The 56,365-nt window shown below is 66.6% G+C and carries 52 protein-coding genes (1 of these 52 running past the window's edge); 22 read left to right on the forward strand and 30 right to left on the reverse strand.

Going from position 1 to position 56,365, the window contains the following annotated elements; all coding sequences use genetic code 11:
* Positions 1–31: 31 nt before the first annotated feature.
* Entirely contained in the window at positions 32–394 is a 363-nt protein-coding gene (locus AC3WMA_RS01325; RefSeq protein ID WP_492283615.1) for a hypothetical protein, read from the reverse strand.
* A 370-nt stretch (positions 395–764) separates the two neighbouring features.
* Here AC3WMA_RS01325 and AC3WMA_RS01330 point away from each other — a divergent pair, with 370 nt between their 5' ends.
* Complete coding sequence (locus AC3WMA_RS01330; RefSeq protein ID WP_492283616.1) at positions 765–932, forward strand: hypothetical protein; 168 nt, start codon at positions 765–767, stop codon at positions 930–932.
* Positions 933–1,057: 125 nt separating this feature from the next.
* Entirely contained in the window at positions 1,058–1,900 is an 843-nt protein-coding gene (locus tag AC3WMA_RS01335; protein WP_492283617.1) for a MipA/OmpV family protein, read from the forward strand.
* Positions 1,901–2,010: 110 nt separating this feature from the next.
* Here AC3WMA_RS01335 and ndk read toward each other — a convergent pair whose 3' ends face one another.
* A complete protein-coding gene (ndk, locus tag AC3WMA_RS01340) occupies positions 2,011–2,433 on the reverse strand; it encodes a nucleoside-diphosphate kinase (protein ID WP_257731749.1) in 423 nt (140 codons plus the stop codon).
* A gap of 164 nt (positions 2,434–2,597) precedes the next feature.
* Here ndk and AC3WMA_RS01345 point away from each other — a divergent pair, with 164 nt between their 5' ends.
* Entirely contained in the window at positions 2,598–2,732 is a 135-nt protein-coding gene (locus tag AC3WMA_RS01345; protein WP_492283618.1) for a hypothetical protein, read from the forward strand.
* Positions 2,733–2,775: 43 nt separating this feature from the next.
* Here the strand turns inward: AC3WMA_RS01345 and AC3WMA_RS01350 are convergent, their stop codons facing one another.
* The gene (locus AC3WMA_RS01350) at positions 2,776–3,045 is read right to left on the reverse strand and encodes a hypothetical protein (RefSeq protein ID WP_336813213.1); all 270 of its coding nucleotides are present in this window, start codon (positions 3,043–3,045) and stop codon (positions 2,776–2,778) included.
* Positions 3,046–3,399: 354 nt separating this feature from the next.
* On the opposite strand from AC3WMA_RS01350, the gene AC3WMA_RS01355 reads away from it, so the two are divergent.
* Complete coding sequence (locus tag AC3WMA_RS01355) at positions 3,400–3,786, forward strand: DUF2147 domain-containing protein (protein ID WP_492283619.1); 387 nt, start codon at positions 3,400–3,402, stop codon at positions 3,784–3,786.
* Between the two features lie 110 nt (positions 3,787–3,896).
* Here the strand turns inward: AC3WMA_RS01355 and AC3WMA_RS01360 are convergent, their stop codons facing one another.
* From AC3WMA_RS01360 to gatB, 4 genes are all read right to left on the reverse strand, one after another.
* Positions 3,897–4,604, reverse strand: coding sequence for a glutathione S-transferase N-terminal domain-containing protein (locus AC3WMA_RS01360; protein WP_492283620.1), 708 nt, complete (start codon positions 4,602–4,604; stop codon positions 3,897–3,899).
* A 119-nt stretch (positions 4,605–4,723) separates the two neighbouring features.
* A complete protein-coding gene (locus AC3WMA_RS01365; RefSeq protein ID WP_492283621.1) occupies positions 4,724–5,212 on the reverse strand; it encodes a GNAT family N-acetyltransferase in 489 nt (162 codons plus the stop codon).
* 32 nt (positions 5,213–5,244) lie between these two features.
* Positions 5,245–5,751, reverse strand: coding sequence for a GNAT family N-acetyltransferase (locus tag AC3WMA_RS01370; protein WP_492283622.1), 507 nt, complete (start codon positions 5,749–5,751; stop codon positions 5,245–5,247).
* A gap of 4 nt (positions 5,752–5,755) precedes the next feature.
* The gene (gene gatB / locus AC3WMA_RS01375; RefSeq protein WP_492283623.1) at positions 5,756–7,237 is read right to left on the reverse strand and encodes an Asp-tRNA(Asn)/Glu-tRNA(Gln) amidotransferase subunit GatB; all 1,482 of its coding nucleotides are present in this window, start codon (positions 7,235–7,237) and stop codon (positions 5,756–5,758) included.
* A 381-nt stretch (positions 7,238–7,618) separates the two neighbouring features.
* On the opposite strand from gatB, the gene AC3WMA_RS01380 reads away from it, so the two are divergent.
* Positions 7,619–8,776, forward strand: a complete 1,158-nt coding sequence (locus AC3WMA_RS01380) for an efflux RND transporter periplasmic adaptor subunit (RefSeq protein WP_492283624.1) — start codon at positions 7,619–7,621, stop codon at positions 8,774–8,776.
* Positions 8,777–8,897: 121 nt separating this feature from the next.
* Complete coding sequence (locus tag AC3WMA_RS01385; protein ID WP_492283625.1) at positions 8,898–12,086, forward strand: efflux RND transporter permease subunit; 3,189 nt, start codon at positions 8,898–8,900, stop codon at positions 12,084–12,086.
* A 130-nt stretch (positions 12,087–12,216) separates the two neighbouring features.
* Here the strand turns inward: AC3WMA_RS01385 and AC3WMA_RS01390 are convergent, their stop codons facing one another.
* The 4 genes from AC3WMA_RS01390 to AC3WMA_RS01405 form a co-directional block, all read right to left on the reverse strand.
* A complete protein-coding gene (locus AC3WMA_RS01390; RefSeq protein WP_492283626.1) occupies positions 12,217–12,423 on the reverse strand; it encodes a hypothetical protein in 207 nt (68 codons plus the stop codon).
* A 135-nt stretch (positions 12,424–12,558) separates the two neighbouring features.
* Positions 12,559–14,073, reverse strand: a complete 1,515-nt coding sequence (gene gatA / locus AC3WMA_RS01395; RefSeq protein ID WP_492283627.1) for an Asp-tRNA(Asn)/Glu-tRNA(Gln) amidotransferase subunit GatA — start codon at positions 14,071–14,073, stop codon at positions 12,559–12,561.
* Between the two features lie 81 nt (positions 14,074–14,154).
* Positions 14,155–14,442 (reverse strand): Asp-tRNA(Asn)/Glu-tRNA(Gln) amidotransferase subunit GatC, encoded by a 288-nt coding sequence (gatC, locus tag AC3WMA_RS01400; RefSeq protein ID WP_492283628.1) that lies wholly within the window; start codon positions 14,440–14,442, stop codon positions 14,155–14,157.
* Between the two features lie 113 nt (positions 14,443–14,555).
* The gene (locus tag AC3WMA_RS01405; RefSeq protein WP_492283629.1) at positions 14,556–15,254 is read right to left on the reverse strand and encodes a metal-dependent hydrolase; all 699 of its coding nucleotides are present in this window, start codon (positions 15,252–15,254) and stop codon (positions 14,556–14,558) included.
* A gap of 122 nt (positions 15,255–15,376) precedes the next feature.
* Here AC3WMA_RS01405 and ade point away from each other — a divergent pair, with 122 nt between their 5' ends.
* On the forward strand, positions 15,377–17,077 hold the full coding sequence (gene ade, locus AC3WMA_RS01410) for an adenine deaminase (RefSeq protein WP_492283630.1): 1,701 nt from the start codon (positions 15,377–15,379) through the stop codon (positions 17,075–17,077).
* A gap of 63 nt (positions 17,078–17,140) precedes the next feature.
* Here the strand turns inward: ade and AC3WMA_RS01415 are convergent, their stop codons facing one another.
* The 4 genes from AC3WMA_RS01415 to AC3WMA_RS01430 form a co-directional block, all read right to left on the reverse strand.
* Entirely contained in the window at positions 17,141–17,764 is a 624-nt protein-coding gene (locus AC3WMA_RS01415) for a hypothetical protein (protein ID WP_492283631.1), read from the reverse strand.
* Between the two features lie 102 nt (positions 17,765–17,866).
* Positions 17,867–18,799, reverse strand: coding sequence for a hydroxyacid dehydrogenase (locus AC3WMA_RS01420; RefSeq protein ID WP_492283632.1), 933 nt, complete (start codon positions 18,797–18,799; stop codon positions 17,867–17,869).
* Between the two features lie 29 nt (positions 18,800–18,828).
* Positions 18,829–19,881: a YeiH family protein gene (locus AC3WMA_RS01425; protein ID WP_492283633.1), complete on the reverse strand. Its 1,053-nt coding sequence runs from the start codon at positions 19,879–19,881 to the stop codon at positions 18,829–18,831.
* Complete coding sequence (locus tag AC3WMA_RS01430; protein WP_492283634.1) at positions 19,878–20,459, reverse strand: GNAT family N-acetyltransferase; 582 nt, start codon at positions 20,457–20,459, stop codon at positions 19,878–19,880. Before AC3WMA_RS01430 ends, AC3WMA_RS01425 begins: the two co-directional genes overlap by 4 nt.
* Positions 20,460–20,628: 169 nt before the next feature.
* Between AC3WMA_RS01430 and ruvX the strand changes: the two genes are divergently transcribed.
* On the forward strand, positions 20,629–21,126 hold the full coding sequence (gene ruvX, locus AC3WMA_RS01435; protein ID WP_492283635.1) for a Holliday junction resolvase RuvX: 498 nt from the start codon (positions 20,629–20,631) through the stop codon (positions 21,124–21,126).
* Between the two features lie 61 nt (positions 21,127–21,187).
* Here the strand turns inward: ruvX and AC3WMA_RS01440 are convergent, their stop codons facing one another.
* The gene (locus AC3WMA_RS01440) at positions 21,188–21,562 is read right to left on the reverse strand and encodes a hypothetical protein (protein WP_492283636.1); all 375 of its coding nucleotides are present in this window, start codon (positions 21,560–21,562) and stop codon (positions 21,188–21,190) included.
* A gap of 122 nt (positions 21,563–21,684) precedes the next feature.
* On the reverse strand, positions 21,685–22,119 hold the full coding sequence (locus tag AC3WMA_RS01445; protein WP_492283637.1) for a hypothetical protein: 435 nt from the start codon (positions 22,117–22,119) through the stop codon (positions 21,685–21,687).
* A 190-nt stretch (positions 22,120–22,309) separates the two neighbouring features.
* Here AC3WMA_RS01445 and AC3WMA_RS01450 point away from each other — a divergent pair, with 190 nt between their 5' ends.
* Positions 22,310–23,224: an AEC family transporter gene (locus tag AC3WMA_RS01450; protein ID WP_492283638.1), complete on the forward strand. Its 915-nt coding sequence runs from the start codon at positions 22,310–22,312 to the stop codon at positions 23,222–23,224.
* Positions 23,225–23,337: 113 nt separating this feature from the next.
* Entirely contained in the window at positions 23,338–23,586 is a 249-nt protein-coding gene (locus AC3WMA_RS01455) for a hypothetical protein (RefSeq protein ID WP_492283639.1), read from the forward strand.
* Positions 23,587–23,601: 15 nt separating this feature from the next.
* On the opposite strand, the gene dprA is transcribed toward AC3WMA_RS01455, so the two are convergent.
* Genes dprA through AC3WMA_RS01475 form a run of 4 tightly spaced genes read right to left on the reverse strand, consistent with a single transcriptional unit; the run spans position 23,602 to position 27,747 of the window.
* On the reverse strand, positions 23,602–24,810 hold the full coding sequence (dprA, locus tag AC3WMA_RS01460) for a DNA-processing protein DprA (protein WP_492284722.1): 1,209 nt from the start codon (positions 24,808–24,810) through the stop codon (positions 23,602–23,604).
* Positions 24,811–24,826: 16 nt separating this feature from the next.
* Positions 24,827–25,450 carry a glycerol-3-phosphate 1-O-acyltransferase PlsY gene (plsY, locus tag AC3WMA_RS01465; protein ID WP_492283640.1) on the reverse strand — a complete coding sequence of 208 codons (624 nt, stop codon included), beginning with the start codon at positions 25,448–25,450 and terminating at the stop codon, positions 24,827–24,829.
* Positions 25,451–25,483: 33 nt separating this feature from the next.
* On the reverse strand, positions 25,484–26,785 hold the full coding sequence (gene pyrC, locus AC3WMA_RS01470; RefSeq protein ID WP_492283641.1) for a dihydroorotase: 1,302 nt from the start codon (positions 26,783–26,785) through the stop codon (positions 25,484–25,486).
* Positions 26,786–26,802: 17 nt separating this feature from the next.
* The gene (locus AC3WMA_RS01475; protein WP_492283642.1) at positions 26,803–27,747 is read right to left on the reverse strand and encodes an aspartate carbamoyltransferase catalytic subunit; all 945 of its coding nucleotides are present in this window, start codon (positions 27,745–27,747) and stop codon (positions 26,803–26,805) included.
* Between the two features lie 139 nt (positions 27,748–27,886).
* Between AC3WMA_RS01475 and AC3WMA_RS01480 the strand changes: the two genes are divergently transcribed.
* From AC3WMA_RS01480 to AC3WMA_RS01490, 3 genes are all read left to right on the forward strand, one after another.
* Positions 27,887–29,011: a serine hydrolase domain-containing protein gene (locus AC3WMA_RS01480; protein WP_492283643.1), complete on the forward strand. Its 1,125-nt coding sequence runs from the start codon at positions 27,887–27,889 to the stop codon at positions 29,009–29,011.
* Between the two features lie 215 nt (positions 29,012–29,226).
* Positions 29,227–31,893 carry a type I DNA topoisomerase gene (gene topA / locus AC3WMA_RS01485; RefSeq protein WP_492283644.1) on the forward strand — a complete coding sequence of 889 codons (2,667 nt, stop codon included), beginning with the start codon at positions 29,227–29,229 and terminating at the stop codon, positions 31,891–31,893.
* 28 nt (positions 31,894–31,921) lie between these two features.
* A complete protein-coding gene (locus AC3WMA_RS01490) occupies positions 31,922–32,170 on the forward strand; it encodes a hypothetical protein (RefSeq protein WP_492283645.1) in 249 nt (82 codons plus the stop codon).
* A gap of 16 nt (positions 32,171–32,186) precedes the next feature.
* On the opposite strand, the gene AC3WMA_RS01495 is transcribed toward AC3WMA_RS01490, so the two are convergent.
* Complete coding sequence (locus AC3WMA_RS01495) at positions 32,187–33,263, reverse strand: DUF2778 domain-containing protein (protein WP_492283646.1); 1,077 nt, start codon at positions 33,261–33,263, stop codon at positions 32,187–32,189.
* A 461-nt stretch (positions 33,264–33,724) separates the two neighbouring features.
* On the opposite strand from AC3WMA_RS01495, the gene AC3WMA_RS01500 reads away from it, so the two are divergent.
* Positions 33,725–34,987 (forward strand): MFS transporter, encoded by a 1,263-nt coding sequence (locus tag AC3WMA_RS01500; RefSeq protein ID WP_492283647.1) that lies wholly within the window; start codon positions 33,725–33,727, stop codon positions 34,985–34,987.
* 8 nt (positions 34,988–34,995) lie between these two features.
* On the opposite strand, the gene AC3WMA_RS01505 is transcribed toward AC3WMA_RS01500, so the two are convergent.
* Positions 34,996–37,320: a bifunctional salicylyl-CoA 5-hydroxylase/oxidoreductase gene (locus tag AC3WMA_RS01505; RefSeq protein ID WP_492283648.1), complete on the reverse strand. Its 2,325-nt coding sequence runs from the start codon at positions 37,318–37,320 to the stop codon at positions 34,996–34,998.
* A 239-nt stretch (positions 37,321–37,559) separates the two neighbouring features.
* Between AC3WMA_RS01505 and AC3WMA_RS01510 the strand changes: the two genes are divergently transcribed.
* From AC3WMA_RS01510 to AC3WMA_RS01540, 7 genes are all read left to right on the forward strand, one after another.
* Entirely contained in the window at positions 37,560–38,315 is a 756-nt protein-coding gene (locus AC3WMA_RS01510; RefSeq protein WP_492283649.1) for an SDR family NAD(P)-dependent oxidoreductase, read from the forward strand.
* A gap of 1 nt (position 38,316) precedes the next feature.
* The gene (locus tag AC3WMA_RS01515; RefSeq protein WP_492283650.1) at positions 38,317–38,853 is read left to right on the forward strand and encodes a MarR family winged helix-turn-helix transcriptional regulator; all 537 of its coding nucleotides are present in this window, start codon (positions 38,317–38,319) and stop codon (positions 38,851–38,853) included.
* Positions 38,853–39,689 carry an enoyl-CoA hydratase family protein gene (locus AC3WMA_RS01520; protein ID WP_492283651.1) on the forward strand — a complete coding sequence of 279 codons (837 nt, stop codon included), beginning with the start codon at positions 38,853–38,855 and terminating at the stop codon, positions 39,687–39,689. Before AC3WMA_RS01515 ends, AC3WMA_RS01520 begins: the two co-directional genes overlap by 1 nt.
* A 1-nt stretch (position 39,690) precedes the next feature.
* A complete protein-coding gene (locus tag AC3WMA_RS01525) occupies positions 39,691–40,899 on the forward strand; it encodes an acyl-CoA dehydrogenase family protein (protein ID WP_492283652.1) in 1,209 nt (402 codons plus the stop codon).
* Between the two features lie 61 nt (positions 40,900–40,960).
* Positions 40,961–42,601 carry a benzoate-CoA ligase family protein gene (locus AC3WMA_RS01530; protein WP_492283653.1) on the forward strand — a complete coding sequence of 547 codons (1,641 nt, stop codon included), beginning with the start codon at positions 40,961–40,963 and terminating at the stop codon, positions 42,599–42,601.
* 44 nt (positions 42,602–42,645) lie between these two features.
* Positions 42,646–43,053, forward strand: a complete 408-nt coding sequence (locus AC3WMA_RS01535) for a RidA family protein (RefSeq protein ID WP_492283654.1) — start codon at positions 42,646–42,648, stop codon at positions 43,051–43,053.
* A gap of 135 nt (positions 43,054–43,188) precedes the next feature.
* Entirely contained in the window at positions 43,189–43,830 is a 642-nt protein-coding gene (locus AC3WMA_RS01540) for an EF-hand domain-containing protein (protein WP_492283655.1), read from the forward strand.
* Between the two features lie 82 nt (positions 43,831–43,912).
* Here the strand turns inward: AC3WMA_RS01540 and AC3WMA_RS01545 are convergent, their stop codons facing one another.
* The 7 genes from AC3WMA_RS01545 to AC3WMA_RS01575 all read right to left on the reverse strand — a co-directional run bounded on the left by AC3WMA_RS01545 (position 43,913) and on the right by AC3WMA_RS01575 (position 54,623).
* A complete protein-coding gene (locus AC3WMA_RS01545) occupies positions 43,913–45,547 on the reverse strand; it encodes a sulfate adenylyltransferase subunit 1 (RefSeq protein WP_492283656.1) in 1,635 nt (544 codons plus the stop codon).
* Positions 45,547–46,449 carry a sulfate adenylyltransferase subunit CysD gene (cysD, locus tag AC3WMA_RS01550; RefSeq protein WP_492283657.1) on the reverse strand — a complete coding sequence of 301 codons (903 nt, stop codon included), beginning with the start codon at positions 46,447–46,449 and terminating at the stop codon, positions 45,547–45,549. The genes AC3WMA_RS01545 and cysD overlap by 1 nt, the downstream gene beginning before the upstream one ends.
* Positions 46,446–47,255, reverse strand: a complete 810-nt coding sequence (locus AC3WMA_RS01555) for a phosphoadenylyl-sulfate reductase (RefSeq protein WP_492283658.1) — start codon at positions 47,253–47,255, stop codon at positions 46,446–46,448. Before AC3WMA_RS01555 ends, cysD begins: the two co-directional genes overlap by 4 nt.
* 324 nt (positions 47,256–47,579) lie before the next feature.
* The gene (locus tag AC3WMA_RS01560; protein ID WP_492283659.1) at positions 47,580–51,182 is read right to left on the reverse strand and encodes an error-prone DNA polymerase; all 3,603 of its coding nucleotides are present in this window, start codon (positions 51,180–51,182) and stop codon (positions 47,580–47,582) included.
* Complete coding sequence (locus AC3WMA_RS01565) at positions 51,179–52,723, reverse strand: Y-family DNA polymerase (protein WP_492283660.1); 1,545 nt, start codon at positions 52,721–52,723, stop codon at positions 51,179–51,181. The genes AC3WMA_RS01560 and AC3WMA_RS01565 overlap by 4 nt, the downstream gene beginning before the upstream one ends.
* Positions 52,629–53,489 carry an ImuA family protein gene (locus AC3WMA_RS01570; RefSeq protein WP_492283661.1) on the reverse strand — a complete coding sequence of 287 codons (861 nt, stop codon included), beginning with the start codon at positions 53,487–53,489 and terminating at the stop codon, positions 52,629–52,631. Before AC3WMA_RS01570 ends, AC3WMA_RS01565 begins: the two co-directional genes overlap by 95 nt.
* A 108-nt stretch (positions 53,490–53,597) precedes the next feature.
* On the reverse strand, positions 53,598–54,623 hold the full coding sequence (locus AC3WMA_RS01575; protein ID WP_492283662.1) for a helix-turn-helix domain-containing protein: 1,026 nt from the start codon (positions 54,621–54,623) through the stop codon (positions 53,598–53,600).
* Between the two features lie 246 nt (positions 54,624–54,869).
* Here AC3WMA_RS01575 and AC3WMA_RS01580 point away from each other — a divergent pair, with 246 nt between their 5' ends.
* Positions 54,870–56,365: the 5' portion of a TonB-dependent receptor gene (locus AC3WMA_RS01580; protein ID WP_492283663.1), read on the forward strand. The gene runs 775 nt beyond the window's last position; the window shows 1,496 of its 2,271 coding nt (coding positions 1–1,496); the start codon lies at positions 54,870–54,872; its stop codon lies off the right edge, out of view.

A 56,365-nucleotide genomic window follows, 5' to 3' on the forward strand; every position in this document is an offset into this window, starting at 1 on the left:
CACGCGCAGTCTCCTCGACTCGCCTGTCAGCTCAGAACGGGCGCTTCAGCTTGCACTGATCGATGAACTGCAGGCCCTTCTGGCGGGCCGAGTCATTGAAATAGCCGGTGTCGCGGAAAGCCTGGATCTCGTCCTTGGTCATCGCGGCGACCGTGCCCTTGGCATAGCAGCTGCACGGGGTGTGGACAGCCTCGCGCGTCGTGCCCATGAGCTGCGACTGCGTGACCAGGCAGGCGTCGAAGGCGCGCAGCTGGATCATGTAGGGGGTGAGATTCTTCGCGGTCGGGTCCGGCGGCGGCAGGGTCGTCGAGCTGCTTGCGGCATAGGCCGAAACGCTCGCCAGAATCGACAATCCACCGGCCAGAACGACCGCACCCATCCGCCGCATCTTCATGATTCCGCCTGCCCTTCGAGAACGGAGCGCAGCGAAGACCACGATGCCGAGCTCGTGCTTCGGCATGGCCATAGAGCGGGCCGCAGGTCAAGAGGCCGGCAGCGTCCAGCCAGCCGATTTCATGGGCACTGCTTCAGCGGGGGCACGCTAGGCGGACAAGTCGCCCGGTGCCAGCCGGCGCGCAAGGCACTCCCCTCCCACGCAAGCCGTATAGCAGCACCCATTTGGGGGTTGCCGCGGCGGCAGGCGAACCCGTCAATGCCGCAAGCCAGGGGACGGGGCGGCGTGGCCGCGGCGACCAGCCTCGCTCCAACGATCCACCGCAGCGTCCAGCGTCGCTGCGGCTGCCAGACTGTCACGGTACGAAGCGATGGACGATCTCGAACGGCAGCCACCGGTTTCCGAACCGCCGCGCGCCAAGGAGAAAGACGGCAACAAGGCTCTCGGCCTGCTGCTCATGGGCGGAATCACTGTGACGATGGCGGCCTGGATCGTTTTCCTGGGTTGGGCGGCCTGGTCGCTCCTGGGCGGGGACTAGAGGCGGCCGACCTGCGCAGGATCCCTTAAAATAACGAAATGGGAACCTTAACCGCGCATTAAATCTCGTTCGCCAGATTGCAGGCATCGCCTATCGGAGACGCCAAAGCGTCGGAGTTCTGGATTATGCGTTGCGTTGCGTATCTGGCCGGTCTTTCGACCTGCCTTGCCCTGTCGCTGCCTGGCCATGCCCAGGCACAGTCGCGGGACTACTCGACCCTGACCTCGCCCCAGTCGGCGCAGAACTGGTACATCACGCTGGGTGCCGGCGTGCGCTATCAGCCTGACTATACCGGCTCGGACGATTACGTTTTCCGCGCCCGCCCGATCATCTCGCTCGGCCGCGGCCTGAAGAGCACCTGGTGGAGCGCCGAGGACGACGCGATGCTCAGCATCGGCGTCTTCTCCGGCCAGGGCTGGCGCATCGGCTTCTCGGGCGACCTGCTCTGGAAGCGCTCGGCCAAGGTCAACCCGGCCCTCGTCGCGGTGCCTGCCACCAAATTCGGCGCCGAGCTCGGCGGCTTCGCCGAGTTCTATCCGACCTCCTGGCTGCGCGGCCGCGTCGACCTGCGCCGCGGCATCGCTGCGCATGACGGCGTCGTCGCCGACTTCAAGCTCGATGCCTTCTCGACCATCGGCCAGTGGACGCTCGGCATCGGCCCGCGCATGCGGATCACCTCCGCCGACTATGTCCGCACCTATTTCGGCACGAGCGGCGCCATGCCCGGAACGGGCGGCCTGCTGCAGCGCTTCAATACCGGCATCCACACCTATGGTGCTCTGGCGCAGGTTACCTATCACTGGTCGGACCAGCTCAAGACCACGGCCTATGTCGAGTACAAGCGCCTCGTCGGCGACGCCACGCGCTCCCCGATCGTCAGGCCGTTCGGCTCGCGCGATTCGTTCACCTTCGGCCTGTCGGCGAGCTACTCGTTCGATACGGGATCGAGCTACTCCTTCGGGCTCTGACGACCAGCCCCGTCGAGGCGAGGCCCGGCCTCGCCTCGATATGCGCGCCGCAAAAGAAAAGGCGGGCCGGATACCGGCCCGCCTTTTTGCTTTTCAGCAAGTGGCTGGGATCAGCCGACGATCTCGTTGCCCGAGAAGAACTGGGCGATCTCGATCGCAGCCGTCTCCGGAGCGTCCGAGCCGTGCACGGTGTTCTCGCCGACCGAGAGGGCGAAGAGCTTGCGGACGGTGCCCTCGGCAGCGTTGGCCGGGTTGGTGGCGCCCATCACTTCACGGTACTTGGCGATGGCGTCCTCGCCTTCCAGAACCTGCACGACGACCGGGCCGGAGGTCATGAACTCGACGAGCTCGCCGAAGAACGGACGAGCCGAGTGGACGGCGTAGAAGGTCTCGGCCTGGGCCTTGGTCATCTGGATGCGCTTCTGCGCGACGATGCGCAGGCCAGCCTTCTCGATGACCGCGTTGACCGCGCCGGTGAGATTGCGCTTCGTCGCATCGGGCTTGAGAATGGAGAAGGTACGCTGGACAGCCATCGATCGATCCTTGGAAAGGGTACGGAAAAAGGAAATGCGGCGCGCTTATAGCTGCCGCCTTCGTACCCTACAAGGCTCCCTAGCCGCGCCGCCATGCCAGGAATCCATGAGCCGGCAGATCAAATCCATGCTAGGATGAGGCGTTGACGACAAGGAGCCGCTCCATGGTGCTCATTGCTCTCGCCTTCGCCAGCTGCCTGACGCTGCTGTGTCAGATCCTGTTCGTAACGTCGGAATCCATCACCAGGGACCGCAGGGGCAACCAGCCCCCGCCCTCTGGCGGCATCGCGGCGTTCTGAACGGCGCAGCAGGCGCCATTTTCGAGACTGCCGAACGTGGCGCTCAGTGCCGCGTTAGGAAAGCGCGGGCCTCGCGCAGCGCCGAAGCGATCTCGTCGCGGTTCATCTCGAGCGCCAGTTCCTGGCGATGCGCCGCGGCGCGGGCGCAGCCACGGGCGAAGGCGACGTTGAACCACATCTGCGCCTTGACCAGATCGACGGCGCCGGCACGCCCCGAGGCGTGCATCAGGCCGAGCTCATAATAGGCTTCCGCCGACACCTCCGCCGGGATCACCAGCGAAGCGGGAACAGCGCTCATCTCCATGCGTGCCATGACAAACCACCCTCTTGTCGTTGTGCCGGCCACCCGTCCAAAGGCCCCGGCTGATGAATGCGAGAGTGGGCTCGATCCATAAAATGCGTCCTAAATTTCGCGATGAATCGAGTCTCAACGAGACGTCATCAAGGGGTTAAATCAACGAAGGATTCATCTCCGAATCCTGAAAAGACGAGCGATTTCAATACACTGACCCAACGCCACATCCGTGCCCATTGAGAATGGATTCACCTTGCGCAGCGGAAGCAGCGGAAACCTCTTCCGTAGCGGCAGCTTGGAGGCCGGCGAATTTCGCGATATGGTTCACATCTGAACCATGCAGTCATAGCTGGTCGAACACGGGAGGATCGGATGCATCACGGAATCGGATCGAAGCTTGCGGCCTTTGCTGCGCTCGGGCTGCTGGCGAGCGTCTCGACTGCTGCGGCGCAGGAAGTCGTCGGCACCTGGGAGCGTGATACGGGCGCCTCGCGTGTGCGCTTCACCAAATGCGGCGACGCACTCTGCGGCTCGCTGTCCTGGCTCAAGGACGAGAAAGGCCCGGCCAAGGTCGGCCAGCGCATCTTCTACGACATGAAGCCGAACGGCGCGAACAAGTGGAGCGGCAGCGCCTTCAACCCGGAGGACGGCAAGACCTATTTGGGCACGATGTCGCTCTCGGGCAATACGCTGACCACGGCCGGCTGCGTCATGGGCGGGATGATCTGCCGCTCGGTGAAGTGGAACCGGTCGAACTGACGTTTTGCCGCCATCGGCGGAGAACCGTCATCCTCGGGCGAAGCGAAGCGCAGACCCGAGGATCTCTCGTCCAGAGATGCCCGGGTCAAGCCCGGGCATGACGGCCTGTCTCAGCGCGCCTTCTGGCCGAAGAGGATCGCTTTTTCCTCGGGCGTGCTGATGCCGGCCGGGTTGCGCAATTCCTCGCCGACCTTGATGCCGCGCTGCACGGCGGGCCGCGCCAGCATCGTTTCCAGCCAGCGCGCGACATTCGGGAATTGCTTGAGATCCTGGCCCTGCTTTTCCCAGCCGCGGGCCCAGCCGATGCAGGCCATGTCGGCGATCGAGTACTCGCCGCAGATATAGTCGCGGCCTTCGAGACGCTTGTTCAGCACACCGTAGAGCCGGTTGGCCTCATTGGTATAGCGGTCGATCGCGTAGGGCACGGGCTCGGGCGCATAGAGGCGGAAATGATGGGTCTGGCCGAGCATCGGGCCGAAGCCACCCATCTGCCAGAACAGCCATTCGTCGACCTCGACGCGGCCGCGCTCGTCCTTGGGATAGAACTGGCCGGTCTTGCGGCCGAGATATTGCAGGATCGCGCCGGACTCGAAGATCGAGATCGGCTTGCCGCCCGGCCCGTCGGGATCGACGATCGCCGGCATGCGGTTGTTCGGGGAGATCGCCAGGAAGTCCGGCTTGAACTGGTCGCCCTTGCCGATATTCACCGGGACGATGGTGTAGGGCAGCCCGACCTCTTCGAGCATGATGGTGATCTTGAAGCCGTTCGGCGTCGGCCAGTAATAGAGGTCGATCGGCTTCGCGGGGGCTTCGGACATCGGTCGCTTCCTTTCAGGCGGGAGGCCTCGGCCCGAAACCTAGGAAGCTTGCGAAGGCCTCGGAAGGGGCTGCGGTGTGCTCCGGGCGCGACCGCGCCATGCCCTGACGGCGGGCTTGCTCAGGGCGAGAGCGCCATCTTGAAGCCCTCGTGGCTCTGCACGAAGCCGAGGCTGTTATAGAAGCGATGCGCTTCGGGCCTGGCCTTGTGCGAGGTCAATTCGACGAGGCCGACGCCCTTCTCCGCCGCGAAGGCGATCGCGTGGCGCATCATGATCGCACCGATGCCCCGCCCCCGGCTTTCCGGCGCGACATGGACGCTCTCGATCTTGGCGCGGATGCGCCCACGCTCGGCCATGCCCGGCAGGACGGTGATCTGGTAGGTGCCAACCACCTTGCCTTCATGCTCGGCAACGAAGAGCGTGTTGTACGGGTTGGCCGAGACGGCCTCGAAGGCCTTGAGATAGACCGGGTCCTGCGCCTCGTCCGCGATCTGCTCCGGAGTGCGCTTCTGTACTGACGCGCCATGCATGATGAGTTCCGCGACGCGCGGTACATCGGCCCTGACCGCCTCGCGCATGCTGATCTTGGAACCTTCGGTTTTCGTCATAGGCCCGTCTCGTCCGCTGATTGCCTGCTGCTTCATACGACGAACAGCCGCTTCGCCATCAGGAGCGTGTTAGGCGTGTCGTCGCGCCCGTCGAAGCGCGCCTGCCGTTGCAGGAAGAAGCCCATGCGCTCGTAGAAGGTGATGGCCGGCTCGTTCTGGCTCTCGACCTCGAGCCGCGCCACCGGCGCGTCCGGAAAGCAAGCCAGCGCCACTTGCAGCAAGGTGCGCCCGATGCCGACGCCCTGCCGGGTCGGCAGGACATAGAGCCGTGTCAGCAGGGCCGCGCCGTCGCGCTCCTGCCGGGCGGAGGCCGTCGCAACGATCTCCTCGCCGACCATTGCGACGAGGAAGACGCCCTCGTCGCGGCCGAGCTGCGCCTTCAGGTTTTCCAGGGAGTGCCAGGCATTGGTGATCTCGGCGACGCGCTGCCAGCCATAGATCCCGTCATAGGTGGCGTGCCAGGTCTCGACCAAAAGCGCCCTGACCGCCGGGAGATCGGCGGCTTCGGCGTCGCGGATGACGAGGTCGGCTGGCGTCACATGATCACTCGATGCCGAGCTTTGCTTTAAGGATCTCGTTCAGCGCCTGCGGGTTGGCCTTGCCGCCCGAGGCCTTCATCGCCTGGCCGACGAACCAGCCCAGCATGGTCGGCTTGGCCTTGACCTGCTCGACCTTGTCGGGATTGGCGGCGATCAGTTCGTCCACGGCCTTTTCGATGGCGCCGGTGTCGGTGACCTGCTTCATGCCGCGGGCCTCGACGATCTCGCGGGGATCACCGCCCTCGGTCCAGAGGATCTCGAACAAGTCCTTGGCGATGCGGCCGGAGATCACGCCTTCACCGATCAGGTCGACGAGGCCGCCGAGCTGCGCGGCCGAGACCGGCGAAGCGGTGACGTCCTTGCCCTCCTTGTTAAGGCGGCCGAAGAGCTCGTTGATCACCCAGTTGGCGGCGGCCTTGCCGTCACGCCCCTTGGCCACTTCCTCGAAATAGTCGGCCTGATCGCGCTCGGCGACCAGCACCGAGGCGTCATAGGGCGAGAGCCCGTAGGTCGCGATGAAGCGGGCCTTCTTGGCGTCCGGCAATTCCGGCAGCGCGCCCTTCAGGTTCTCGACGAAGGCATCGTCGAATTCGAGCGGCAGCAGGTCCGGGTCCGGGAAGTAGCGGTAGTCATGCGCTTCTTCCTTGGAGCGCATCGAGCGGGTCTCGCCCTTGCCGGGATCGTAGAGGCGGGTCTCCTGATCGATCGTGCCGCCATCCTCGATGATGCCGATCTGGCGGCGCGCCTCGGTCTCGACCGCCTGGCCGATGAAGCGGATCGAGTTGACGTTCTTGATCTCGCAGCGGGTGCCGAGAGCGTCGCCCGGCTTGCGGACGGAGACGTTCACGTCGGCGCGGAGATTGCCCTTCTCCATGTCGCCGTCGCAGGTGCCGAGATAGCGCAGGATGGTGCGCAGCTTCGAGACATAGGCCTTCGCCTCGTCCGCCGAGCGCAGGTCGGGCTTGGAGACGATCTCCATCAGCGCGACGCCCGAACGATTGAGGTCGACGAAGCTCATCGTCGGATGCTGGTCGTGGATCGACTTGCCGGCATCCTGCTCCAGATGCAGCCGCTCGATGCCAACCGTGATCTGCTCGGTCGGCGAGAGATCGACGACGATCTCGCCCTCGCCCACGATCGGGCTCTTGTACTGGCTGATCTGGTAGCCCTGCGGCAGGTCCGGATAGAAGTAGTTCTTGCGGTCGAAGACCGAGCGGTTGTTGATCTGCGCGTTCAGGCCGAGGCCGGTGCGCACGGCCTGCCTGACGCATTCGGCATTGATCACCGGCAGCATGCCGGGCATGGCCGCGTCGACGAGGCTGACATGCTCGTTCGGCTCGGCGCCGAAACCGGTCGAGGCGCCGGAGAACAGCTTGGCATTGGAGGTGACCTGCGCATGGATCTCCATGCCGATCACGATCTCCCAATCGCCGGTCGCGCCCTTGATCAGCTTCTTCGGGTCGGCGGGGCGGGCATGCGCGTTCATCTGGACTCTTCCGGCTGCTAGAGCCGGATCCGATCAGGTGGAAACCTGATCGGTGAATCCGTCTCTAAGTTATAGTAGAGGACGCGTGACCCGATCGGATTGCAACGCAATCTGATCGGCGCGTGCTCTAGTCGCCTACGCGTTACGATGTCGGCGGGCGGGCGGCAAGCTTCCGTTGCGCCGAAGCGACCTTCGCAAGCCCCCGAGACATCCCGTCGCGTTGCGCTCCTGCAACCAGATGGCGGGAATGTGGCTAATGTGGCGCAATATCGCGCGATTTGACGGGTGATGGTTCTTGACATTCGTCACTCGCCAACCCTTCTTGCGCAAAATGCCGGAAACCCCCATTGGTTGTGCCGGCTCGTTACCCGGAGTTCCGTCATGTCACGCAGCCGTTTCATCGGTCTGGTGCTCACCGCCGCCTTCTCGTCGACTGCCCTGACGGCTTTCGACGCTGCCGCGCAGGGAGCCCCGCCGGCTCCTCCGGTGCAGGTCGCCACCCCGCTCGCCAAGCGCATCACCAACTGGGACGAGTTCACCGGCCGCTTCGAGGCCAGCGAACAGGTCGATGTGCGCGCCCGCGTCTCCGGCTTCATCGAGAGTGTGCATTTCCGCGACGGCTCGCTCGTCCAGAAGGGCGACCTGCTCTTTACCATCGATCAGCGGCCTTACAAACTGGCCGTCGACGTGACCCGCGCCGAGGTCGCCCGCGCCAAGGCCCAGGTCGAGCTCGCCCAGAACGAGGTTGAGCGTGCCGAGGGCCTGACGCAGAACCGCACCATCACGGCGCGCGACGTCGACCAGCGCCGCGCCAACCTGAACAGCGCGGTCGGTTCGCTGCAGGGCGCCGAGGCGAACCTGAAGAATGCCGAGCTCAACCTCGAATGGACCGAGGTGCGCGCGCCGCTTGCCGGCCGCATCTCGAACCGCCGCGTCGACCCGGGCAACCTGATCGCCGGTGGCCAGTCGGGCGCCTCGCTGCTGACGACCATCGTCGCGGTCTCGCCGATCTACTTCACCTTCGACGTCTCGGAGGCCGACTACCTGCGCTATGCCCGCATGAGCAATCCGCGCGAGGGCACCGGCAGCAAGGATGCGGGCACGGTCGTCGAGGTGCGCCTCTCCGACGAGCCCAAATGGGGCCGCCGCGGACAGGTGAACTTCATCGACAACGCCTTGAACGCCCGTTCCGCGACGATCCGCGGCCGCGCCGTGTTCGAGAACAAGGACCAGTTCCTGACGCCCGGCGTGTTCGGCCGCCTGCGCTTCTTCGCCGGTGAAGCCGATGCGCTGCTCGTGCCGGACACGGTCATCGCCTCGGATCAGGCCAACAAGATCGTGCTCACGGTCGGCCCGGAGAACAAGGTCGTGCCGAAGCCGGTCGTGCTCGGGCCGCTCAGCGACGGCCTGCGGGTGATCCGCTCCGGCCTCACGGCGCAGGACAAGGTGATCATCGGCGGCAATGCCAATCCGATGGTCCGTCCGGGCGTGCCGGTGACGCCGCAGCCGGGCGAGATCAAGGTCGCGACGACGAACTGAGCGCCTGCCGCACCGGCTTTCCGCGAAAGCCGGTGCCCGCCTCTCGGGCCATGCCTGGCCCGGCACTGAAACACGGGCGCCAACGGGCGCCCGCCCGCCTTATTCCGGCCAGGACATACCCATGTTCCGCTTCGCCCATTTCTTCATCGACCGGCCGATCTTCGCCACCGTTCTCTCGGTGCTGCTGACGATCGCCGGCGCCATAGCGCAGCGCTCGCTGCCGATCTCGGAATATCCCGAAATCGCCCCGCCGACGGTTTCGATCACCGCCACCTATCCCGGCGCCTCGGCCGAGGTCGTCGCCGCCACCGTGGCGACGCCGATCGAGCAGGAGGTGAACGGCGTCGACGACATGCTCTACATCACCTCGCAGTCGACCGGTGACGGGCGGGTGACGATCAATGTCGTCTTCAAGGCCGGCGTCGATGTCGACCAGGCGCAGGTGCTGGTGCAGAACCGCGTCTCGCAGGCCGAAGCGCGCCTGCCGCAGGACGTGCGTGCGCTCGGCATCCAGGTCCGCAAGGCCTCGCCGGACTTCCTGATGGTCATCAACATGATCTCGCCGGACGGGTCGCGCGACGCGCAGTACATCTCGAATTACGCCTCGCTCTACGTGAAGGACGTGCTGACCCGCGTCGACGGCGTCGGCGACGTGCAGGTCTTCGGTGCGCGCGACTTCTCGATGCGGATCTGGCTCGACCCGGCCAAGGTCTCGGCGCGTAACCTGACGGCGGGCGACGTCGTCCTCGCGCTCAGGGCTGCCAACGTGCAGGTCGCGGCCGGCGCGCTGAACCAGCCGCCGGCAAAGTCCGACGAGGCCTTCCAGTTCTCGGTCAACACACTCGGCCGCCTGACCGACGTCTCCGAGTTCGAGAACATCGTCGTGCGCGCCGATGCCGATGGCGGAACGATCCGCGTGCGCGACATCGCCCGCGTCGAGCTCGGCTCGCAGGACTACACCACCAACGCCTATCTCGATAACCGGAACACGGTCGCCATCGGCGTCTTCCAGCGTCCGGGCTCGAACGCGCTCGCGACCTCCGACAAGCTGGTCGCGACCATGGGCGAGATGGCCAAGCAGTTCCCGGTCGGCCTCGAGCACCGCATCATCTACAACCCGACCGAGTTCATCGGCGAATCCGTCGACGCGGTTGTGCGGACGCTGCTCGAAGCGGTCCTGCTCGTCGTGATCGTGGTGATCCTGTTCCTGCAGACCTGGCGCGCCGCGATCATCCCGATCGTCGCGATCCCGGTCTCGCTGGTCGGCACCTTCCTGGTGATGAGCGCGGTCGGCATCTCCTTCAACACGATCTCGCTCCTGGCGCTGGTTCTCGCCATCGGCATCGTCGTCGACGACGCGATCGTCGTGGTGGAGAACGTCGAGCGCTATCTCGCCGAGGGCCTCTCGCCCAAGGAAGCCGCGCACAAGACCATGGACGAGGTCGGCGGCGCGCTGCTGGCGATCGCGCTCGTGCTTTGCGCGGTGTTCATCCCGACCGCCTTCATCAGCGGCCTGCAGGGCACCTTCTACCAGCAATTCGCGGTAACGATCGCAGCCTCGACGGCGATCTCCTGCTTCGTCTCGCTGACGCTCTCGCCGGCGATGTCGGCCGTGCTGCTCAGGCCGCACAAAAAGCATGACGAGCACGAGAAGCACGGCTTCCTCTACAAGCTGGGCACGCCGCTGCGCTGGTTCTTCCACTATTTCAACGCCGGCTTCGACTGGCTGTCGCGCACCTATGGGCGCGTCACCTCGCGGCTCATCCGCATCGCGGTGATCCTGCTGATCGTCTATTCCGGCCTGATCGCGGCCACCGTCTGGGACATCCGCAGGACGCCGACCGGCCTCGTGCCGCAGCTCGACCGCGGCTACTTCATCGTCGCGATGCAGCTGCCGCCCGGTGCCTCGCTGCAGCGCACCGATGCCGTGCTGCGCAAGGCCAACGAGTTGCTGCAGTCGCGGCCGGGCGTCGCCCATACCGTCGCCTTCGCCGGCCTCGACGGCGCGACCTTCACGATCGCGCCGAATGCCGGCGTGGCCTTCGTGACGCTCTCGCCGTTCAAGGACCGCGAGAAGGAAGGCCTGACCACGGCCGGCATCCTCAACGACCTGCGCCAGCAGATGTTCACGATCCCCGAGGCCTTCACGCTCGTCATCGAGCCGCCGGCGATTCCCGGCATCGGCACCGGCGGCGGCCTGAAGGGCTATGTGCAGGATCGCGGCGGACGCGGGCTTGCGGCGCTGGAAGGCGCGGCCTGGATCGTCGCCGGCTCGGCCGGGCAGGTCCAAGGCATCCAGCAGCCCTTCACGCTGTTCTCGACCAAGACGCCGCAGATCTATGCCGATATCGACCGCACCAAGGCGGAGATGCTCGGCGTGCCGATCACGCGCATCTTCGAGACGCTGTCGGTCTATATGGGCTCGGCCTATATCAACGACTTCAACCTGCTGGGTCGAACCTATCGCGTCACCGCGCAGGCGGATAATCCATTCCGCCTGACCACGCGCGACGTCGCCAATCTCAAGACCCGCAACGCGGATGGCGAGATGGTGCCAATCGGCTCGATCGCGTCGTTCCACGACACGACGGGCGCCTATCGCGTGCCGCGCTACAACCTCTATCCGGCGGCGGAGGTGCAGCTCTCGATGGCGCATGGCTACTCGACCGGACAGGGCATCGCGGCAGTCGAGAAGATCGCGGCGGAGCGGCTGCCGGCCGGCTTCGGCTTCGAATGGACCGAGATCGCGCTGCAGGAGAAGCTCGCGGGCAACACCGCGGTCATCGCCTTCGGCCTCGCGGTGGTGTTCGTCTTCCTGCTGCTGGCGGCGCTCTACGAGAGCTGGCTCCTGCCGCTCTCGGTCATCCTGATCGTGCCGATGTGTATCCTGGCGGCGATGTTCGGGGTGAACTATGCCGGGCTCGACCGCAACATCCTGGTCGATATCGGCCTGGTGGTGCTTGTCGGCCTCGCTGCGAAGAACGCGATCCTGATCGTCGAGTTCGCCAAGCAGGCCGAGGACGAAGGCATGAACCGCCGCGACGCGGCGATCGCCGCCGCCCGCACCCGCCTGCGGCCGATCCTGATGACCTCGATGGCCTTCATCCTGGGCGTGCTGCCGCTGACGGTCTCGGTCGGTGCCGGCGCCGAGATGCGTCAGGCGATGGGCATCGCGGTGTTCTCAGGGATGCTCGGCGTGACGATCTTCGGCCTGATCTTCACCCCGGTGTTCTACGTGATGGTGCGCTGGCTGGCGGACCTGCGCGGGAACAAGCGCAAGGCGACTGCGCAAGCGACCGCGGCGCACTGACACTGCTGTCGATCGGGGAGTGCCAGCGCAGTCCCCGGAGCACTTGAGATAGCCAACATCAAAGAAGGGGCCGCATCACTGCGGCCCCTTTTTCATTCGTCATCCATCGAATTCGCCGTTTGAGTGTGTCTCAGATCAGGCGCTGAGCCACCCACCGGCAAACCGGCGCGAGACCGGCCGCGATGATGGTGCCGATCACTCTGGCGCCGAGGTCCGGCACGACCTCGCCGCGCGCCATCTGCACGATCGTCAGCAAGATCATCAGCACGGCCACGAGCGCCAGAATGCCGGCCAGCACCATCAGGCAGGCATAGGCCATGGCGCGGCTGAAGATCATCGCCGTCTCCTCGAAAGAAGTGGCCAGCCTAACGACGAGGCGTAGCGCATGCCATCCCGGGCCAGCTCAGCTTCGCCGCTCGCCCGGAATCGAGAACATGCTTTCGGAAACCGGCCCGAAACGCTCGGAGCCGCCTCAGCCCCACCAGCGCTCGGAGACCGGGAAGCGGCCGGCCGCCTGCTCGATGACCTCACCGAGCGAGAACAGCGTCTCCTCGTCGAAGGGGCGGCCGATGAGCTGGAGGCCCAGCGGCAGGCCCTGAGCGTCCAGCCCGGCAGGAACGGCGATGCCCGGCAGGCCGGCCATGTTCACCGTCACCGTGAAGACGTCGTTCAGGTACATCTCGACCGGATCGGCCGAGCCCTTCTCGCCGATGCCGAAAGCGGCGGACGGCGTCGCCGGCGTCAGCACCGCGTCGATGCCCTGCGCATAGACCGTCTCGAAATCGCGCTTGATCAGGGTGCGGATCTTCTGGGCCCGGACGTAATAGGCGTCGTAATAGCCGGCCGAGAGCACATAGGTGCCGATCATGATGCGGCGCTTGACCTCGGCGCCGAAGCCGGCAGCGCGGGTCTTCTCGTACATCTCGACGATGTCCTTGCCCTGCTCGCGCAGGCCGTAGCGGACGCCGTCATAGCGGGCGAGGTTCGAGGAAGCCTCGGCCGGGGCAACGATGTAATAGGCCGGCAGGGCGTATTTGGTATGCGGCAGCGAAATCTCGACGATCTCGGCGCCGGCCGCCTTCAGCCAGGCGATGCCCTGCTGCCAGAGCGCATCGATCTCGGCATTCAGGCCATCGAGGCGGTACTCGCGGGGAATGCCGATCTTCATGCCCTTCACCGAGCGGCCGACGGCCGCCTCGTAATCCGGGACGGCCATGTCGACCGAAGTCGTGTCCTTCGGATCATGGCCGGACATCGAGCGCAACATCACCGCCGCGTCACGCACCGTCTTGGCGATCGGCCCGGCCTGGTCGAGCGAGGAGGCGAAGGCGACCGTGCCCCAGCGCGAGCAGCGGCCATAGGTCGGCTTGATGCCGACCGTGCCGGTGAAGGCGGCCGGCTGGCGGATCGAACCGCCGGTATCGGTCGCGGTCGCGGCGAGGCAGAGATCGGCTGCAACCGCCGAAGCCGAGCCACCAGAGGAGCCGCCCGGCACGAGATGGTTGCCCTCGACGGAACCGCCCTGCCCGGCTCCGACATTGGAGCCCTTGCGGCGCCACGGGTTGACGACATTGCCGAAAGCCGAGGTCTCGTTCGAGGAGCCCATGGCGAATTCGTCGTTGTTCAACTTACCGAGCATCACGGCACCGTCGCGCCAGAGCTGACTCGTCACGGTCGATTCATAGGCCGGCACGAAATTGCCGAGGATGTTCGAGCAGGCGGTGGTGCGCACGCCGTTGGTCGCGAACAGGTCCTTGATGCCGAGCGGCAGGCCTTCGAGCGGGCCGGCCTCGCCCTTGGCGAGCTTCGCGTCAGAGGCTGCGGCCTGCTTCAGCGCGTGCTCGGGGGTTTCCAGCACATAGGCGTTGAGGGCGCGGGCCTTTTCGACGGCGGCGATATGCGCCTTCGTCAGCTCGGTCGCGGAGAAGGTCTTGGCTTTCAGGCCGTCGCGGGCCTCGGTCAGCGTCAGGCGGGTGAGATCGGTCACGGGAGAGTTCCGGAATTTATCTGGTCGCAAAGGCCGGATCGCAAGGCACATCCGGGATGATCGAAGGAGCGCGCCGCGCGCTTACTCGATCACCTTCGGCACCATGAAATAATTGTCCTCGGAGATGGGCGCGTTGGCGACGATCGCGCTGGCGATCTCGCCATCGTTCACGATGTCCTCGCGCTGCTTGATCGCCATCGGCGTCACCGAGGTCATCGGCTCGACGCCGTCGACATCGACCTCGTTGAGCTGCTCGACGAAGCCGAGAATGGCGTTGAGCTCGCCTTGCAGCTTGGCCAGATCAGCCTCCGGCACGGCGATGCGCGCGAGATGCGCGACGCGTTTGACGGTGGCGAGATCGACCGACATGGCGGGCTCCTGGACAGGGCGCGGATCGCGCGCCGGAAAACGGTTCGCCGCGCTATAGCGCGGCGAACGGGCAAAGGTAAATCAGCATTGATCGATCAAGCCGGTTTCCCGGCTCAGATCGCGAAAGCCTCGCCCTTCTTCGGCAGCATGACCTCAATGCCGCTGCCCTGCATGCCGGCGACGAAGGCGTCGGCGTTCTGGTCGATGATCGGGAAGGTGCCGTAATGCGCAGGGATCGCGACCTTCGGCTTGACGAAGCGCGTCATCGCCAGCGCCGCGACCTTGCCGCCCATGGTGAAGCGGTCGCCGATCGGGCAGATGCAGGCCTCGACGCCATGGATCTCGCTGAGCAGCGCCATGTCCGAGAAGATGTCGGTATCGCCCATGTGCCAGAGCGTCTTCTCGCCCTTCGCCTTGAGGATCGCGCCATTGGCGTTGCCGACGGGGACGTTGACGCCGCCCTCGCCCATACCGGCCGAATGATCGGCGCGGACCAGCGTCACGCTGAACGGGCCGAGATCGACCGTACCGCCGGTGTTCATCGGGCTGAAGTTCTTCAGGCCCTGCGAGGCCAGATGCATGGCGAGGTCATAGTTCGTGATGACGATCGCGCCGGTCTTGTTGGCGATGTCGAGCGTGTCGCCGACATGATCGCCATGGCCGTGGGTGACGACGATATGGCTGACGCCCTTGGAGATCGCCGCGACATCGCCTTCGAAGGCCGGGTTCCCGGTGAAGAACGGGTCGATCAGGATGGCGGCGCCGTCGAGATCGACGCGGAAAGCGGAATGGCCGTACCAAGTGAGTTTCATGCGAAGGCTCCGGGCTTTCGAAATGCCGGCCCCTATCTAGGCCGATCCGGGCCGCCGACCAAGTCGACATTGCAGGCAGAGAGAGGCAGGCTGGCGCCATGACGAACCCACGGAATCGCCCCATGACCGACGCCGCCACTCTCGCCCGCCGGATCGCCCAGGGGCATGGCGACGAGCCGGCCGACCTCGTCATCAAGGGTGCCAAGCTCCTCGACCTCGTCACCGGTGCGCTGGTCGGGAGCGATATCGCGATCTGCGGCGACACAATCGTCGGGACCTACGGAACCTATGAGGGCAAGCGCGTCATCGACGCCAAGGGCCTGATCGCCGTGCCCGGCTTCATCGACACGCATCTGCACATCGAATCCTCGCTGGTGACGCCGCTCGAATTCGAGCGCTGCGTGCTGCCGCATGGCGTCACCACCGCGATCTGCGATCCGCACGAGATTTCGAACGTGCTGGGTGTCGAGGGCATCCGCTATTTCCTCGCCTGCGCCGCGGCGATGCGGATGGATCTGCGCGTCAATCTGTCGAGCTGCGTGCCCGCGACTCATCTGGAGACGGCCGGCGCGCAGCTCGAGGCCGGCGATCTGACGCCGATGATGGACCATCCCAAGGTGATCGGCCTGGCCGAGTTCATGAATTTCCCGGGCGTGATCCATCGCGATCCCGGCTGCCTTGCCAAGCTGGAGGCCTTCTCGCATCGCCATATCGACGGCCACGCGCCGCTGGTCCGCGGGATGGATCTCAACGCCTATCTCGCCGCCGGCATCCGCACCGACCACGAAACCACCACCGCCGACGAGGCCCGCGAAAAGCTTTCCAAGGGCATGGCCATCCTGATCCGCGAGGGCTCGGTCTCGAAGGACCTGCATCAACTGATCCCGCTGATCTCGCGCGACGCCTCGCCCTTCCTCGCCTTCTGCACCGATGACCGCAACCCGCTCGATATCGGCGAGGAAGGCCATCTCGACTACATGATCCGCACCGCCATCGCCGAGGGTGCGGATGTGCTGGCGACCTATCGCATCGCCTCGCTTTCGGCGGCGCGGAACTTCGGCCTGTTCGACCGCGGCTTCATCGGGCCGGGCAAGCGCGCCGATATCGTGCTGGTCGAGGACCTCGCCGCCTGTTCGGTGAAGCAGGTCCTGACCGGGGGCCGGCTCGTCGAGGCGGCGTTGTTCGCGGACCGGGCAACAATCGCCCCGGTCGGGCTCGGCAGCGTGAAGAGCCGCAGGCTTTCCCCTGCCGATTTCAAGGTCAAGGCCCGGAACGGCGAGACGTCGGTGATCGGCGTGGTGCCCGGCCGGATCATCACCGAGCGGCTGGCGATGGCCCTGCCCACACGCGACGGCGAGGCCCTGCCCGATCTCACGCAGGATGCGATCAAGGTCACGGTGATCGAGCGCCATGGCAAGAACGGCGGCATCGCCACCGGCTTCGTCCATGGCTTCGGCATGAAGCACGGCGCCATCGCCTCCTCGGTCGGGCATGACAGCCATAATCTCTGCGTCGTCGGCGTCGACGAGGCCTCGATGGCGGCGGCGGCCAATCGCCTGATCGCGATCGGCGGCGGCTTCGCCGTAGCCGATAATGGCAAGGTCACGGCGGAACTGGCGCTGCCGGTCGCCGGGCTGATGAGCGAGCAGCCCTTCGAGGCGGTGCGGCACGATCTGGAGGGCTTGCGCGCCGCGGCGAAGGCGCTCGGCGTCGTGCTGGCCGAGCCCTTCCTGCAGGTCGCCTTCCTGACCTTGCCGGTGATCCCGCATCTCAAGATCACCGACAAGGGACTGGTCGACGTCGATCGGTTCGATTTCGTGTGAGCTTGTGGTGGTGGGCTATAACGCCTACCAATCGCCCAGCGTCTGCAATGGGTCGATAGCAGACTAATCCGTTGCGGAAGCAGCGACCACAACCAGGCGCTTCGAATCGGGTTGGAGGATCGTGAAAAGAAACGCTCCCCACCATTCCATCCCATCCGTGAAATAGTCTGAGACTTCCGGAAGCCGTGGGCTGCTCCAGTCGCTAATCTCAACTCGTTGCCCGATAGGAAAAAGGAATGCGCATACCTCTTCGAAGAGGTTTTGCACTTCGCTGCGGCTGGCTTTCAGCGGATAAGGTGGATGCGTTAGCGCAAAGGCAAACTGTCCGCCCGCTCCTGGCTCAGGCAAAGCAAACGCTCCGCCAATCACATCTACACCGTCCAGACTGCGAATAGCGGGATTATCCAGTTCTCGGCCGTCCGCAATTTTCCACTTACCGATTTTGATCAGTTCCCCGGAAGATGGATCGAGCCAATCGCCGAGAAACTCGCGCTTGGGGATCGAGCGCCGGCCGATCTCTTCGAGAGCTTGGGCGGAGAAATTGTTGCTCGATGGTATCGTAGCGCGGACCGCGCGCGCAACGTCGTCTTGAGTGAACGTTACGTCTTGAAATACGCCGAACTCGACGACGCTACCGATGTCGCTAAGCCGTGCAAATGCAGCAGGCAACTCGTTGATTTGGAACATAGCAATTTGTCCGGCCAAGGCTGCGTGCCCGTCAAATGCCACTTGCCGCGAAGGTCCGCAACGGGTCGAAAGCAGTCTCTCCCGATCGACCAACGCGCGCCCCTAAATCCGCTCCTCCAGCGCCGCCATGACCTTCTCGGCGACGAGCCCGGATACCCGACCGTTCGACTCCACCGTGTTGCCGGCGATATGCGGCGTCAGGATCAGGTTTGGCGCACCCGCGAAAACCTTGGCGGCGTCCTTGCCGAGCGGCTCCTGCTCGTAGACGTCGATCGCCGCGCCGCCGAGCTTGCCGGCCTTGAGCGCCTTGACCAGCGCCGCCTCGTCCATGATGCCGCCGCGCGCCGTGTTGATCAGGATCGCGTCCGGCTTCATCCGGGCGAAGGCCTTGGCGTCGATCATGCCGCGGGTTTCCGAAGTCAGCGGGACATGCAGGCTGATGACGTCGGCCTCGGCCAGCAATTCGTCGAGCTCCAGCCGGCGCACGCCGCTCCAGGCGGGGTCGTCTACGGCCAAGCGCGGATGGTAGGCCGCCACCTCCATGCCGATGGCTCGGGCATGGCGGGCGACGTCGCGGGCGATCGAGCCGAAGCCGACGAGGCCCATCAGCTTGCCGGCGATCTCGCGGCCGATCAGCTTTGTCTTGGGAAATTCGCCGGCGAGCATCGCGGCGTTGGCGAAATAGGCGCCACGCAGCAGGGTCATCGTCGTGCCGATGACGTACTCGACGACGGAGAGGCTGTTGGCGCCCGTCGCGGGGAAGACGCGGATGCCGCGGGCGGCGCAAGTCTCCATGTCGAGATTGTCGAGGCCGACGCCGAGCCGGCCGATGACCTTGAGCCGCTTCGCCGCCTCCAGGATCTTGCCACGCACCTGCGTCTGGTTGCGCACGATCACGGCCGGGACATCGGCGAAGAGCCGCGCCATCTCGTCGGGGTTGGCATAGAGCTCGGGATCGTAATGGACCGCGAAGCGCGCCTTCAGATTGGCGACGGCAACATCGTCCATGAATTCGGTGATGACGATATCGGTCATGATCTCCCCCGCAGCCTTCTGTCGGGCTTTCAGCCGAGCAGCACAAGGCCGCCGGTGACGACCACGAGGATCGTCAAGGTCGTGCCGGTGACGAGCGCGAGATGGCGCCAGCCGAGCCGCGCCATCGCCGCCATGGAGGTGCCCAGCCCCAGCGCCGCGATGGCGATGAGCAGGCCCCAGCGCGAGGCTTCGAGCAGGGCGTCGCGGATCGGCTGATAGGTCGAGGAGAGCGCGGGCACGAGCGCGAGCAAGCTGTTCAGCACGCAGAGCACCAGGAAGACGATGGCGAAGACCGGGACCGGGACCTTGGCCTTGGAGAGTTCGCTGTTGTCGCGCACCAGCCACCAGCCGACGATCAGGACCGCGGGCAGCAGCAGGAAGACACGGAACAGCTTCACGATCACCGCGGCATTGGCGACCTCGTCGGAGACCGACTGGCCGGCGCCGACAACCTGCGCCACGTCATGGATCGTGCCGCCGAGCATGATGCCGGTCTGCTGCGGCGAGAAGCCGAGCCAGGTGCAGATCAGCGGATAGGCCAGCATCGCGATGGTGGCGAAGACGTTCATCGCGATGACGGTGAAGGCGACGTCGGCAGCCTTGTTGCGATAGTCCGGCACCATGGTGGCCGTGGCCAGCGCGGCGGAGGCTCCACAGACGGCGGTGGCCACACCGGCGAGCGCGCCCATGCCCGCCTCGCGGCCGAGCATCCGCGCCAGCGCGAAGCCGACGACGACGGTGATCACCATCGATCCGACCACCAGCAGCGCGGTCGAGACGCCGAGCGCGGCGATATCGCCGAGCGCGATGCGCAGGCCGAGCAGCGCGATCGCCCAGCGCAGCAGCTTCTTGACGCAGAAGGTCATGCCAGGCGCGAAGCGCTTCGTGTTTGCCACCGGATGCAGCAGCATGCCGATGACCAGCGCGATGACGATGGCGGGGATGCCGATGCGCCCGCCGGCCGCCGCCTTGAGGACCGGTTCCAGCAGGGCGGAAGCGATGGCGACCACGGCCGAGAGCAGAATGCCCGGCAGGAGCGGGCCGAGGGAGCCCGCCTTGCGGGACGCAGCGATGTCGGTCATGGGGCAGTGCTGACGATAAAACGAAGGCGTTGATCGGGGCTGTAGAGCGGCGCGACGAAGGTTTCGATCAATCGCCCGCCATTCTTCTCGATGATGCGGCGCGAGGCATGGTTGGTCGCGTCGCAGGTGATGGTGATCTCGGCCAGGCCGGCCTCGCGCGCCACGCCCAGCATCGCTGCGAGCGCGGCAGTGGCGTAGCCGTGACCTTCGAAGGCCGGCAGGATGGTGTAGCCGACATGGCCGAGCACATGTTCCGGGAGGGCCAGGATAGGGCGGCCATCCTTCTCCTGCCAGCGCAGGTTGATCGAGCCGATGAAGGGCCGCTCCGGGCGGTCCTCGGCGAAGATCCAGCGCGTCGGCCCGGGAATGCGGTCGACCTCGCGGCCATCGGGCAGCTTCACCCGGCCAGGGCCACCGCGTGTCTCGGCAAGGAAGGCATCCGGATCGGCGGCGATGGCGGCGAGCTGCTCGGGCGCGACATTGCGCGTCGTGTTCGGCGACCAGCCGCCGCGCAAGGCGGCCTCATAGGCGCCGAGCAGGGCCTTGTCGGGAACTTGCAGCGAGATCCGCGCCGGCACGGGAAATATCCTTCTACGCGGCGGCGCCGCTCCAAGCCGGCGCATATAGCCTGATAGCCGGCGATGCGCGATGACTTCCGCGCTACAGCTGCCGGGAACCCGCCATTCGCCGGGCGCATCGGAGAATGTATTGCTCGCGACGCTGGCCGGCGCGTGATACCGCCATGCCATGACCAGCGCCGTCGTTCCGCTCGAAGCCTTTATCGACCTGCCGGCGCATGCGCGGCTGCTTGGGCTCGACCTTGGCAGCAAGACGATCGGGCTCGCGCTTTCGGACCTCGAACGGCAGATCGCGTCGCCGCTGGAAACGATCCAGCGCGTCAAGTTCGGGCTCGATGCGGCAGCGCTGCTGAAGATCGCCGGGAAGCATCAGGTCGCCGGGCTGGTGATCGGCCTGCCACTCAACATGGATGGCACCGAGGGCCCGCGCGTGCAGTCGACACGCGCCTTCGTGCGCAATCTCATCCCCCTCACCGATCTGCCGATCGTGTTCTGGGACGAGCGGATGTCGACGCTCGCGGTGACGCGCACCCTGCTCGACGCCGACGCCTCGCGCGCCAAGCGCGCCGCCGTCGTCGACAAGATGGCGGCGGCCTACATCCTGCAGGGCGCGCTCGACCGGCTTGGCCGGCTCGGGCCGCAGGACGACGAGGACCAATACGACTGAGGGCCGCCCGCCGGATGGCGAGCGGCCCTCATGAAAGCCTTCGCTGCCAGCCTCAGGCCGGTCAGTTGAAGATCTGGCCGCGCTTGATCGCCCGCTTCTGCGCCTCGCGCTCGTTCTTCACGGCGCGCTTCTGCTCTTCGATGCTCATCCCGGCCATCGGATTCCGGGAGCGCTGGCCGTATCCGGGGCCGCGGCCATCATCACGACCAAAACTATCGCGGGAGCCGTAACGGGAACCGCGGTCATCGCCACGCCAGGAATCGCGGCGTCCGTCATCCCGGCGGTCGTAGCCACGGCGCTCGACCCCATTGCCGGAGCGGCGCTCATAACCATAGCCTTGCCCGCCGTAATACTGCGCAACCGCCGGCTGGGCAGAGGCCCAGGCCAGCGCGATCAGGCCAAGGCCTGCTTTTCCTGCTCGTCGAAGCGACTTCATGGTGGCGATCCCCCGTCAACAAACTCACGACGCGTCATAGAACGTCGAAACCTAAAAGATGAGCTTACAAGCAAGGCCCGCGCGGATTGCGCGGGCCTTGCAAGCCAAAGCGTCAGCTGCCCTCAGCGATATTCGCGATAGTGGCGGAAGTCGTAGGGGGCGTAGCCGTAAGGCGCGTAGTAACGGCGTGGGGCCACGTAGACCGGCGCCGGCTCATAATAATCATCCTCGTAATAGCTCGGCGCCGCATAGGCGCGGTTCTGCGCCGCGATAGCCGCCGCACCGAGGATACCGAGGCCGATGGCGCCAGCGACCGCCGCGCCGCGGGACGGGCCGCGCCAGTTGCCACGATAGCCGTGACGGTAGCGATACTGCGAGTATTCGACCTGGGCCTTGTCGAGTCGCGACGCGTCGAAGCCACGCGTCTGCGCCATGGCGGGAACCGCGAAGCTTCCGGCGGCGATACTGGCCACGGCCAGCGCAACTGCAGCTTTTTTCTTCAGAGACATCATGGCGGCATCTCCTTTCGCGAGATAACCCAACGTTGAAGCCAGCATCGGGCAATCCGGTTGAATGGGACCTGAACCAATCGCGGCAGCATTGCGGCAGGGACAGGGCTGACCTTCTCCCGCGCCCTTGCCGACCACGAAACGGCATGACAGGGACAGGGCAGTTCGTCAGTAAAACGGCCGCCCGGCTTCATTGTTCCGCTCGGGCTTCCGGCCCGCCCTCCCTCCCGGCCCCTCCATGCTCGACAGCCTGATCGCCGTCTTCCTCGTCATCGCGACAGGCTGGTTCCTGAAGGAGCGCGGCATCGTCTCGCCGGCGCATTGGGTCGGCGTCGAGCGCCTGACCTATCAGGTGCTGTTCCCGGCTGTGGTGATCCATACGCTTGCCATGGCCGACCTGCGCAGCATGCCGGTGCTGGGCATGGGGTCCAGCCTCGTGCTCGCCATCCTCAGCGTCGCCGCCCTGCTCCTGCTCGCACGCCCGCTACTGGTACGCGCCGGCATCGACGGGCCGGCCTTCACCTCGATCTTCCAGGGATCGGTGCGCTGGAACACCTTCGTGGGCCTCGCGCTCGCCGCCGGCCTGCAGGGCCGCACCGGTACGACGCTGATGGCGATCGCCGTCGCCTCGATGATCCCCCTGCTCAACATCATGTGCGTGTTCGTGCTCGCCCGTTTCGCGAGCGGCAAGCCGATGAGCCTCGGCGCGACGATCCGCTCGATCCTCTACAATCCCTTCATCTGGTCCTCGGCCGTCGGTCTGGCGCTGAACCAGCTCCAGTGGATGCTGCCCAGCGCCTTCACCAGCTATCTCGACGTGCTCGGCCGCGCCTCGCTCGGCATCGGCCTGCTCGTGGTCGGCTCGGCGCTCGATCTCAAGCGGCTGGCGCGGCCCCGGCTCGCCCACGCCGTGGCGGTTTGCCTGAAGCTCGCGGTGATGCCTGTGCTCGCCTGGCTCTATGCCGGCTGGTTCGGCGTCACCGGCCCGGCCCTGGCGATGACAGTGGTCGCGGCAGCCGTCCCGACAGCGACCGCCGCCTATTTCCTGGCGCGCGACCTGGGGGGCGACGCGCCCCTGATGGCCGAAATCACGACGTTGCAGACCCTGCTGGCCCTGGCGACGATCCCGGCCGCTGTCATCCTTCTGACCTAATGTACTTGAGCTTGAAATTCATTCATAATTGCAATCTACAATTGCATATCCGTTAGGGAATCGCAGCCCAGCGGACGAGTTGGTCCCCGATTATGCGAGGGAATCCATTCGCCATGAAGCACAAAGTATCCAAGCTGGTCTCGCTTGAATCCATCGCGAGCGAGGGCGACGACGACGAAATCCCCATGCGCCCGATGTCGCCGCTGGAAGCCGCTTCCTTCATCGAAGGAATGGCAGCCGAATTGCGCGCCATGGCCCGCAACACCAAGCTCAGCGCGCTCAGCTATTTTCTGGAGATGGCCCGGATCGAAGCCTCCGCCGAAGTCGAGCGGCTGGCATCCCCGAGCAACGAACGTCACTGAGCGCCGGTGAATTTCTCACGGTGCGGGGCGCGACAGCGTTCCGCCGGGATGGCGCCGTATTGCGCCCGTGAGTTCCAGCTCGACCAGGACATGGCCGACCTCGCCGGCGGCAAGCCCGCTGGCACGGACAAGATCATCCAGTGCGATCGGCGTCGGCCCGAGAAGATCGAGCACGCGACGGCCGGGATCGTGAGAGACCGTTCCAGACGATGAAGAAGGCTCCAGTTCGAAGCCATCTTCATGCCGGGCATAGGCGGGGGCTCGCTCGATTTCAGGCAGGTCGAGTTCGTCCCACATCGCCTCGGCTGCCGGCTGGCCGGCGCCTTCGCGCATCAGACGGGGCGGCAGCGATAGGTCGAGTTCGCGCTGCCGCAGGGGCTGCAGCGCCTCGATGACATGCGCCGCCTCGGCGCAGAGCGTTGCACCTTCGCGAATGAGGTGATTGCCGCCTTCGGCGCGCGGATCGAGCGGCGAGCCGGGCACGGCGAAGACCAGCCTCCCCTGCTCGTTGGCGAAGCGCGCGGTGATCAGCGAGCCCGAGCGGCGCGCCGCCTCGACGACGACCGTACCGAGCGACAGCCCCGAGACGAGACGGTTGCGGCGGGGGAAATCGCGCGCCCGGGCGACCCAGCCGAGCGGCATCTCGCTGACCACCGCGCCGCGCTCCGTGATACGGCGAGCGAGCGGGATGTTCTGCGGCGGGTAGATCTCGTCCAGCCCGCCGGCGAGGACGGCGACGGTGCCGGTTTCCAGGCTCGCTTCATGGGCGGCGGTGTCGATGCCGCGCGCAAGCCCCGAGACCACCGTGAAATCAGCCTCGCCTAGTTCCCGGGCAAGCCGCGCGGTGAATTTCATGCCCGCCGCGGAGGCATTGCGTGAACCCACGAGCGCCACGCCCGGTCGTTGCAGCACCTCGGCATGTCCGAGCACGGCGAGCAGGGGCGGAGCCGAATCGATCGCCTGCAGCGGCACGGGATACTCAGCCTCGCCGAGCGCGACGAAGCGGCCGCCGAGGCGCGACAGGCCGTCGAACTCGCGCTCAGCCTCAGCCGCCGGGCAGATGCGGATGTCACGCCCCGCTTGCCGGGTGAGGTCCGGCAATGCGTCGAGCGCCGCAGCAGCGCCGCCGAAGCGGTTCATCAGGGAGCGGAAGCTGCGCGGGCCGATGCTCTCGCTGCGGATCAACCGCAACCAATCGAGACGCTGGCGATCGGAGAGGACGATCCCAGCCATGTCCCTGTCAGCCCTTCTGGCCGATCTTGCCTTCACGCCCGGCGAGCAGCCGGGCGATGTTCTCCCGGTGCATGATCCAGAGCAGGACGGTGAGCCCTGCCATGACGAGCGCGGCCTTCGGCATGCCGGCCCAGAACCAGAGCAGGAGCGGCGTTAGCACGCTGGCGACCAGCGCCGCGAGCGAGGAATACCGGAACAGATAGGCCAGGCTCAGCCAGATCGCCGCGAAGACCAGCGCGATCGAGGCCTTCACGCCGATCAGCACGCCGATATAGGTCGCGACGCCCTTGCCGCCCTTGAAGCCGAGCCAGACCGGGAAGAGATGGCCGAGAAACGCGCCGACGCCCGACGCCAGCGCAGCCTCAGGGCCACCGAGGAAGCGCGCGCCGACGAGGACCGCGACCGTGCCCTTCAGCATGTCGCCGACGAGGGTGGCCGCGGCGAGCTTCTTGTTGCCGGTACGCAGGACGTTGGTCGCGCCGATATTGCCCGAGCCGATGCTGCGCAGGTCAGGCCCGCCGGCAAGCTTGGTCAGGATGATGCCGAAGGGGATCGAGCCGAAGAGATAGCCGACGACGAGGGCGATCAGCGTGGCGGGGCCGGAGAGGCCCCAGTTCAGAACATCCGTCATGCCGCCCCTTTTCCCCCGCGGTTCGCGGACAGCCTAGCCCGGCTCGGCTTCGTAGACTACCCGGCCGCCGACGAAGGTTGCGGCGACGATGCCTTCGAGCCGCGCCTCGTCGAAGGGCGAGTTCTTGGCGCGCGACTTGAGCTTGCGCTTGTCGACGACGAAGGGCGCCTCGGGATCGAAGAGCACGAGATCGGCGGGCGCACCGACCGCGAGCCTGCCGGCGGACAAGCCGATCAGCGCGGCCGGCCGCGCCGAGAGCGCAGCGAGCAATCGCGGCAGATCGATCTGCCCGGCCTGAACCATGCGCTGGGCGGCCGAGAGCATCGTCTCGATGCCGAGCGCGCCATCGGCGCATTCGGAGAAGGGCTGGCGCTTGGTCTCGACGTCCTGCGGATCGTGGTCGGAGACGACGACGTCGATCACGCCTTCGGCGAGCGCCGCGACCATGGCGAGGCGGTCATCCTCATGGCGCAAAGGCGGCGTGACCTTGCAGAAGGTGCGGTACTCGCCGACATCGTTCTCGTTGAGGGTCAGGTTGTTGATCGAGACGCCGCAGGTGACGCGCACGCCATCCTGCTTGGCGCGGCGCACGATCTCGACCGATTCGGCGCAGGAGATCATCGCGGCATGATACCGGGCGCCGGTTGCGCGGGCGAGGCGGATGTCGCGCTCCAGCATCACGGTCTCAGCTTCGATCGGAATGCCCGGCAGGCCCTTGCGGCTGGCGAATTCGCCATCGTTCATCACACCGGAGCCGCGCAGGTCGGGGTCCTCGACATGGTTCATGATGAGGGCGTCGAAATTGCGCGCATAGATCATGGCGCGGCGCATGACCTGCGGATTGCGCAGGCCCTTGGCGCCATCGCAGAAGGAGACCGCCCCGGCTTCGAGCAGCAGGCCGAACTCGGTGATCTCCTTGCCTTCCAGCCCCTTGGTCAGGGCGGCGCAGGAGAGCACGTTGACGACAGCCTTGTCGCGGGCGCGGCGCTTGACGAAATCGATGATCGCGGGATCGTCGATCACCGGATTGGTGTCCGGGCGGCAGACCACCGTGGTGACGCCGCCGGCGGCGGCAGCCTGCGAGCCGGTGCCGAGCGTCTCGCGGAATTCGGCGCCGGGCTCACCGAGGAAGGCGCGCAGGTCGACAAGGCCGGGCGTCAGGACCTGGCCCTTGGCATCGATGCGGCGCACGCCCTCGCCCGTGGCGGGCGCGCCCTGCCATTCGACCGCGGCGATGGCGCCGTCGCGAATGAGGATGGAGCCCGCGCCCTCGCGACCCGTCGCGGGATCGATCAGGCGTGCGTTGACGATTGCGATGTCCTGCGTGTCAGCCATGTTCGGTCTCTTTACGCTCAGACATTCGGCAGGTGCTGGGCCAGCGCGTCGAGCACCGCCATGCGGACAGCGACGCCCATCTCGACCTGCTCGCGGATCAGCGACTGGGCACCGTCGGCGACGGCCGAGGAAATCTCGACGCCGCGGTTCATCGGCCCCGGATGCATCACCAGCGCGTCAGCTTGAGCGCGCGCCAGCTTCTCCTGGTCGAGCCCGTAATAGCGGAAATACTCCTTCGCTGACGGCACGAAGGCGCCGTTCATGCGCTCGAGCTGAAGGCGCAGCATCATGACGATGTCGGCGCCTTCCAGCCCCTTGTTCATGTCGGTGAAGATATCGACGCCCATGCGCTCGATGCCGGGCGGCAGCAACGTCGTCGGCGCGATCAATCGGACCTTCGCGCCGAGCGCGTTCAGCAGGATGATGTTGGAGCGGGCGACGCGCGAATGCAGGATATCGCCGCAGATCGCGACCGTGAGCCCCTGGATGCGGCCCTTGTTGCGGCGAATCGTCAGCGCGTCGAGCAGGGCTTGCGTCGGATGCTCATGGGCGCCGTCGCCGGCATTGATCACCGAGCAGCCGACCTTGCGGGCGAGCAGATTGACCGCGCCGGCCGCATGGTGACGCACGACGATGATGTCGGGGCGCATCGCGCTCAACGTCGCGGCGGTGTCGATCAGCGTCTCGCCCTTCTTCACCGAGGAGAAGGCGACGGACATGTTCATCACGTCGGCGCCAAGTCGCTTTCCGGCGAGTTCGAAGGACGCTTGCGTCCGGGTCGAGGGTTCGAAGAACAGGTTGATCTGGGTACGACCGCGCAGGGCCGTGGTCTTCTTCTCGACCTGCCGGGAGAGGGAGACGTAGTCCTCCGCCCTGTCCAATAGCGCTTCGATGTCCAGATGGGACAACCCCTCGATCCCGAGGAGATGGCGGTGCGGATAGAGCGGTGCTGGCGATGTCATTTGAAGCAGGCTGTTTAGGCGCGAGTCGCTGATGGCGCAAGCTGGTCCCGGCAAGGAGGGCATATGTCCTGTGGGTCGTGGAGCTTTTGGAAAAACGAGGCTACCAATCGGGTTTTCCGCTGCGCCTGAGGATGCCGCCTTGTCCAGCCCGACCGATGCCTTCGTCCCCGCCCCCGATGGCGCCCTCTGGCAGACGATCGCGCCGGCCAAGGCCGGCTTCGACCCGGACAGGCTGAAGGCAGCGGTCGATTTCGCCCGCGAGCAGGAGAGCCCCTGGCCGCGCAGCCTCTACTATCCGGACGGTTCCTATGTCGGGAATGTGGAGTGGAACGAGCGCGGCCCATGGACCGAGATCGTCGGCCCCGTGCGCGAGCGCGGCGGCCCGGCCGGCCTGATCCTGAAGGGCGGACGCATCGTCGCCGAATGGGGCGACACCGCCCGCACCGACATGACCTTCTCGATCGCCAAGAGCTATCTCGCGGTGCTCGCCGGCATCGCCTTCGACGACGGCCTGATCAAGGATGTGAACGAGGCCGTCGGCAAGACGGTCGCCGGCCCGGTCTTCGCCGGCGCGCATAACGGCCAGATCACCTGGCGCCATCTCCTGCAGCAATCGAGCGAATGGCAGGGCGAAATCTTCGGCAAGTCCGATCAGGTCGACCATAACCGCCAGATCGGCCCCGGCGCCGACAACAGCCGCAAGGGCCAGCGCCGCGAACTCAAGACGCCCGGCACCTTCTACGAATATAACGACGTGCGCGTGAACGTGCTGAGTTACGCCCTGCTGGAACGCTTCCGCCGGCCCCTGCCGGAGGTGCTGCGCGAGCGGGTGATGGACCCGATCGGCGCCTCGGCGGACTGGGAATGGCAGGGCTACTCGACCTCCTTCACGGATATCGACGGGCGCTCGATCCAGTCGGTGCCCGGCGGCGGCCATTGGGGCGGCGGGCTGTTCATCGGCGCGCGCGACCATGCCCGCTTCGGCCTGCTGATCGGCCGGCAGGGCGACTGGGGCGGCCGGCAGATCCTGTCGCGCGACTGGGTCAAGCGCATGCTGACGCCCTCGCCCACCCTGACGAATTACGGCTATCTCTGGTGGCTCGCGGCGCGTCCGGGTGTGCCGGCTAAGTCCTTCTCGGCGCTCGGCGCCGGCAGCAACGTGATCTGGGTCGACCCGGAGCAGGATGTCGTCGCGGTGCTGCGCTGGATCAACGGCGCCCAGACCGACGCCTTCATCGATCGGCTGGTGGCGGCGCGGGCCTGAGGCCCCGCTTGCAAAGCCGGCGATCGCCCCCATGTCTCACCGCTGCATCAGCGGGCCGGCGATCGTCGTCATCATCCATTCGGGGTTTGACAGAGCCGGCGCGCTGAACCACTTTCGCGCGCAAATCCGAACCGCAGCGGTCTTGCGGGTCGCGGAACCGTCCGTCAGGGCTGGTTCCGCGCTCTGATCAAGGCTGTCATCGAGACACGAAAATCATGAAGCTCCTCGTCGTCGAGTCGCCGGCCAAGGCCAAGACGATCAACAAATACCTGGGCTCCGACTACGAGGTGATCGCCTCGTTCGGGCATATCCGCGACCTGCCGGCCAAGGACGGCTCGGTGGAGCCCGACAGCGACTTCTCCATGAAATGGGAGATCGAGGGCCGCGGCGCCAAACAGGTCGCCGAGATCGCGCGCGCCGTCAAAGGCGCCGAGAAGCTCATCCTCGCAACCGACCCGGATCGCGAGGGAGAGGCGATCTCCTGGCATGTGCTGGAGGCGCTGAACCAGAAGAAGGTGCTGAAGGGCATCCCGGTCGAGCGCGTCACCTTCAACGCCGTCACCAAGGACGCCGTGCAGAAGGCCCTGGCCAATCCGCGGGCGATCGACCAGGCGCTGGTCGATGCCTATCTGGCGCGCCGCGCACTCGACTATCTCGTCGGCTTCACGCTCTCGCCGGTGCTGTGGCGCAAGCTCCCGGGCGCCCGCTCGGCCGGCCGCGTGCAGTCGGTGGCGCTGCGCCTCGTTTGCGACCGCGAGCGCGAGATCGAGGCCTTCCGCGCCCGCGAATACTGGTCGCTGGTCGCGACGCTCGCGACCGCGTCCGGCCAGACCTTCGAGGCCCGGCTCGTCGGCGCCGACGGCAAGAAGATCGCCCGTCTCGATATCGGCAACGAAGAGGAAGCCAAGGCCTTCAAGGCGGCGTTGGAAACCGCGCTCTTCACCGTCAGCGAGGTCGAGGCCAAGCCGGTCAAGCGCCATCCGCAGCCGCCCTTCCAGACCTCGACGCTGCAGCAGGAGGCCTCGCGCAAGCTCGGCCTCGCCCCGGCGCGGACGATGCAGCTCGCGCAGCGGCTCTATGAAGGCGTCGATATCGGCGGCGAGACCGTCGGCCTCATCACCTATATGCGAACCGACGGCGTCGACATGGACGGCTCGGCCATCGCAGCGGCGCGCAGCGTCATCGGCAAGGAATTCGGCGCGAAATACGTCCCGAACGCGCCGCGCAAATACATGGTCAAGGCCAAGAACGCGCAGGAGGCCCATGAGGCCATCCGTCCGACCGATCTCGCAAGGCTGCCGGCCATGGTCGCGCGCCAGCTTGAGCCGGAGCAGGCCAAGCTCTACGAACTGATCTGGAAGCGCACCATCGCGAGCCAGATGGAATCGGCCGAAATGGAGCGCACCACGGTCGATATCGCGGCCAAGGTCGGCGCCCGCCATCTCGACCTGCGCGCCTCCGGCCAGGTCGTGCTCTTCGACGGCTTCCTGACGCTCTATCAGGAGAGCCGCGACGACGAGGAAGACGAGGACTCCAAGAAGCTGCCGGCGATGAAGGCCGCCGACAAGCTGGAAAAGCGCGCCATCGCCGCCGACCAGCATTTCACCGAGCCGCCGCCGCGCTTCTCGGAAGCGAGCCTCGTCAAGCGCATGGAAGAGCTCGGCATCGGCCGGCCCTCGACCTATGCGGCGACGCTCTCGACCCTGCGCGACCGCGAATATGTCCGCATCGAGAAGAAGCGCCTCGTGCCCGAGGACAAGGGCATGCTCGTCACGGCGTTCCTGGAGAGCTTCTTCAAGCGCTATGTCGAGTTCGACTTCACCGCGAATCTCGAAGAGAATCTCGACCGCGTCTCCAATGCCGAGATCGACTGGAAGGCGCTGCTGCGCGCCTTCTGGGACGAATTCCAGGCCTCGATCGGCGAGACCAAGGATTTGCGCGTCGGCGACGTGCTGGAGGCGCTCAACGGCATCCTCGGCGACTATATCTTCCCGAAGAAGGTCGACGGTTCCGATCCGCGGGTGTGCCCGACCTGCGGCAACGGCCAGCTCTCGCTGAAGCTCGGCAAGTTCGGCGCCTTCGTCGGCTGCTCGAACTATCCGGAGTGCCGCTATACGCGCCCCCTCTCCGTCCCCGCCGCCGATGGCGAGGCTTCGGCCGAGGGCGGCCAGGGCGCGCCGGGCGTGCGCATCCTCGGCACCGATCCGGTGACGAATCTCGAAGTCACGCTGCGCGACGGCCGTTTCGGCCCCTATATCCAGCTCGGCGAAGGCGAGAAGCCGAAGCGCTCCAGCCTGCCGAAGGGCATGAGCCCGGCAAGCGTAACGCTGGAGAAGGCGTTGGCGCTGCTCTCCCTGCCGCGCGAAGTGGCGCGGCATCCCGAGAGCGGCGAGCCGATCCTCGTCGGCATCGGGCGCTTCGGGCCTTACGTCCAGCACGGCAAGGTCTACGCCAATATCGACAAGGACGACGACGTGCTCGAACTCGGCGCCAACCGCGCCATCGACCTGATCGTCGCCAAGGAAGCCGGCGGCGGGCGCGGCGGCAGGGCTGCAACTCCCGGGCGCGCACTCGGCGACCACCCCGCGGGCGGCGCTCTGGAGGTCAAGGCCGGCAAATACGGCCCCTATGTCGCCTGGGGCAAGATCTTCGCGACATTGCCCAAGACGATGACGGCCGAGAGCATCACGCTGGAGCAGGCGATCGAGCTGGCAAACGCCAAGGCCGAGACGAAGGGCGGCAAGGGCAAGCCGAAGGCCGCCAGTGCCGCGACGAAGGCCAAGGCGCCGGCGAAGAAGCCTGCAGCGAAGAAGGCCCCTGCCAAGAAGGCGGCCGAGGCCGAACCGGCCGCGAAGAAGGCGCCGAAGGCCGCGCGCGGCTGACGGCGCCACGCGTCACGGAGAGGCCTGAATGCGGCTCGCGAGCTGGCTCCTGATCGGAGGCGGGGCGGTTCTCTGCCTCGTCGCCTTCGCGGGCTGGGTCGGGCTCAATCTCTTCGCCTGCGGCCTGGCCTCGGGCGGCTGCAGCTTCTCCCGGTTCCGCTTTCGCTGGGAGGATACCGAAGCCCTCATGGTCTTCATCCCGCCCTTCGCGTTGGGCTGCGTCCTGACCGCGACCGGTGTCATCCTGCGGCGTGGCGGCAGCTCACAGCAGCCCTAGCGACGCTATCCGGCGCTCAGAGACTCGCTACCACCCGGATTCGCTTGACCTCGCCGCGCAGGAAGGCCTGCAGGAAGCGGTCATAGTCCTTGAACGAGATGCAGCCGTTCGAGTCGCCGCGCGGCCCGAGCAGATAGGTATGCGCCAGTAGCCCGGCGCGGCCATGGATCGCACTGCTGCCGCCGACGGGGTTGAGCCGGATGGCGCGAACGCCGTGGAACAGCGCCTCGCGCTCGGTCAGAGTGTACATATGCGGCGGGGTGACGCCCTTCATCCGGACATGGGCGTAACGGACATCGTCCATCATCTCGCCGAAGCCGGAATGGGCCTCCAGCCGCTCGCCGTTCGGCATATAGACCATCTTGGCGGCGATATCGTAGATCGCGGTGCCGGCCTCAGCGGTGCGCGGCGGCGTGCCGGCCGAGGGGCTCAAGCGCGTGATGCGGCCACGATCGATGATATCGTCCTGCGGCGCGGCATAGGCGAGCGCGGGACCAGCCGGTTCGGCCTGTTTCTGCACGCCGAAGAGCTTCTCGAAGAAGTTGCGGTTGTCCTCGGGCGTCGGGGCTGCGGACGCGGTGCGGTTGCGGCGCGGCGTCGTCGGCTGCGCGACACGCGGCTGAAGCTGCTGCGGCTGCTGGGGATCAGCCTTCGGCAGCAGGTCGAGCGGACGCGGCACCGGCAGGGGCGCGACCTTCTCCGCGAGCGTGACCGGCGGCTGCGGCGGCAGCGGCAAGGCAGGCTCGGCGGCCGCGAGGGAGGATGGCGACGGAGCCGCCGGCTGGAAGGCGGAACGGACCGGCGCGCCCTGCACGAAGCTCGAGCCCTTGCCATCCGACAGACCGGGATTCAGCAGGCCGCTATAGCCCGGCGCCTGCTGGGCGACGCGGCTGGCCGATGCCTTGCGGGCATTCGCGGAAGAGGCGTTGTTGGCGTCCGTACCCGGAGCGCCCTGCCCCAGCATCCAGAAGCCGGACATCGCGCCGCCGCTTAGTGCAAGCGCGAGCAGGAAACCCTTCAGGAAAGGCCGGCGGCGACGACGGGGCCGCACATAAGGCGCGCCACCTTCCCGGACATAGGTCGCATAGGTCATCCGCCGCACTCTCGATACGCTTACGCCACGCCCGGCAGCCGCAGACACAGCTTCGCAGCACGCGCTCCAACCGAAGGAAGCGCGATGCACGTCGCGAGATGGCCGAGCATGCCGGGAGAACCCAAATTCGTTCCGCTTCGATAAGGCGCTGCCTTGGTTAATCGCCGGTGAACCGCATCGATAAATTTTCGCGATTCGCTCGTGGCGGAACGTGGCTTCGGCGCGGGCCTGCCTGACCATCAAAAGGCGGCGCGATCGAGTCCGGAGAGTGGAGGAAGAAAGACGAAGTTTTTTCGCTCCCTGCCCCGATTGGCCCATCTTTTCCGGCGAGGCTGCAATTCCAGCCCATTTTTCCCAAACCGGCCGTCGAATCGGATATGTCGCAAGCATCGCAACCACAGGAGTTGCAGCCGCCGGAATCGCAGGATTCCAGCGCGCCTGCGCCGGAGGCCGGGACCGCCGTGAGCCAGCCAGCCGAGCCGAGGACCAGCTCCGTCGCAGCACTCGGCGCGATCGTCAGCGGCGCGCTGATCCTGCAGATCGCCTCGACCATCGTGAACACGGTCGTGCCGCTGAAGATGGCGCTGGAGCAGAAGGCGCCATTGCTTATCGGCCTCGTCGGCTCTGCCTATTCCGTCGGCTTCCTCGCCGGCTGCTTTGTGATCCCCGCCTTCATCCGCCGCGTCGGGCATATCCGCGCCTTCGGGGTGTTCGCCGCCCTGCAGGCGGTGTTCACCATCAGCTTCGCGCTGACATCGCTCGATTTCTGGGGCATCTCGCGGCTCGGCATGGGCTTTGCCGGCGCCGGCCACGCGATCTGCATCGAGAGCTGGATCAGTGGGCAGGCCAAGGCTGGCCAGCGCGGGCGCCTGTTCGGCTTCTACCAGATCCTCAACCGCCTCGCACTGATCGGCTCGCAGATCGGCGTCGGCTATGTCTCGCTGCAGTCGCACGACATCTTCCTGCTGGCGAGCGCGACCTTCTCGATCGCGCTGATCCCTGTCGGCATGACCCGCGCCAAGGGCCCTGAATCGGGCGAGGTCGTCTCGGTGCGCCTCAACACGATGTGGCAATACGCGCCGGCTTCCGTGATCGGCTGCCTCTATGTCGGCCTGATGGGCGGCGCCCTGACCAATGTCGCCCCGGCCTATGGCATCCTGATTGGCCTCGATCAGGCCTGGGCGATCCTGCTGACGGCGGGCATCCAGATCGGCGCGCTGGTGCTGCAATGGCCGCTCGGCCTGCTGGCGGACCGGGTCGAGAGCCGCAAGATCATGCTGAGCGCCACGGTCTCGGTCGTGCTCTGCACGCTGGCGCTCGCGGCCGTGTTCTGGTTTTCCCTGCCGCATGCCCGCTTCTGGATGTTCGGGCTTTTCGCGCTGATCGGCGCGGGCTCGATGCCGATCTACACGGTCGCCGTCGCGCATGCCTATTTCCGGCTCGGCCGGGAACGGGCGCTCGGCCTCTCCGCGCAACTGCTCTTCCTCTGGGCGGTGGGCTCGGCGATCGGCCCACTGGTCTCCGCCGCCTTCATGCAGGCGGTCGGGCCGAACGGGCTGCTCGCCTATCTGGGCCTGCTTTCGGCGGCAGCCGCGGGCTACCTCGCCTTCCGCCTCAGGCGCAATCCGCCCTCGGCCAATCCGTTCGGCGAGCGCAAGCCGGCGCCGCCGACCATCCCTGATGTCTCGCCTTCAGGGCGCCGGAGCGAGGCCGAAGGCAAATAGGCCCTCGCCTATTTCCCGACCGCGTGCCGGCTCGGCTTGGCCTTGAGCTTCAGCTCTTCCAGATCCTGCCGCTCGCGCGGCGTGTTGCGCATGAGCTGGTCCTTGCCGGGCCCATACTGCACGGGCTGGTCGGTATCGACGCCGTACCAGGCGGCGGCGCGCAGCACGAAGGACGGGTCGGCCAGATGCGGGCGCCCAAGCGCGACCAGATCGGCGCGGCCGGCGGCGATGATGGTGTTGACCTGATCGGCCGTGGTGATGTTGCCGACGCACATGGTCGCGACCTCGGCCTCGTTGCGGATGCGGTCCGAGAACGGCGTCTGGAACATACGGCCGTACATGGGACGCGATTCCCGCGCGGTCTGGCCGGTCGAGACGTCGACGAGATCGCAGCCCTCGGCGGCGAAGGCCTCGGCGATGGCGACGGAATCCGCCGCCGAAAGGCCGCCTTCGACCCAGTCGGTGGCGGAGATTCGCACCGACATCGGCTTCTCGCGCGGCCAGGCTTCACGCAGCGCCCGGAAGACCTCCAGCGGATAGCGCAGGCGGTTCTCGACCGAGCCGCCATAGTCGTCCGTGCGCTTGTTGGTCAGCGGCGAGAGGAAGCTCGCCAGCAGATAGCCATGGGCGCAGTGCAGCTCCAGCATGTCGAAACCGGCGCGCTCGCCGCGGTCGGCTGACGCGACGAACTCGGCCTTGACCCGGTCCATGTCGGCGCGGGTCATCTCGCGCGGCACCTGGCTTTCCGGATAGTAGGGCAGCGGCGAAGCCGAGATAATCGGCCAGGCGCCTTCCGGCAGCGGTCGGTCCATCCCCTCCCACATCAGTCTGGTCGCGCCCTTGCGGCCGGCATGACCGAGCTGGAGGCAGATCTTCGCGGCGGAATTCTCATGCACGAAGCCGACGATCCGCTTCCAGGCGGCTTCCTGCTCGTCGTTCCACAAGCCCGTGCAGCCGGGGGTGATGCGGGCATCGGCTGCGACGCAGGTCATCTCGGTGAAGATCAATCCGGGGCCGCCGATGGCGCGCGAGCCGTAATGCATCAGGTGCCAGTCGCCCGGCAGGCCGCCCTCGGCCGAATACTGGCACATCGGCGAGAGCGTCATGCGGTTCTCGACCCGCATCTGGCGCAATTTGAACGGCTGGAAGGCCGGCGGCACCGGCGAGCCATCCTTGCGCCGCTTCGCCAGACCGCCGAGTCCGCCGGCGACGAGCTTGTCGACGGCTTCGACCATCTCCGGGGCGCGCAGAGCCAGATTGTCGTAGGTGATCGCCTTGGAGCGGGTCATCAGGCCGAAGGCGAAGCGCAGCGGCTCGAAATCCCAGAAGCGCTTGAGTTCCTCGAACCAGACCAACGAGACATCGGCCGCATGCTGGGTCTTCTCGACCTCCTCGCGGCGCTGCGTCTCGAACAGCTTCAGGCCGACCGCGACATCGAGCTTCGCCTGCCCCATCGCCTTGTGCAGAGCGATGGCATCCTCCATCGCGAGCTTGGTGCCGGAGCCGATCGAGAAATGCGCCGTCGCCTTGGCGTCACCGATCAGCACGACGTTGTCGACCACCCAGTTGCGGCAACGGATCATCGGGAAATTGCGCCAGAGCGAGCGGTTGGTGATCAGCTTGTGGCCTTCCAGTTCCTCGGCGAAGACGCTTTCGAGGAAGGTCGCCGACTGGGCCTCGTCCATCGCGCCGAGGCCCGCCTTCGCAAAGGTCTCGGGGTCGGTCTCCAGCACCCAGGTCGAGCGGCCGGCCTCGTACTGGTAGCAATGGGCGATGAAGACGCCGTGCTCCGTCTCCTTGAAGAAGAAAGTGAAGGCGTCGAAGGGGCGGGTCGAGCCCATCCAGGTGAAATGGTTCGGGCGCAGGTCGGTCTGCGGCTGGAAGCGCTCGCGCCAGTTCTCGCGGATGCGGCTGTTGATGCCGTCGGCGCCGACGACCAGATCGTAATCGCGCTTCAGCGTCTCGGCATCGGCGACCTCGCTGCCGAAATGCAGGTTGACGCCGAGCTCGCGAGCCCTCGCCTGCACCAGCATCAGGAGCGAACGGCGCGAACAGCCGCAGAAGCCGTTGCCGGGCACGCGGTAGCTGTCGCCCTTGAAATGGATCTCGATATCGTCCCAGTAGGCGAAATTGTCGCGGATCGCGGCATAGCTCTCAGCATCCGCCGCCCTGAAGGTGTCGAGCGTCTGGTCGGAGAAGACGACGCCGAAGCCGAACGTGTCGTCGGGCTGGTTGCGCTCGAAGACATCGACCGTCAGCTCCGGCCAGTCCCGCTTCATCAGCAGCGCGAAATAGAGCCCCGCCGGCCCTCCGCCCACGACCGCGATACGCATCGACGCCTCCATCAGGGAGCCGGCCGACCCGGCTTGAGGAATTATTTTAAACCTAAAATGTTTTCGAGCTCAAGAGGCTTCTGCAATGTTTCGGACTGCAGAGCAGGCGCGGGATATCGTGAATTGGCGCGTAGGTAGCCATTTTGCGGTGCGAGATGCCCCTGCTTCGCCATTGCCATCAGGCCGCTTGCAAATTCCTTCAGACTTAAAATATATTCGCGCTCGGAGGTCGAGCGACCATGACACTGCAGGGACAGCGTGCACTGGTAACGGGTGGCGGACGCGGCCTCGGCCGGGCCATCGCCGCCGCGCTGACGGCGGCCGGAGCCCGGGTCAGCATCCTCGGACGCGACGAAGCCACTTTGAAAGAGGCGGTCTCCACAGGCGTTGCAGCCGACTACGCCGCTTGTGACGTGCGCGACGAAGCTTCGGTTCTCGCAGCGCTGGGGCAGCCCTCGCGTGAACCTGCCTTCGACATCGCGATCGCCAATGCGGGAGCAGTCGAGACCGGCCCGTTCATGCGCAGCGACAACGAGCGCTTCCGCCGCATGCTCGACATCAACCTGATCGGCACGGTGAACCTGTTCCACGCTGCGCTGCCGGCCATGCTGGAGCGCCGCCGCGGCCGTCTGATCGCCATCGCCTCGACCGCCGGGCACCGCGGCTACCCCTATGTCAGCGCCTATGTGGCGGCGAAGCATGCCGTGGTCGGGCTGGTGAAGTCGCTGGCGCTGGAGACGGCGCGCTCCGGCGTCACGGTCAACGCCGTCTGCCCCGGCTATGCCGATACCGACATGGCGACCGCCAGCATCGACAAGGTCGCCAACAAGACCGGCAAGAGCCGCGAGGACGCGCTGGCGGCCATGATCAAGGACAACCCGCAGGGCCGCCTGATCGCGCCGGAAGAGGTCGCGGCCGCCGTGCTCTATCTCTGCGGGCCGGGCAGCGATGCCGTCACCGGCCAGTCGCTGCTCGTCAATGGCGGGGAGTTCTGAGATGGAGACGCCCTCCTCTTCCCTGATCCTCGACCGCGAAACCAAGGCCAGCGAGCGCCCCGGCGACCACAAGGACGAACTGCGCCTCTGGCTGCGGATGCTGACCTGCTCGACCCTGATCGAGACCGAGATCCGTAACCGCCTGCGCGAGGAATTCAAGACGACGCTGCCGCGCTTCGACCTGATGGCGCAGCTCGACAAGAGCGTGGTCGGCATGACCGTCGGCGAAGTCTCGCAGCGCCTGATGGTCTCGAACGGCAATGTCACCGCGGTCGTGGCGGGGCTCGTGACCGACGGGTTCGTCGACAAGCGCTCGGCCCCGCAGGACCGGCGTGTGCAGATCCTCACGCTGACGGCACAGGGCCGCAAGGCGTTCAAGATCATGGCCGAGCGCCACGAGGACTGGATCGCCGAACTGTTCGCCGGGCTCGACCAGCCCGCCATCGCGCAGCTTTTCCGGCTGCTCGGAGAGACCAAGACCTCGCTGCATCGCGCCATCGCGGGGCGGGCCGACGAGGCCGCCAAGGGAGATGCCTGATGGCCCAGATCGCCAATGCCACGACCCTGCCGCTCGCAGGGTTCAAGCCGGAGCATTTCAGCCTGTCGGTCTCCGGCAAGGTCGCGACGGTGACGCTGAACCGGCCTGAGAAAAAGAATCCGCTGACCTTCGCAAGCTACCGCGAACTCACGGATTTCTTCCTCGCCGCGCAGAAGGAGGAAGACGTCAAGGCGATCGTCGTCACCGGCGCCGGCGGCAATTTCTCCTCGGGCGGCGACGTCCTTGAGATCATCGGCCCGCTGGTCGCGATGGAGACCAAGGACCTGCTCAAGTTCACCCGGATGACGGGCGAGCTGGTCAAGGCTATGCGGGCCTGCCCGCAGCCCATCATCGCCGCAATCGACGGCGTCTGCGCCGGCGCCGGTGCGATCGTCGCCATGTCCTCCGACCTGCGGCTCGGCACGGCCGGAGCCAAGATCGCCTTCCTGTTCAACCGCGTCGGGCTCGCCGGCTGCGACATGGGCGCCTGCGCCATGCTGCCGCGCATCATCGGCCAGGGTCGCGCTGCCGAGCTGCTCTATACCGGCCGCGTGCTCAAGGGCGAGGAAGCCGAGCGCTGGGGCTTCCTCAACCGCATCTGCGCGCCGGAGGCCGTGCTGTCGGAGGCGCAGATGCTCGCCACCGAACTCGCCGATGGCCCAACCTTCGCCAACGCCATGACCAAGCGCATGCTCGAAATGGAATGGGCGATGTCGGTCGAGAGCGCGATCGAGGCCGAGGCCGTGGCTCAGGCTCTGTGCATGCAGACCGAGGACTTTTCCCGCGCCTATCATGCCTTCGCCAACAAGCAGAAGCCGGTCTTCGAGGGCAACTGAGATGGGCAGCGCTTCCCCCCTCGGCCTCGACATCCTCAGTGACACGCTGGACTGGCCGTTCTTCGGGGAGAGCCATCGTGCCTTCGCCACGGAGCTCTCCGGCTGGGCCGTTTCCTATCTTGCCGACCTGCCGCATGATGATGTCGACGAGGCCTGCCGGGCGCGCGTCGCGGCTTTGGGTGCTGCGGGCTTCCTGAAGGCCGCCGTGCCAGCTGCCTATGGCGGGTTGTCCGAAAAACTCGATGTGCGCACGCTCTGCCTCGCCCGCGAGATTTTGGCGGCGCATGACGGGCTCGCCGATTTCGCCTTCGCCATGCAGGGGCTCGGCACCGGCTCGATCTCGATCGCCGGCTCGGAGGCGATGAAGCAGCGCATCCTGCCGGATGTCGCCGCCGGCAAGCGCATCGCCGCCTTCGCCCTCTCCGAAAAGGAGGCCGGCTCGGACGTCGCCGCCATGGCGACAACTGCGAAGCCGGACGGCAATACCCATGTCCGCATCGATGGCGAGAAGAGCTGGATCTCCAACGGCGGCATCGCCGACCACTACGTCGTCTTCGTCCGCACCGGTGAGGCGCCCGGCGCACGCGGGCTCTCCGCCTTCCTGGTCGAGGCCGATACGCCCGGCCTCACCATCGCCGAACGGATTGAGGTGATCGCGCCGCACCCGCTGGCCACCTTGCGTTTCGAGGGGTGCCAGGTGCCGCTCGAAAACCGCATCGGCGGGCCGGGCGACGGGTTCAAGGTCGCGATGGCGACGCTCGACATCTTCCGCTCGACGGTCGGCGCCGCGGCGCTCGGCTTCGCGCGCCGCGCACTGCACGAAACGCTGGCCCACGCCAATGGCCGCAAGCTCTTCGGCGGCACGCTCGGTGATCTCCAGCTCTCGCAGGCGGCGATCGCCGAGAGCGCGGCGGAGGTCGATGCCGCTGCCCTGCTCGTCTACCGCGCCGCCTGGACCAAGGACCGCGGCGCGGCCCGCGTCACTCGCGAGGCGGCACTGGCGAAACTCGTCGCGACCGAGAACGCCCAGCGCGTGATCGACCGGGCCGTCCAGATCCATGGCGGGCTCGGCGTCACCAAGGGCGTCAAGGTGGAGGAATTGTATCGGGAAATCCGGGCGCTGCGCATCTACGAGGGCGCCTCGGAAATCCAGAAGGTCGTGATCGCGCGCGACCTGCTCAAGTCACATGCCGGAAGAGCAGATCGTTAGAGGCGGATTCACCGGTCAGGCCGAGGGACCTGATCGGATCCGGCTCTTGCAGGGGAACGCAATGACAGCAACCGGATTCGCGAGATCGGGGCATCACGACAGCTTCGCGCGGGACAACCTGCCGCCGCGCGCAAGCTGGCCCGATCTGAGAGTGGAAGAGGCAGGGCTCGCCTATGCCGAGCGGCTGAACTGCGTCGCGGAACTGCTCGACCGGCACATCACCGAGGGGCGCGGCGGGCGCACGGCGGTGATCGCCACCGATCTGCACTGGAGCTATGCCGATCTCACCGAGACGGTGAATCGCATCGCCAATGTGCTGACCCGCGATCTCGGCATGGTCAGCGGCAATCGCGTGCTGCTGCGCGCCGGCAATACGCCGATGATGGTCGCGGCCTATCTCGCCGTCATCAAGGCCGGCGGCGTCGCGGTCGCGACCATGCCGATGCTGCGGGCGGGCGAGCTCGCCTATCCCCTGCGCAAGGCCAGGATCGCGCTGGCGCTCTGTGACCACCGCCTCACCGCCGAGCTGGAGACGGCCAAGGCGCAGGTGCCGGAGCTTACCCGCATCGTCGCCTTCGGCAGCGCCGGCAGCGAGCTGGAAGCGCTGATGGCGCAATCGGGTTACGAGGCGTTCGAAGCCTGTGACACGGCGCGCGACGATGTCTGCCTGATCGCCTTCACCTCCGGCACCACCGGCGAGCCCAAGGGCACGATGCATTTCCACCAGGACATGCTGGCGATCTGCGACTGCTACGGCGCGCGCGTGCTGAAGGCCTCAGCCGACGATCGCTTCACCGGTTCGCCGCCGCTCGCCTTCACCTTCGGGCTCGGCGGGCTCGTGCTCTTCCCGATGCGGATCGGTGCCGCGATGGTGCTACCCGAGAGGGCCGGCCCGGCTGATCTCCTCGACGCGGTCGAACGCTACAAGGTCAGCGTCGTCTTCACGGCGCCTACCGCCTACCGCGCCATCCTCGACAAGCTCGACGGGCGCGACATCTCCTCGCTCAACATCTGCGTCTCGGCCGGCGAGGCGTTGCCCAAGGCGACCTTCGACGCCTGGCAGGCCCGGACCGGCATGCCGCTGCTCGACGGCATCGGCGCGACCGAGATGCTGCATATCTTCATCGGCGCGCCACGCGAGGCGATCCGGCCGGGCTCGACCGGCATTCCGGTGCCGGGCTACGAGGCAAAGATCGTCGATTCCGAAGGGCGCGATGTGCCGGACGGCACGCCCGGACGCCTTGCCGTACGCGGCCCGACCGGCTGCCGCTATCTCGCCGATCCACGACAGGCCGTCTATGTCCTGAACGGTTGGAACATCACCGGAGACACCTATCTGCGCGATGCCGACGGCTATTTCTGGTACCAGGCCCGCTCCGACGACATGATCATCTCGGCCGGCTACAATATCGCAGGTCCGGAGGTGGAGGCCTGCCTGCTCACCCATGAGGTCGTAGCCGAATGCGGCGTGGTCGGCGCGCCCTGCCCCGAGCGCGGGCAGATCGTGAAGGCCTATATCGTGCTGCGCGAGGGGGTCACGGGTGATGCCGCGCTGGTGAAAGCCTTGCAGGAGCATGTGAAGGCCGGTATCGCGCCCTACAAATATCCGCGTGCCATCGAATTCGTCGAAGCGCTGCCGAAGACCGCGACCGGCAAGCTGCAACGCTTCGCGCTGCGCCAGCTGGCGCAAGGCGAGAGCTGAACTCTTCCAACCCGAGCCGAACGGCTGAACCGAGGCGATACGCCATGTCCGAACTCCCGCAATCCCATGCCATCCTGCCCGAGGGCTGGCCCCAGCCGCGCGGCTATGCCAACGGCATGGTGGCGGAAGGCCGCGTGCTGGTGACCGGCGGCCTCGTCGGCTGGGATGCCGAGGGCGTTTTCGCTGAGGGATTCATCGGCCAGCTCCGCCAGACCTTCCTCAATATCAGGGCGGTGGTCGAGGCCGGCGGCGGGCGCGTCGAGGATATCGTGCGCCTGACCTGGTACGTCACCGATATCGCGACCTATCGCGCCAGCCTCAAGGAGATGGGGCCGGCCTATCGCGAGGTCTTCGGCCGGCATTTTCCGGCGATGGCCGTGGTCGCGGTCACCGCACTGGTCGAGCCGGAGGCGCTGCTGGAGATCGAGGCGACGGCGGTCGTCGCGGGCTGAGCGCAGCCTGCGTCAAACCGCCGCAGATCGACTCGTGGGAAAAAAGCTCACGCGGCGGCGTTTATTAGGCATTCACCAAGATTCCGGGCCGAGACTTCCGGGGCGCCGCAGCATCGCGGCGTTCCGGAGTAACCCATGTCGAGTATCAACAGTATCGGAGGCGGCTTCCGGCCGCACCACAAGCCGCCCAGCTTCGACCAGATCGACGGCAACAGCGACGGCGCTCTCAGCCTCGAAGAGTTCAAGAGCGCAGGTCCCAAGGGCGCCGACAGCAGCAAGAGCGAAGAGCTCTTCAAGAAGATCGACTCCGACGGCGACGGCTCGATCAGCAAGGCCGAGTCCGATGCGTTCAAGGACAAGGCCAGGAAGGCCGACGATCTCCTGCAATCCTTCCTGTTCTCGCTCCAGACGAACGCAGCGCAGACAACGAAGGCCACAGCAGACAGCGACGCGGACGAGCAGTCGGCCTTCGACGCGATCGACAGCGACGCCAATGGCGGGATCAGCCAGGACGAGTTCAGCGCCGCCTTCAAGGATAGCCGCCTGAACGGCGACCGGCTGAACGAGCTCTTCAGCGCGCTGGACGGCGATGGCGACGGCTCGGTCACGCAGGACGAGGTCAAGGCCTTCCAGTCGGCCATTGAGCAGGCCGGATCGCGGCAGCGCCGGCCGCCGCCACCGCCGGAGGCTTTCCAGAGTGCCTCGCAGGCCTATGGCAGCGCGTTGCAGCTCTCGGCCTCGAACAGCACGGCCGCGACCTACACCCAGGCGGCCTGAGTTCCGCTATCCGGTCGCCGCGCCGACCCGTGGCAGCCGCAACATCCCCGACGCCGACGGCAGAAGCCGCTGGCGCCGCTTTTCAGATCCCCGCTCCATCCTGCAGGACCCCGGCCGGCGCCTTGCGCCAAAGCCGCATATGCAGCGCCCGCAAGCCCGGCCGCAGCAGGATATCGCCGAAGGCGAGCGCCAAAGATGCAGCCGCATTGGCCGTCAGCGCAAAGGCCGCAGCGAACAGCCCCGCCGTGCTCAGCACCCGCCAACTCACGCCGGCCAACCAGGCCCTGCGATCCGGCGTACCCGGCCGGCCGACGATGCGGACGACGCCACACTTGGCCCGCGCGAGCGCCCCGCCCTCGCCCACGGCCTGCGGAAGAGTCCCCTCGCCCGGCTCAACGAAACCGAAGGCGACCGTCTCGTTGCTGATCCGGTCGATCAGGATGAGCCCGCCGAGCTCGTGGCTGCGGGCATAGGGCAGCGAGACCAGCGGCCGATCCAGCCGCAGCGTCACCAGACCGATGCCGTTCATACCCAGGCTCTGCGCCGGCAGCGGCTGGAAGCCCTCGATATCGATGCTGTGATGCAGCGCCTCGATCGTGGCATTGGCGCTCTGTGTCGCGAGCTTCACCAGAAACTGGCCGCCTTCGAGCATGGCGCGCTCGCCGGTCCAGAGCAGGCGCGCCTTCAGGCCCCGGCTCACCGGAAGTGTCGAGCCCGCCGCGGCGATGACGTCGCCGCGCGAGATGTCGATATCGTCTTCCAGCGTCACCGTCGCAGCCTGACCGGCGGCGATCTGGCTGGCCTCGCCGGCAGCGCCGATCAAACGCGCGATGCGGCTGGTGCGGCCGGAGGGCAGCGCCACGACCGGGTCGCCGACGCGCGCGCGCCCGGCGACGGCTGCGCCAGCATAGCCGCGAAAGTCGAGATCGGGCCGGTTGACCCATTGCACCGGCAGGACGAAGCCTTCGTCGGCTGGCACAGCGCGGCTGATGGCGACGCTTTCGAGATAAGGCAGCAGCGCCGGGCCGTCATACCAGGGCATCAGCGCGGACGGGCGCATGACGTTCTCGCCGTCGCGGGCCGAAACCGGGATGAAGCGGATCGAGGCGAAGCCGAGGCTCTGCACCGCCGCGCGATAGTCATTCACGATCCGCTCGAAGACGGCGGCGTCATAGCCGACGAGGTCCATCTTGTTGATGGCGACCACGACATGGCGGACGCCGACCAGCGAGACGATGAAGGAATGGCGCCGCGTCTGCGGCAGCAGGCCTTTGCGCGCATCGACCAGGATGATGGCGAGATCGGCGGTGGATGCGCCGGTCGCCATGTTGCGGGTGTATTGCTCGTGGCCGGGCGTGTCGGCGACGATGAAGCTGCGCGTCTGCGTCGCGAAATAGCGATAGGCGACATCGATGGTGATGCCCTGCTCGCGCTCGGCCGAGAGGCCGTCGACCAGCAGCGCGAAATCGGGCGCCTCGCCTTGCGTGCCGAACTTGCGGGAATCGCTGTCGAGCGCGCTGAGCTGGTCGTCGAAGACCGCGCCGGCCTCGTAGAGCATGCGGCCGATCAGCGTCGACTTGCCGTCATCGACCGAGCCGCAGGTGATGAAGCGCAGCAGCGAATGCTGGCCGGTTTCGGATGACGCCGGTGTGTCGTTGGCCGGAAGCGGGGTGTGGGCCGGCTTCGGTATCTTCTTTTTGGCGAGCGCGAAGCCCATCAGAAATAGCCTTCCTGCTTCTTCTGTTCCATCGAGCCCGAGCCGTCATGATCGATGACGCGGCCCTGCCGCTCGGAGGATCGCGACGAACGCATCTCGGCGATGATGTCGGTGAGATTGGCCGCCTCGCTCTCGACCGCGCCGGTCAGCGGGTAGCAGCCGAGCGTTCGGAAGCGGACCATGCGGGTCTCGACAGCCTCGCCGGGGTGCAATTCCATGCGCTCGTCGTCACGCATGATCCAGGCGCCGTCGCGCCGGACGACCGGGCGTGGCGCGGCGAAATAGAGCGGCACGACCGGGGTATTCTCCAGCGCGATGTAGTCCCAGACGTCGCGCTCGGTCCAATTCGAGAGCGGGAAGACGCGAAAGCTCTCGCCGCGATGCTTGCGGGTGTTGAAGAGCTGCCAGGGCTCCGGACGCTGGTTCTTCGGGTCCCAGCGATGTTCGGGGCTGCGCAGCGAGAAGACGCGCTCCTTGGCCCGGCTCTTCTCCTCGTCGCGGCGCGCGCCGCCGAAGGCTGCGTCGAACTTATGGAGGTCGAGCGCCTGCTTCAGCCCTTGCGTCTTCATCACATCGGTATGGACGCGCGAGCCGGAGCTGAAAGGATTGATCCCGGCCTCGACGCCCTCCCGATTGATATGGACGATCAGATCGAGTCCGAGCCGCTTCGCGGTCTCGTCGCGAAAGGCGATCATCTCGCGGAACTTCCAGGTCGTATCGACATGGAGCAGCGGAAAAGGCGGCTTGGCCGGATAGAACGCCTTCATCACGAGATGCAGCAGGACGGCGGAATCCTTGCCGATCGAATAGAGCAGCACCGGCTTGTCGCAGGTCGCTACGACCTCGCGGATGATGAAGATCGCCTCCGCCTCGAGCTTCTGAAGATGGCTGAGCTGGATCATTGGCGCACCTCCACAGCCGAGAGCTTGGCGCGCGCCAGTTTCCCGTCCTGCCCTACATGCAGGCCGCATTCCTTGGCCGCATCGTCTTCCCACCACCAGCGCCCGGCCCGCTCGGGCTCGCCGGGACGAATGGCGCGGGTGCAGGGCTGGCAGCCGATCGAGACGAAGCCCTGCGCGTGCAGCGGGTTGAGCGGCACGGCGTTCTCCTGCGCGAAGGCGAGCGCCTGTTCACGCGACCAGTCGATCAGCGGGCTCGCCTTGACGAGGCCACGGGCCGCATCGGCCTCCGCCAACTTCACCCCGCCACGCGCGGCCGACTGGTCGGCGCGCAGGCCGGTCAGCCAGATCGAGGCGCCGGCGAGCGCCCGGCCGAGCGGCTCGACCTTGCGGATATCGCAGCAGGACTTGCGGGCGTCGCGCGAGGCATAGAAGCCGTTGATGCCGTTCTGGCGCACATGAAGCTCAAGCGTGTCATGGCGCGGGTAATAGGGGCGGATCAGGATGCCGTAGCGCTCCTCGGTCTCCTGCCAGAGCGCATAGACCTCGGGAAAGAGCCGGCCGGTATCGAGCGTGGCGAAGGTGACCGGCAGCTTCGCCGTTGCGATGAAATGGGTGAGGATCTGGTCTTCGAGGCCGAAGGAGGTGGTGAAGACCACACGCCCATTCGCTTCCCCGACGATGCCGGAAACGCGCGCGGGAACGTCCGCCTTGCCGAACGCCGTATCGAGCGCGGCCGCGCGATGCGCCAGCAGCGCCTCTGCCGGCGTTGTCGTCGAGGTTTCGTCCGAGCCGAAGCCGTTCGCCATGGTCGTGGCCGCCTGTTCGGTAAATCGAACGAACCACTTATACCCATGACGACCAAGGTTCAATTTACAGTAGGTAGCGTGTTTTTTCTTATTTTACTTCCATTGGAGAAGTTTGTTTTGGTGAAAAATGTCGGCCGCCACCGGAGTGGGCTCTCACCTTGCCCCCCTCTCGCCGTCATCCCGGACAAGCCGCGAAGCGGCGCCGATCCGGGATCCATGCCGGAGCGTTTCCGATGAAGGTTCCGGAATGGATTCCGGGTCTCCCTGCGATCGCCCGGGATGACCCGCGTGGAGATGGCCAGGGCTGAGCGAAACGCCTGCCGTTCAATGGAAATCCCGGGATTTCGGGAGAATGCGCACATTGCGCGGGTGGCGGTGGCGCGGCAGCGGCGGGTTCTTGAGTTCGTCGATGGGCATCGGCACCTCGGCGCGATGCGTATCCGAAAGCGAGAGCAGGTCGATCGAACGGTCGGCGATGCGCTGGGCCATGAGATGGGTGACGCCCTCGACGCTTTTCTGCACCCGGCCCTCGACCAGCATCAATCGCGCACCCATGACCTCGCGGCGGAAACGCTCGAACAGGCGCGCCCAGATCACGACATTGGTGATGCCGGTCTCGTCCTCCAGCGTGACGAAGATGGCGTTGCCCTTGCCCGGCCGCTGGCGCACCAGAACGATGCCCGCCGTGCGGACGAAGGCAGCATCGGGCTTCGCCTCGGTCTCGGCGCAGCTCAGCACGCCCTCACGCCGGAAGCGCGGGCGCAAGAGCTGCATCGGGTGGCCCTTCAGCGAAAGCCGGACGGTCTGGTAATCGGCGACGATATGCTCGGCCAGCGGCATGACCGGCAACGCCATGCTCGGTTCCGAGCCCAATTCGCGGGCCTGCGCGGCCTGGAACAGTGGCAGTGCCGGATCATCCGGCAGGCGACGCACGGCCCAGAGCGCCTCACGACGGTCCAGCCCGAGCGAGCGGAAAGCATCGGCATCGGCGAGCAGACGCATGGCACGGGCCGGGAGGCTGGCCCGGCGCATCAGTTCCTCGACATCGCGATAGGGACCGCCTGTTTCGCGCTCCCCGGCGATGGCGTTGCCCCAATCCTCCTTGAAGCCGTCGATCTGGCGGAAGCCGAGGCGCAAGGCGAAGGGATGTTTCTTCACCAGCTTAGCCGCCACATTTTGAGCGCGGGAACCGAGGGATCCCCTCTCCTGTAAGGAGAGGGGTAGGGGTGAGGTGTCGGCCGTTCGACCAGTTGGGCGCTTCATCCCGGCGATGCTGCGGTGAGGTTCCGGCAAACCTTCCAACGGCCTACCCCTCACCCTGCCCTCTCCCTCCGGGAGAGGGTTCCCCGCGCCTTTATCCGTATCGTCAGCAGGAGAGATGCTTTCGGCAGCCTCCAGCCCATTATCCCAGACACTCAGGTTCACATCGGCCGGGCGCGGCTCGACGCCGCCGTTCTCCTCCGCCTCCCGGACGATCTGGGCGGGAGCGTAGAAGCCCATTGGCTGGGAATTCAGCAAAGCGGCAGCGAAAGCAGCCGGGTAATGCTTCTTCAGATAGGATGAGATGTAGACCAGCTTGGCGAAGGAAGCCGCGTGGCTCTCCGGGAAGCCATAGCTGCCGAAGCCTCTGATCTGATCGAAGCAGCGCTGGGCGAAATCGCGCTCATAGCCGCGCGCAACCATGCGCTCGACCATCATGTCCTGGAAATGGTGGATGGTGCCGGCATTGCGGAAGGTCGCCATCGCCTTGCGCAGGCCATTGGCTTCGATGTCGGAAAACTCGGCCGCCACCATGGCGAGCTTCATCGCCTGCTCCTGAAAGAGCGGGACGCCGAGGGTCTTGTTCAGGACCTCATGAAGCTCGGTTTCGGAATGAGGCGGCTTCGGCGAGGGGTAGACGACCTCCTCCAATTTGGCTCGCCGCTTCAGATAGGGATGGACCATGTTGCCCTGGATCGGGCCAGGCCGGACGATCGCGACCTGGATGACGAGGTCATAGAACTTTTCGGGCTTTAGCCGCGGCAGCATGTTCATCTGGGCACGGCTTTCGACCTGGAAGACGCCTAGAGAATGCCCTTTCTTGAGCATTTCGTAGGTGCCTTCATCGCCATCCTTGAAGTCGGCGAGCGCGTAATCCTTTCCCCCATTCTCCCTGATCAGATCGAACGCCTTGCGGATGCAGGTCAGCATGCCCAGCGCCAGCACATCGACCTTCATCAATCTGAGCTCGTCGATGTCGTCGCGGTCCCATTCGATGAAGGTGCGCTCGTCCATCGCGGCGTTGCCGATCGGCACGGTCTCGTCGAGGCGCCCGCGCGACAGCACGAAGCCGCCGACATGCTGCGAGAGATGGCGCGGATAGCCCAATAACCGGGTGGCGAAATCGACGGCGCGGCGGATCGTCGGATTCGTGGGATCGAGTCCGGCCTGACGGACGCGGGCATCGCCGATCTCGCTTCCCCAGCTTCCCCAATTGGTATCGGCGATGCGGGCGGTGACGTCCTCGGTCAGGCCCAGCACCTTGCCGGCCTCGCGGATGGCGCTGCGTGGCCGGTAATGGATCACGGTCGCGGCGATGCCGGCGCGCTCACGGCCGTAAAACTTGTAGATCCACTGGATCACCTCCTCGCGCCGCTCATGCTCGAAATCGACGTCGATATCGGGCGGCTCCTTGCGCTCGGTCGAGATGAAGCGCTCGAACAGCACATCGTTCTCGGCCGGATCGACCGCGGTGATGCCGAGCACGTAGCAGACGGCGGAATTGGCGGCCGAGCCACGACCCTGGCAAAGGATGCCCTTGCTCTCGGCGAATTCGACGATCTGGCGGATGGTCAGGAAATAGCGGGCATATTCGAGCTTCCCGATCAGATCGAGCTCCTTCGCCAACAAGCCCTGAACCTTCTCCGATACGCCGTCGGGATAGCGGATCAGGCAGCAGCGGCGGACCAGCTCCACCAGCCAGTCCTGATCCTTCCAGCCGGGTGGGATCGGCTCGTCGGGGTACTCGTACTTGAGCTGACCGAGATCGAACTCGATGCGGGAGAACAGGGCTTGCGTCTCGGCAATCGCCTCGGGCGCGTCGCGGAAAAGGCGCGCCATCTCCTGCGGCAGCTTGAGATGGCGCTCGGCATTGGATTCGAGCAGGCGGCCGGCCCGCTCGATGGTGGTGCCCTCGCGGATGCAGGTGAGCACGTCCTGCAGGTCGCGCTGCCCGATGGAATCGTAGAGCGCGTCATTGGTCGCGATCAGCGGCGTGCGGGTCGCCGCGGCGATATTCTTGAGGCGCGCGAGGCGGCGGCGATCGTCGCCGCGCCGGTGCATGCTGGCGGCGAGCCAGACCGCGCCGGGCGCGGCCTCGTCGAGCCGGGCGAGCAACGCGGGCAGGCCATCGAGGCTGCGCTCGGGCATCAGGATCAGCAGCAGGTCGCGGGCATCGTTCAGGAGGTCGTCGAGGACGAGACGGCATTCGCCCTTCTTCACGCCCTCCTTCAGGTTGCCATGGCTGAGCAGGCGGCAAAGCCGGCCCCAGCCGGCGCGGTTGGCGGGATAGACGACGATGTCGGGCGTGCCGTCGGCGAAGACGAGCCGGGTGCCGGTCGCGAGCTTGAAGCGCTCCGCCTTCGCCTTCATCTCAGCCGGGGTGAAAGGCAGGGCGGCGAATTCAGGGTTCTCGGCCCAATAGTACTCGCCGGGGCTGCCGCCTTCCCGGATCTTGTCAGGTGCCGGCAGGCCGTCCTCGCGCAACTGCTTCAGCGCGGCCCAGGCGCGCACGACGCCTGCCACCGTGTTGCGATCGGCGATGCCGATGCCGGAATAGCCGAGCAGCAGCGCCGTCAGCACCATATGCGGGCCGGGCGAGGCACCGCGCAGGAAGGAAAAATGCGTGGCGGCAACGGGTTCGGCGAAGGGGCTCACTATCTGATTCATGCGAAGAGCCCGTGCAGGAACCAGTGCGGCGGGGCACTCTCGGCCTCGTAAAAGCCGATGCGGTAGAGCCAGAAGCGGCGGCCTTGCGCATCCTCGACGCGGTAATAGTCGCGCATCGGCTCGTCCGAGCCGTCGCGCCACCATTCGGGGGCGATGCGCTCGGGCCCTTCGGCGCGGGCGACATCATGGGTCAGACGGCGCCAGCGGAAGCGGATCGGCGGACCGTCCGGCACCTCGGCGATGGCCTCTACCGGTTGGGGCGGTTCGAAAAGCTGGAGCGGGCGAGCCGGCGGTTCCTGTGGCTCGGGCGCTGACCAGGGCGTTTCCGGCAATGGAGCGGCGGCCGAAAGCGCTTTCGCGGCGCGCACGGGATGATGCGTGTCCTGTGCCGCGAAGCGCAGCACCCGGTCGCGGCCGAAACGGGTGACGAGCCGGTCGACCAGATCGGCCACGGCCTCCTCCTCGACCGCCCGGCCGTCGAGACTGTGCTGAGGCGTGTCGAGCGGCTCGCAGAGTGGCACGGCAAGCTTGATCGCATCGAAGCCGAAGCCGGGATCGAGCGGATCGGCCAGGGTCTCGACGCGCTCGCGATAGAGCCGGAGCAGCGCCTTGGCATCGCGCGACGGGTGGCCGGTCTCGATGGCGAGGCGACGCACCGCGCCGTCGCTGCGGAAGAAGCCGAGTTCGAAGACGCGCCCGCCCTCGCCCCGCGCTTCCAGCACCCGCGCCGCCTCCCCGATCAGCCTGACGACCACGGCCTCGAGGCTCGCGGTGTCGGCGAAAGGCTCGGCGAAATGGCGCTCGACCACGCAATCGGGCGGCGGGCGCAAGGGCGTGATGCGGCGGTCCTCATGGCCGAGAATGCGCCGTAGCTTGACCGCCAGCGCCTCGCCGAAGCGGGCGGAGAGCGTTTCCGAGGGGCGCTCCGCGAGATGATCGAGCGTCTTGAGGCCGGCACGGGAGAGCGCGATCACGGTCTCGGCGTCGGTATCGAGCGCGGCGGTCGGCAGCGCGCGCAACAGCGCCTCTTCCTGTCCGGGCGGGACAATGCCGCCACGGCCGTGTCGGGCGCAGGCGCGGGCGGCGTCGGGCGTGCCGGCAATGGCGGCTTTCAGCTTGAGGCCGCCGCGCTGCATGGCGCGACCGGCAAGGTTGCCGAGCCCTGCCTCGCCGCCGAAGAGATGGGCGCAGCCGGTGATGTCGAGCATGAGGCCATGCGGCTCGTCGAGCGCGACCAGCGGGGTGAAACGGTCGCAGAAACCGGCAAGCGCTTCGAGAAACTCGCTGTCGGCCTGCGGCTGCGCCTCCAGCGCGACGAGATCGGGGATGCGGGCGCGGGCATCGGCCAGGGTCATCCCCCGCGTCAGGCCGAGGTCGACGGCGCGCAGGTCGCAATCGACGAGGCGCAGGGCGCTGCCCTGCATCTCGGTCAGGGCATGCGGCTTCTCAGCCGGCGCGCCGGAAGCCGGGATCACGCCCGTCCGCCGCAATCTGTCCGTCGCCAGATAGGGGAACCAGAGGGCGAGATAGCGGCGCGACATGGTCTGTCCGGGAAGCCGACTTGTCGGGTCGGTCGAAAAGGCTGCGTTCCGCAAAGCAATGTCGGTCACGGTCCCACTCCACACGCCACTCACGCTCGGCCGCGCCGCCGCGCTGGCGCAGCAATCTCAGGGCGAAGGCCGGGGCTCCCGGCGCATTCGCCTCTAATGCCCGCGAGGCGAGCGCCCTCACCTGCCAGCGCGTACGCGCCGCACTCGGCGCCTCGGCCGCCGCGACGCGCAGCAGCAGCACCGGCACGCCCGAGGCTTCCGCCGCCAAAGCGAGGCGGCGGCTTGCCGTCAGGTCGAAAGGGCGCGGCTCGCCCCAAGGCTCGATCAGCACGGCACCGAGCGCCGGGCAGCGCGCCGCCTCGGCCCCGGCCCGCAACACGCCCTCACCGTCGCGTGCCCGCACCAGCAGCAGGCGCGCCGGATCGAGGCCGAGCTCGTTCAGTCCCGGCGCATGGAGCCGCCCGGCCTCGGCATCCACGAAATCCTGCCGCGCCCAGAGAATGGTGCGGCCTGCCTCTCCCTCATCTTCCCCCGCCCGCAATGCGAGGCCGAGCGCGAAGCCGGTCGCGGCAGCGAGGTCGGCGACCTCGGCAGCGTAGATCTCGTGCAACGCCGCCCTTGCGAGCCCGCCGTTCAGGACCTCGTCCAGACCGGGCACGCCAAGGCCGATACGGCCGGCCGCGACCGGGCCACTCCGAAGAGCGGCCTCGGCGAGGCTGCGGCGCAGGTCGGACAGGGTCGGTGCGGTCTCTGGCATGGGAGCACGATAATTGTTCTCTCTTTGTTCTTTTATAGAACGACCCCCGCCGGAAGGCGAGTCGAGTCTTCCGGTCGTCCCCATGCCCCTGCCAAAGGGTGACGCGGATCAGGCCTCGCCGCTGACCGCCTGGGCCTTCACTTGCGAGGGCGGGCGGCCGAAGCGCTTGCGGAAACAGCGGTTGAAATAGGAGAGATCGCCAAAGCCGACCTCATAGGCGACGGTGCTGATGGTGAGCGCCGCGCCTTCCGCCGTGACCAGCCGGTGCCAGGCCCGGTCGAGCCGGCGCTCCAGCACGTAGTCGGAAAAGGTCCGCCCCTCGGCCTCGAACAGCTTCTGCACGACGCGGGCGCTGATGCCATGCAAGGTCGCGATCATCTCGACGCCGAGATCGCGCCGCTCCAGCCGCGCCTCGATATCCGCCTTGATCGCGGCGAGACGGCCGGCTCGACGATCCGCCATCGCGGCCGGCGCCGCAGGCTCGCGGTCCGCGAGGGCGGCACCGATGAGATCGTGGACATGGCCCTTGGCCAGAGCCTGAAGCTCGGCGGAGTTCAAGGGCAGCAAGCCTCGCAGCAGGAGCGCGCCGTAATGCGCCAGCGCCTGCAAGCCCGGGTTCGAGCGCGGGATGATCTGCATCAGCCCGGCATTGTCGACGAGCGAAGGCAGCAGGGCCGAGTCCAGCTCGATCACGTCGATGCGGCCGGGCTGGGCCAGCACGAATTCGGTCGCCTGGTCTAGAGCGAGCGCCGCTGCCTCGCGAGCACGCAAGGCGATGCGCCGGTCGCCCTGGCGGATCACCACCCGCGCCTCGGCCGGCCGAATGAGAATGTAGCGCACGCCCTCCCCGATTCCATCCGGCTGCCAGATCCAGTGCGAAGCCGGGGCGAAGCAGGAGCGCAGGCCGATATCGGGGCGCGTGGTCAGGACGCAGCGCGCGTCGAAAGGCAGAGGCAGATCGGGCGCCGCGGCCTCGCGGGCGACGGTGCGACCGAGGATGCGCCGCGAGAGCGTGCTCGCCTCGTCGCGGCCAACATCAGCGGAGACCAGCCAGAACGGCGCGAAATTCCGCGTTTCCGGCGCCCCTTCCCGGCCGGGGCGTGTCGCGACAGCCACATCTCCCGTTTTCGACACCGGATTCGCCTCAGTCCTATAGCGCGTTCGCGGAAGTCCAAGCTTAGACCGCAGAAACATAATTACAGCAACAACTGAAATCGATCATGGGCCTCGCCAAAGATCGAATCCGCGATGAAATCAAACTACTTTACTATAATTCTAAAGAACGAATTCTGAGACAACACAAGTAACCGCCATCAGAACGGTTTCGGATTCCTGCCCAAGACATGGGCAGGGCCGCAGCCGGCGCCGCCAGGTAGAACCATGACCAGACCGATCAGCCTCGCCACCAGCCTCGTGGCCCTCCTCGCCTCCTCGATGGCAGTCGCTCAGGTTTCGCCACAGTCCGGAACGCGCCCTGCCGCAGCGGGCCGCACCGCAACCGCGCCGACCACGATCGATCTCGACACGATCACGGTGACCGCCGCCCGTGCCGAGCGCAGCACGGCCGAGACGCCGCAATCCGTCCAGGTCATCGACCGGACGGAGATCGAGCAGCAGATGAAATTCAGCCCCAATGCCGCTGCCGCGCTCGGCAAGCTGGTGCCGGGCTATTCGATGTCGACGCAGACGGTCTCCAGCGCCTCGGAGAATTACCGCGGCCGCGACCTGCTGGTGATGATCGATGGCGTGCCGATGAACACGCCGCTGCGCGACGTCTCGCGCATCCTCTCGCTGATCGATCTCAACACGGTGGAGCGGATCGAGGTGGTTGCCGGCGCCTCCAGCCTCTATGGCGCGGGCGCCACCGGCGGCACGGTCAATTTCATCACGAAGAAGGCGGCCGAGGGCAAGCCGCGCGTCACGGTCAACACGGCGATCCGCGGCTTCACCCAGAATATCGGCCGCTCGCTGGCGCCGGAAGCCTCGGTCACCGTCTCCGGCAAGGTGCCGGATGGCATCGACTACCTGTTCTCTGGCCAGATCCGCGGCGCGGGCCGCACCTATGACGGCGCCGGGCGCGAACTCCCATCCGACGGCCTGCTCGGCCAGGGCGGCGGCGACCGCTACAAGGCCGGGAACCTGCTCGCCAAGCTTGGCTACGATTTCGCCGGCGGCAAGCGCATCGAGTTCAACGCCTCCTGGATCGGCTTCGACCAGGACCCGAAATACCTGACCAATTACGCGGCGCCCTTCGCCCGGCCGGACCGGACGAGGCTCTATACCGGCGAAAGCGTGCTGGAAGACACAAAGTCCGTATCGCTGCGCTACAGCGATGCCGATTTCGCCCTCGGCAAGCTCAGCCTGCTCGGCTACTACAACGACATCAAGAAACGCTTTAATTACTCGACCTTCTCCTACCCCTATAATTCGCAAGTCTACTACTCGTTCAACCCGCTCTCGCCGACGAGCCGGGACAACCAGACGACGCTCTATTCGCAGCGCGGCGGCCTGAACGTCACGATCGATACCCCGCTCGATCGCATCCTGCCCGGCGCCAAGCTGACCTGGGGCGGCGACCTGATCCAGGAGAAGACCTGGCAGACCCTGACCAGCGGACAGGACGTCTTCACGCCATTGAAGCAGACGACGGCCGCCGGCTTCGGCCAGCTCCAGATCCCGATCGGCGAGCGCGTCGTGCTGCGCGGCGGCCTGCGCTACGAGCACTTCTCGCTCTCGGTGAACGATTATACCCGCCCTGCCGCCTATGCCGCGGTCGCTGCCAACAATGCGCAGGGCTACCAGGCCTTCGTGCTGCCGGCGCTGCGGGTGCTCGGCGGTGATTTCGACTATTCGGCGGTAACCGCCAATCTCGGCGC

The sequence above is a fragment of the Allobosea sp. FW305-C-101 genome, assembly GCF_058783685.1.

Coding starts and splice junctions, on each gene's coding strand:
- AC3WMA_RS01555 (WP_492283658.1), bottom strand. CDS start 47,255: ATGGCGAACGGCTTCGGCTCGGACGAAACCTCGACGACAACGCCGGCA.
- AC3WMA_RS01345 (WP_492283618.1), top strand. CDS start 2,598: ATGGTGCTCATTGCTCTCGCCTTCGCCAGCTGCCTGACGCTGCTGTGT.
- AC3WMA_RS01330 (WP_492283616.1), top strand. CDS start 765: ATGGACGATCTCGAACGGCAGCCACCGGTTTCCGAACCGCCGCGCGCC.
- AC3WMA_RS01380 (WP_492283624.1), top strand. CDS start 7,619: ATGTCACGCAGCCGTTTCATCGGTCTGGTGCTCACCGCCGCCTTCTCG.
- ade (WP_492283630.1), top strand. CDS start 15,377: ATGACCGACGCCGCCACTCTCGCCCGCCGGATCGCCCAGGGGCATGGC.
- gatB (WP_492283623.1), bottom strand. CDS start 7,237: ATGAACGCGCATGCCCGCCCCGCCGACCCGAAGAAGCTGATCAAGGGC.
- AC3WMA_RS01525 (WP_492283652.1), top strand. CDS start 39,691: ATGGGCAGCGCTTCCCCCCTCGGCCTCGACATCCTCAGTGACACGCTG.
- AC3WMA_RS01560 (WP_492283659.1), bottom strand. CDS start 51,182: ATGAATCAGATAGTGAGCCCCTTCGCCGAACCCGTTGCCGCCACGCAT.
- AC3WMA_RS01420 (WP_492283632.1), bottom strand. CDS start 18,799: ATGACCGATATCGTCATCACCGAATTCATGGACGATGTTGCCGTCGCC.
- AC3WMA_RS01440 (WP_492283636.1), bottom strand. CDS start 21,562: ATGAAGTCGCTTCGACGAGCAGGAAAAGCAGGCCTTGGCCTGATCGCG.
- AC3WMA_RS01530 (WP_492283653.1), top strand. CDS start 40,961: ATGACAGCAACCGGATTCGCGAGATCGGGGCATCACGACAGCTTCGCG.
- AC3WMA_RS01350 (WP_336813213.1), bottom strand. CDS start 3,045: ATGGCACGCATGGAGATGAGCGCTGTTCCCGCTTCGCTGGTGATCCCG.
- ruvX (WP_492283635.1), top strand. CDS start 20,629: ATGACCAGCGCCGTCGTTCCGCTCGAAGCCTTTATCGACCTGCCGGCG.
- AC3WMA_RS01325 (WP_492283615.1), bottom strand. CDS start 394: ATGAAGATGCGGCGGATGGGTGCGGTCGTTCTGGCCGGTGGATTGTCG.
- plsY (WP_492283640.1), bottom strand. CDS start 25,450: ATGACGGATGTTCTGAACTGGGGCCTCTCCGGCCCCGCCACGCTGATC.
- AC3WMA_RS01505 (WP_492283648.1), bottom strand. CDS start 37,320: ATGCGTATCGCGGTCGTGGGCGGAGGGCCGGCGGGGCTCTATTTCGCG.
- AC3WMA_RS01455 (WP_492283639.1), top strand. CDS start 23,338: ATGAAGCACAAAGTATCCAAGCTGGTCTCGCTTGAATCCATCGCGAGC.
- AC3WMA_RS01565 (WP_492283660.1), bottom strand. CDS start 52,723: ATGTCGCGCCGCTATCTCGCCCTCTGGTTCCCCTATCTGGCGACGGAC.
- AC3WMA_RS01495 (WP_492283646.1), bottom strand. CDS start 33,263: ATGACCTATGCGACCTATGTCCGGGAAGGTGGCGCGCCTTATGTGCGG.
- AC3WMA_RS01570 (WP_492283661.1), bottom strand. CDS start 53,489: ATGCCAGAGACCGCACCGACCCTGTCCGACCTGCGCCGCAGCCTCGCC.
- AC3WMA_RS01535 (WP_492283654.1), top strand. CDS start 42,646: ATGTCCGAACTCCCGCAATCCCATGCCATCCTGCCCGAGGGCTGGCCC.
- AC3WMA_RS01515 (WP_492283650.1), top strand. CDS start 38,317: ATGGAGACGCCCTCCTCTTCCCTGATCCTCGACCGCGAAACCAAGGCC.
- AC3WMA_RS01490 (WP_492283645.1), top strand. CDS start 31,922: ATGCGGCTCGCGAGCTGGCTCCTGATCGGAGGCGGGGCGGTTCTCTGC.
- AC3WMA_RS01510 (WP_492283649.1), top strand. CDS start 37,560: ATGACACTGCAGGGACAGCGTGCACTGGTAACGGGTGGCGGACGCGGC.
- AC3WMA_RS01405 (WP_492283629.1), bottom strand. CDS start 15,254: ATGAAACTCACTTGGTACGGCCATTCCGCTTTCCGCGTCGATCTCGAC.
- ndk (WP_257731749.1), bottom strand. CDS start 2,433: ATGGCTGTCCAGCGTACCTTCTCCATTCTCAAGCCCGATGCGACGAAG.
- AC3WMA_RS01360 (WP_492283620.1), bottom strand. CDS start 4,604: ATGTCCGAAGCCCCCGCGAAGCCGATCGACCTCTATTACTGGCCGACG.
- cysD (WP_492283657.1), bottom strand. CDS start 46,449: ATGATCCAGCTCAGCCATCTTCAGAAGCTCGAGGCGGAGGCGATCTTC.
- topA (WP_492283644.1), top strand. CDS start 29,227: ATGAAGCTCCTCGTCGTCGAGTCGCCGGCCAAGGCCAAGACGATCAAC.
- AC3WMA_RS01390 (WP_492283626.1), bottom strand. CDS start 12,423: ATGATCTTCAGCCGCGCCATGGCCTATGCCTGCCTGATGGTGCTGGCC.
- AC3WMA_RS01335 (WP_492283617.1), top strand. CDS start 1,058: ATGCGTTGCGTTGCGTATCTGGCCGGTCTTTCGACCTGCCTTGCCCTG.
- AC3WMA_RS01365 (WP_492283621.1), bottom strand. CDS start 5,212: ATGACGAAAACCGAAGGTTCCAAGATCAGCATGCGCGAGGCGGTCAGG.
- gatC (WP_492283628.1), bottom strand. CDS start 14,442: ATGTCGGTCGATCTCGCCACCGTCAAACGCGTCGCGCATCTCGCGCGC.
- AC3WMA_RS01540 (WP_492283655.1), top strand. CDS start 43,189: ATGTCGAGTATCAACAGTATCGGAGGCGGCTTCCGGCCGCACCACAAG.
- AC3WMA_RS01385 (WP_492283625.1), top strand. CDS start 8,898: ATGTTCCGCTTCGCCCATTTCTTCATCGACCGGCCGATCTTCGCCACC.
- AC3WMA_RS01445 (WP_492283637.1), bottom strand. CDS start 22,119: ATGCTGGCTTCAACGTTGGGTTATCTCGCGAAAGGAGATGCCGCCATG.
- AC3WMA_RS01475 (WP_492283642.1), bottom strand. CDS start 27,747: ATGACATCGCCAGCACCGCTCTATCCGCACCGCCATCTCCTCGGGATC.
- AC3WMA_RS01450 (WP_492283638.1), top strand. CDS start 22,310: ATGCTCGACAGCCTGATCGCCGTCTTCCTCGTCATCGCGACAGGCTGG.
- AC3WMA_RS01355 (WP_492283619.1), top strand. CDS start 3,400: ATGCATCACGGAATCGGATCGAAGCTTGCGGCCTTTGCTGCGCTCGGG.
- pyrC (WP_492283641.1), bottom strand. CDS start 26,785: ATGGCTGACACGCAGGACATCGCAATCGTCAACGCACGCCTGATCGAT.
- AC3WMA_RS01520 (WP_492283651.1), top strand. CDS start 38,853: ATGGCCCAGATCGCCAATGCCACGACCCTGCCGCTCGCAGGGTTCAAG.
- AC3WMA_RS01415 (WP_492283631.1), bottom strand. CDS start 17,764: ATGTTCCAAATCAACGAGTTGCCTGCTGCATTTGCACGGCTTAGCGAC.
- AC3WMA_RS01425 (WP_492283633.1), bottom strand. CDS start 19,881: ATGACCGACATCGCTGCGTCCCGCAAGGCGGGCTCCCTCGGCCCGCTC.
- AC3WMA_RS01545 (WP_492283656.1), bottom strand. CDS start 45,547: ATGGGCTTCGCGCTCGCCAAAAAGAAGATACCGAAGCCGGCCCACACC.